At 65.0% G+C, this 55,166-nt stretch carries 54 protein-coding genes (2 of these 54 running past the window's edge); 26 read left to right on the forward strand and 28 right to left on the reverse strand.

The window, feature by feature from the left end:
• The 3 genes in view from AB1Z25_RS06290 to AB1Z25_RS06300 are tightly spaced (at most 47 nt apart) and all read left to right on the forward strand, a layout consistent with a single transcriptional unit that may run on beyond the window.
• Positions 1-513: the 3' portion of a cupin-like domain-containing protein gene (locus AB1Z25_RS06290; RefSeq protein ID WP_107800102.1), read on the forward strand. It extends 459 nt beyond the left edge of the window; 513 of the gene's 972 nt are visible here — the last part of the coding sequence; its start codon lies off the left edge, out of view; its stop codon occupies positions 511-513.
• 47 nt (positions 514-560) lie between these two features.
• A complete protein-coding gene (locus tag AB1Z25_RS06295; RefSeq protein ID WP_486636830.1) occupies positions 561-1,778 on the forward strand; it encodes an ATP-grasp domain-containing protein in 1,218 nt (405 codons plus the stop codon).
• A gap of 37 nt (positions 1,779-1,815) precedes the next feature.
• Positions 1,816-3,033, forward strand: a complete 1,218-nt coding sequence (locus AB1Z25_RS06300; RefSeq protein WP_486636831.1) for an MFS transporter — start codon at positions 1,816-1,818, stop codon at positions 3,031-3,033.
• A gap of 426 nt (positions 3,034-3,459) precedes the next feature.
• Here AB1Z25_RS06300 and AB1Z25_RS06305 read toward each other — a convergent pair whose 3' ends face one another.
• Positions 3,460-3,885 carry a BLUF domain-containing protein gene (locus AB1Z25_RS06305; protein WP_107798585.1) on the reverse strand — a complete coding sequence of 142 codons (426 nt, stop codon included), beginning with the start codon at positions 3,883-3,885 and terminating at the stop codon, positions 3,460-3,462.
• 144 nt (positions 3,886-4,029) lie between these two features.
• Positions 4,030-4,725 carry a GTP cyclohydrolase I gene (gene folE, locus AB1Z25_RS06310; protein ID WP_227107517.1) on the reverse strand — a complete coding sequence of 232 codons (696 nt, stop codon included), beginning with the start codon at positions 4,723-4,725 and terminating at the stop codon, positions 4,030-4,032.
• 496 nt (positions 4,726-5,221) lie between these two features.
• Between folE and AB1Z25_RS06315 the strand changes: the two genes are divergently transcribed.
• The 11 genes from AB1Z25_RS06315 (at position 5,222) to AB1Z25_RS06365 (ending at position 19,316) form a co-directional block, all read left to right on the forward strand.
• Positions 5,222-7,135 carry a thiamine pyrophosphate-binding protein gene (locus AB1Z25_RS06315; RefSeq protein WP_486636832.1) on the forward strand — a complete coding sequence of 638 codons (1,914 nt, stop codon included), beginning with the start codon at positions 5,222-5,224 and terminating at the stop codon, positions 7,133-7,135.
• A 31-nt stretch (positions 7,136-7,166) separates the two neighbouring features.
• Positions 7,167-8,762 carry a flavin monoamine oxidase family protein gene (locus tag AB1Z25_RS06320; protein ID WP_235089498.1) on the forward strand — a complete coding sequence of 532 codons (1,596 nt, stop codon included), beginning with the start codon at positions 7,167-7,169 and terminating at the stop codon, positions 8,760-8,762.
• 269 nt (positions 8,763-9,031) lie between these two features.
• Positions 9,032-10,684 (forward strand): ATP-binding cassette domain-containing protein, encoded by a 1,653-nt coding sequence (locus AB1Z25_RS06325; protein WP_486636833.1) that lies wholly within the window; start codon positions 9,032-9,034, stop codon positions 10,682-10,684.
• Positions 10,685-11,012: 328 nt separating this feature from the next.
• Complete coding sequence (locus tag AB1Z25_RS06330; protein ID WP_107798579.1) at positions 11,013-11,462, forward strand: hypothetical protein; 450 nt, start codon at positions 11,013-11,015, stop codon at positions 11,460-11,462.
• A gap of 92 nt (positions 11,463-11,554) precedes the next feature.
• A complete protein-coding gene (locus tag AB1Z25_RS06335; RefSeq protein ID WP_227107525.1) occupies positions 11,555-12,550 on the forward strand; it encodes a radical SAM protein in 996 nt (331 codons plus the stop codon).
• 27 nt (positions 12,551-12,577) lie between these two features.
• Positions 12,578-14,080 carry a radical SAM/SPASM domain-containing protein gene (locus AB1Z25_RS06340; RefSeq protein WP_227107527.1) on the forward strand — a complete coding sequence of 501 codons (1,503 nt, stop codon included), beginning with the start codon at positions 12,578-12,580 and terminating at the stop codon, positions 14,078-14,080.
• Positions 14,077-14,973 carry a hypothetical protein gene (locus AB1Z25_RS06345; protein ID WP_107798576.1) on the forward strand — a complete coding sequence of 299 codons (897 nt, stop codon included), beginning with the start codon at positions 14,077-14,079 and terminating at the stop codon, positions 14,971-14,973. Before AB1Z25_RS06340 ends, AB1Z25_RS06345 begins: the two co-directional genes overlap by 4 nt.
• A gap of 2 nt (positions 14,974-14,975) precedes the next feature.
• Positions 14,976-15,815 (forward strand): hypothetical protein, encoded by an 840-nt coding sequence (locus AB1Z25_RS06350; protein ID WP_486636834.1) that lies wholly within the window; start codon positions 14,976-14,978, stop codon positions 15,813-15,815.
• Positions 15,799-16,950, forward strand: coding sequence for an aKG-HExxH-type peptide beta-hydroxylase (locus tag AB1Z25_RS06355; protein WP_474456029.1), 1,152 nt, complete (start codon positions 15,799-15,801; stop codon positions 16,948-16,950). Before AB1Z25_RS06350 ends, AB1Z25_RS06355 begins: the two co-directional genes overlap by 17 nt.
• The gene (locus tag AB1Z25_RS06360) at positions 16,947-18,182 is read left to right on the forward strand and encodes an aKG-HExxH-type peptide beta-hydroxylase (protein ID WP_486636835.1); all 1,236 of its coding nucleotides are present in this window, start codon (positions 16,947-16,949) and stop codon (positions 18,180-18,182) included. The genes AB1Z25_RS06355 and AB1Z25_RS06360 overlap by 4 nt, the downstream gene beginning before the upstream one ends.
• Positions 18,183-18,191: 9 nt before the next feature.
• The gene (locus AB1Z25_RS06365; RefSeq protein WP_486636836.1) at positions 18,192-19,316 is read left to right on the forward strand and encodes a 2OG-Fe(II) oxygenase; all 1,125 of its coding nucleotides are present in this window, start codon (positions 18,192-18,194) and stop codon (positions 19,314-19,316) included.
• A 30-nt stretch (positions 19,317-19,346) separates the two neighbouring features.
• Here AB1Z25_RS06365 and AB1Z25_RS06370 read toward each other — a convergent pair whose 3' ends face one another.
• A complete protein-coding gene (locus tag AB1Z25_RS06370) occupies positions 19,347-19,949 on the reverse strand; it encodes a TetR/AcrR family transcriptional regulator (protein ID WP_227107533.1) in 603 nt (200 codons plus the stop codon).
• A gap of 112 nt (positions 19,950-20,061) precedes the next feature.
• Between AB1Z25_RS06370 and AB1Z25_RS06375 the strand changes: the two genes are divergently transcribed.
• The 3 genes from AB1Z25_RS06375 to AB1Z25_RS06385 are packed head-to-tail and all read left to right on the forward strand — an operon-like array spanning position 20,062 to position 22,970.
• Positions 20,062-21,117 carry a sugar phosphate isomerase/epimerase family protein gene (locus tag AB1Z25_RS06375; RefSeq protein ID WP_486636837.1) on the forward strand — a complete coding sequence of 352 codons (1,056 nt, stop codon included), beginning with the start codon at positions 20,062-20,064 and terminating at the stop codon, positions 21,115-21,117.
• A 31-nt stretch (positions 21,118-21,148) separates the two neighbouring features.
• Positions 21,149-22,027 (forward strand): alpha/beta fold hydrolase, encoded by an 879-nt coding sequence (locus AB1Z25_RS06380; protein WP_486636838.1) that lies wholly within the window; start codon positions 21,149-21,151, stop codon positions 22,025-22,027.
• A gap of 1 nt (position 22,028) precedes the next feature.
• Positions 22,029-22,970, forward strand: a complete 942-nt coding sequence (locus AB1Z25_RS06385) for an alpha/beta hydrolase (protein ID WP_486636839.1) — start codon at positions 22,029-22,031, stop codon at positions 22,968-22,970.
• Positions 22,971-23,182: 212 nt separating this feature from the next.
• On the opposite strand, the gene AB1Z25_RS06390 is transcribed toward AB1Z25_RS06385, so the two are convergent.
• From AB1Z25_RS06390 to AB1Z25_RS06415, 6 genes are all read right to left on the reverse strand, one after another.
• Positions 23,183-23,848 (reverse strand): M15 family metallopeptidase, encoded by a 666-nt coding sequence (locus AB1Z25_RS06390; RefSeq protein ID WP_486636840.1) that lies wholly within the window; start codon positions 23,846-23,848, stop codon positions 23,183-23,185.
• A 398-nt stretch (positions 23,849-24,246) separates the two neighbouring features.
• Positions 24,247-24,558, reverse strand: coding sequence for a DUF1484 family protein (locus AB1Z25_RS06395; RefSeq protein WP_107800302.1), 312 nt, complete (start codon positions 24,556-24,558; stop codon positions 24,247-24,249).
• The gene (locus AB1Z25_RS06400; protein ID WP_486636841.1) at positions 24,555-25,874 is read right to left on the reverse strand and encodes an MFS transporter; all 1,320 of its coding nucleotides are present in this window, start codon (positions 25,872-25,874) and stop codon (positions 24,555-24,557) included. Before AB1Z25_RS06400 ends, AB1Z25_RS06395 begins: the two co-directional genes overlap by 4 nt.
• A 12-nt stretch (positions 25,875-25,886) precedes the next feature.
• Positions 25,887-27,218, reverse strand: coding sequence for an amidase (locus AB1Z25_RS06405; protein WP_486636842.1), 1,332 nt, complete (start codon positions 27,216-27,218; stop codon positions 25,887-25,889).
• Positions 27,215-27,886 (reverse strand): DUF2848 domain-containing protein, encoded by a 672-nt coding sequence (locus tag AB1Z25_RS06410; RefSeq protein ID WP_486636843.1) that lies wholly within the window; start codon positions 27,884-27,886, stop codon positions 27,215-27,217. The genes AB1Z25_RS06405 and AB1Z25_RS06410 overlap by 4 nt, the downstream gene beginning before the upstream one ends.
• Before the next feature lie 13 nt (positions 27,887-27,899).
• Positions 27,900-28,553, reverse strand: a complete 654-nt coding sequence (locus AB1Z25_RS06415; protein ID WP_107800298.1) for a GntR family transcriptional regulator — start codon at positions 28,551-28,553, stop codon at positions 27,900-27,902.
• A gap of 1,269 nt (positions 28,554-29,822) precedes the next feature.
• Between AB1Z25_RS06415 and AB1Z25_RS06420 the strand changes: the two genes are divergently transcribed.
• Both AB1Z25_RS06420 and AB1Z25_RS06425 read left to right on the forward strand, forming a co-directional pair.
• Positions 29,823-30,215: a hypothetical protein gene (locus tag AB1Z25_RS06420; RefSeq protein WP_486636844.1), complete on the forward strand. Its 393-nt coding sequence runs from the start codon at positions 29,823-29,825 to the stop codon at positions 30,213-30,215.
• 45 nt (positions 30,216-30,260) lie between these two features.
• Entirely contained in the window at positions 30,261-30,893 is a 633-nt protein-coding gene (locus AB1Z25_RS06425; RefSeq protein ID WP_227107549.1) for a LysE family translocator, read from the forward strand.
• Between the two features lie 171 nt (positions 30,894-31,064).
• Here the strand turns inward: AB1Z25_RS06425 and AB1Z25_RS06430 are convergent, their stop codons facing one another.
• The 5 genes from AB1Z25_RS06430 to AB1Z25_RS06450 form a co-directional block, all read right to left on the reverse strand.
• The gene (locus AB1Z25_RS06430; protein ID WP_486636845.1) at positions 31,065-33,467 is read right to left on the reverse strand and encodes a M66 family metalloprotease; all 2,403 of its coding nucleotides are present in this window, start codon (positions 33,465-33,467) and stop codon (positions 31,065-31,067) included.
• A gap of 647 nt (positions 33,468-34,114) precedes the next feature.
• On the reverse strand, positions 34,115-34,741 hold the full coding sequence (locus AB1Z25_RS06435; RefSeq protein ID WP_107800293.1) for an LbetaH domain-containing protein: 627 nt from the start codon (positions 34,739-34,741) through the stop codon (positions 34,115-34,117).
• A gap of 78 nt (positions 34,742-34,819) precedes the next feature.
• A complete protein-coding gene (locus AB1Z25_RS06440) occupies positions 34,820-35,389 on the reverse strand; it encodes a cysteine dioxygenase (RefSeq protein ID WP_107800292.1) in 570 nt (189 codons plus the stop codon).
• Positions 35,390-35,564: 175 nt separating this feature from the next.
• Complete coding sequence (locus AB1Z25_RS06445; RefSeq protein WP_486636846.1) at positions 35,565-36,899, reverse strand: DUF3422 family protein; 1,335 nt, start codon at positions 36,897-36,899, stop codon at positions 35,565-35,567.
• Positions 36,900-37,259: 360 nt separating this feature from the next.
• Positions 37,260-38,717 carry an NCS1 family nucleobase:cation symporter-1 gene (locus AB1Z25_RS06450; protein ID WP_486636847.1) on the reverse strand — a complete coding sequence of 486 codons (1,458 nt, stop codon included), beginning with the start codon at positions 38,715-38,717 and terminating at the stop codon, positions 37,260-37,262.
• A gap of 313 nt (positions 38,718-39,030) precedes the next feature.
• Between AB1Z25_RS06450 and AB1Z25_RS06455 the strand changes: the two genes are divergently transcribed.
• Together AB1Z25_RS06455 and AB1Z25_RS06460 are read left to right on the forward strand one after the other, a co-directional pair.
• Positions 39,031-39,765: a GntR family transcriptional regulator gene (locus AB1Z25_RS06455; protein WP_227107561.1), complete on the forward strand. Its 735-nt coding sequence runs from the start codon at positions 39,031-39,033 to the stop codon at positions 39,763-39,765.
• A gap of 26 nt (positions 39,766-39,791) precedes the next feature.
• Complete coding sequence (locus AB1Z25_RS06460) at positions 39,792-40,523, forward strand: aspartate/glutamate racemase family protein (protein ID WP_486636848.1); 732 nt, start codon at positions 39,792-39,794, stop codon at positions 40,521-40,523.
• Between the two features lie 61 nt (positions 40,524-40,584).
• Here the strand turns inward: AB1Z25_RS06460 and AB1Z25_RS06465 are convergent, their stop codons facing one another.
• The 3 genes from AB1Z25_RS06465 to AB1Z25_RS06475 all read right to left on the reverse strand — a co-directional run bounded on the left by AB1Z25_RS06465 (position 40,585) and on the right by AB1Z25_RS06475 (position 42,076).
• Positions 40,585-41,337 carry a hypothetical protein gene (locus AB1Z25_RS06465; protein WP_486636849.1) on the reverse strand — a complete coding sequence of 251 codons (753 nt, stop codon included), beginning with the start codon at positions 41,335-41,337 and terminating at the stop codon, positions 40,585-40,587.
• Between the two features lie 14 nt (positions 41,338-41,351).
• A complete protein-coding gene (locus AB1Z25_RS06470) occupies positions 41,352-41,714 on the reverse strand; it encodes a 5-carboxymethyl-2-hydroxymuconate Delta-isomerase (RefSeq protein WP_235089461.1) in 363 nt (120 codons plus the stop codon).
• Between the two features lie 143 nt (positions 41,715-41,857).
• Complete coding sequence (locus tag AB1Z25_RS06475) at positions 41,858-42,076, reverse strand: hypothetical protein (protein ID WP_107800286.1); 219 nt, start codon at positions 42,074-42,076, stop codon at positions 41,858-41,860.
• Positions 42,077-42,390: 314 nt separating this feature from the next.
• Between AB1Z25_RS06475 and AB1Z25_RS06480 the strand changes: the two genes are divergently transcribed.
• From AB1Z25_RS06480 to AB1Z25_RS06490, 3 genes are read left to right on the forward strand one after another with little or no spacing between them, the layout of a single operon-like run.
• Complete coding sequence (locus tag AB1Z25_RS06480) at positions 42,391-43,050, forward strand: helix-turn-helix domain-containing protein (protein ID WP_107800285.1); 660 nt, start codon at positions 42,391-42,393, stop codon at positions 43,048-43,050.
• 4 nt (positions 43,051-43,054) lie between these two features.
• Positions 43,055-43,774: a VUT family protein gene (locus AB1Z25_RS06485; RefSeq protein ID WP_199225913.1), complete on the forward strand. Its 720-nt coding sequence runs from the start codon at positions 43,055-43,057 to the stop codon at positions 43,772-43,774.
• The gene (locus tag AB1Z25_RS06490) at positions 43,771-44,517 is read left to right on the forward strand and encodes a metallophosphoesterase (RefSeq protein WP_107800284.1); all 747 of its coding nucleotides are present in this window, start codon (positions 43,771-43,773) and stop codon (positions 44,515-44,517) included. Before AB1Z25_RS06485 ends, AB1Z25_RS06490 begins: the two co-directional genes overlap by 4 nt.
• Positions 44,518-44,569: 52 nt before the next feature.
• Here AB1Z25_RS06490 and AB1Z25_RS06495 read toward each other — a convergent pair whose 3' ends face one another.
• From AB1Z25_RS06495 to AB1Z25_RS06525, 7 genes are all read right to left on the reverse strand, one after another.
• Entirely contained in the window at positions 44,570-45,112 is a 543-nt protein-coding gene (locus AB1Z25_RS06495; protein ID WP_235089455.1) for a hypothetical protein, read from the reverse strand.
• Between the two features lie 91 nt (positions 45,113-45,203).
• Positions 45,204-46,115, reverse strand: a complete 912-nt coding sequence (locus AB1Z25_RS06500; RefSeq protein WP_486636850.1) for an AraC family transcriptional regulator — start codon at positions 46,113-46,115, stop codon at positions 45,204-45,206.
• Between the two features lie 79 nt (positions 46,116-46,194).
• On the reverse strand, positions 46,195-46,704 hold the full coding sequence (locus AB1Z25_RS06505; protein ID WP_486636851.1) for a GNAT family N-acetyltransferase: 510 nt from the start codon (positions 46,702-46,704) through the stop codon (positions 46,195-46,197).
• Position 46,705: 1 nt separating this feature from the next.
• Positions 46,706-47,269 carry a putative glycolipid-binding domain-containing protein gene (locus tag AB1Z25_RS06510; RefSeq protein ID WP_107800280.1) on the reverse strand — a complete coding sequence of 188 codons (564 nt, stop codon included), beginning with the start codon at positions 47,267-47,269 and terminating at the stop codon, positions 46,706-46,708.
• An 85-nt stretch (positions 47,270-47,354) separates the two neighbouring features.
• Complete coding sequence (locus tag AB1Z25_RS06515) at positions 47,355-48,545, reverse strand: MFS transporter (RefSeq protein ID WP_107800279.1); 1,191 nt, start codon at positions 48,543-48,545, stop codon at positions 47,355-47,357.
• 31 nt (positions 48,546-48,576) lie between these two features.
• A complete protein-coding gene (gene chrA / locus AB1Z25_RS06520; protein ID WP_486636852.1) occupies positions 48,577-49,923 on the reverse strand; it encodes a chromate efflux transporter in 1,347 nt (448 codons plus the stop codon).
• Between the two features lie 2 nt (positions 49,924-49,925).
• Positions 49,926-50,855, reverse strand: a complete 930-nt coding sequence (locus AB1Z25_RS06525) for a chromate resistance protein ChrB domain-containing protein (RefSeq protein WP_486636853.1) — start codon at positions 50,853-50,855, stop codon at positions 49,926-49,928.
• 143 nt (positions 50,856-50,998) lie between these two features.
• Between AB1Z25_RS06525 and AB1Z25_RS06530 the strand changes: the two genes are divergently transcribed.
• On the forward strand, positions 50,999-51,439 hold the full coding sequence (locus AB1Z25_RS06530) for an anti-virulence regulator CigR family protein (protein WP_486636854.1): 441 nt from the start codon (positions 50,999-51,001) through the stop codon (positions 51,437-51,439).
• A gap of 10 nt (positions 51,440-51,449) precedes the next feature.
• Here AB1Z25_RS06530 and AB1Z25_RS06535 read toward each other — a convergent pair whose 3' ends face one another.
• Together AB1Z25_RS06535 and AB1Z25_RS06540 are read right to left on the reverse strand one after the other, a co-directional pair.
• Positions 51,450-51,914: a GNAT family N-acetyltransferase gene (locus tag AB1Z25_RS06535; protein WP_227107575.1), complete on the reverse strand. Its 465-nt coding sequence runs from the start codon at positions 51,912-51,914 to the stop codon at positions 51,450-51,452.
• Positions 51,907-53,016 (reverse strand): methyl-accepting chemotaxis protein, encoded by a 1,110-nt coding sequence (locus tag AB1Z25_RS06540; protein ID WP_305883544.1) that lies wholly within the window; start codon positions 53,014-53,016, stop codon positions 51,907-51,909. The genes AB1Z25_RS06535 and AB1Z25_RS06540 overlap by 8 nt, the downstream gene beginning before the upstream one ends.
• A 220-nt stretch (positions 53,017-53,236) precedes the next feature.
• Between AB1Z25_RS06540 and AB1Z25_RS06545 the strand changes: the two genes are divergently transcribed.
• Positions 53,237-54,025, forward strand: coding sequence for a DinB family protein (locus AB1Z25_RS06545; RefSeq protein ID WP_107800274.1), 789 nt, complete (start codon positions 53,237-53,239; stop codon positions 54,023-54,025).
• A gap of 136 nt (positions 54,026-54,161) precedes the next feature.
• Here the strand turns inward: AB1Z25_RS06545 and AB1Z25_RS06550 are convergent, their stop codons facing one another.
• Positions 54,162-54,929 carry a type 2 periplasmic-binding domain-containing protein gene (locus AB1Z25_RS06550; protein ID WP_227107578.1) on the reverse strand — a complete coding sequence of 256 codons (768 nt, stop codon included), beginning with the start codon at positions 54,927-54,929 and terminating at the stop codon, positions 54,162-54,164.
• 84 nt (positions 54,930-55,013) lie between these two features.
• Positions 55,014-55,166, reverse strand: the final stretch of a protein-coding gene (locus AB1Z25_RS06555) for a nitrate reductase (RefSeq protein ID WP_486636855.1). Its footprint extends 2,544 nt past the window's final position; 153 of the gene's 2,697 nt are visible here — the last part of the coding sequence; its start codon lies off the right edge, out of view; its stop codon occupies positions 55,014-55,016.

A 55,166-nucleotide genomic window follows, 5' to 3' on the forward strand; every position in this document is an offset into this window, starting at 1 on the left:
GATTTCCGCCGCGATCTGTACGGCGAGGTGATTTCCACCAATCACCAGCTCTGGCTGGGCCAGCGCGGCGGCGTCACCCGGCTGCATCAGGACTCCTACACCATCGACGTCATGCATGTGCAGCTGGTGGGGGAAAAACACTGGACCGTCTTGGGGCCGCAGGCGATGTTGCCGGAAACGGAGACGGGGGGCGCCGATCTGCAAGCGCTGGCCGACGATCCCGCCGCCCAGCTGATGCAATGCACGCTGAAGCCCGGCGACGTGCTCTATCTGCCGGCGCTGTGGTTCCACCGCATCAAATTGCTGAGCAACTCCATCGGCCTGGGCCGGAAGTGCCTGGACCAGGCCAATCTGCAAACCCATATCCGGCAACGGATGGCGGAGCTGCTGGCGCTCGCCCTCAATCCGGAAGAGGTCAAGCTCACCCATCCCGAACTGTTCAATGTGGTGATGATGCGCAACCGGGTCTGGGCCAAGCGCATGGGCATCGATTTGTCGAAACTGCGCCCATGATCCGGCTTTCGCCCCGCGGTGCGGGACACCTCATCAGGAGAAAATAAATGAAGCAAGCGCATGTATTGGTTGTCGGGGGATTGAACCACACGCTGGACAGGCTGGAGCAATTGGGCGCCCGCTATTCGATGATGCAGATCCCTGAGCGCGTCAATGAGCGCCAGTACGGCGCGGCGGTGCGCTACGCGGTGATGGATTACGAAGACATGGAGGAGGTCTTGCTGCTGGCGCGCGCCTGGCACGCCAAGGACCCGTTCGACGCGGTGGTGTCCTTCACCGAATACGGCCTGCATCCGGCGTCGCAATGCGCGATCGAGCTCGGCGTCGCCGGCGACAATCTGGAAGCGGTGCTGAACACGCGCGACAAGATCAAGATGCGGGAGCTGCTGGGCCGCCACGGCCTGAGCCCGGTGCGATACCAGGTCTGTCAAAGCCTGGACGACGCGAGAAGCTTTTTCCGCTCGCTCAACGGCGAGGCCATGGTGCTGAAGCCGTATGCCGGCGGCCTGAGCGAGGGCGTGTTCTTCGTGGATGAGGACGCGCATCTGGAGGCGCGCTGGAACGGCTCCCGCGCGGTGATGGACGGGCCGCTTCTGGCGGAGGAGTTTCTGCACGGCCCGGAGTACAGCGTGGAATCGCTGTCCATCAACGGCCGGCATGAGATCGCGATGATCACCGAGAAAGAGGTCACGGCGCTGCCGCGCTTCATCGAGCTGGGCCACCAGGTGCCGGCGCGGCTGGACGAGGCGCAGCAGGCGGCGGTCAAGGCCTTGGTCAGCCGTTTTCTGGACGTCATCGGCCAGAAAACCGGGCCCGCGCACACCGAGATCCGCCTGACGCCGTCCGGGCCCAGGATCATAGAATCGCAAACCCGGATAGGCGGCGATCAAATCTGGGAAATGTGCGAGCTGGTCAGCGGCGTCAACCTCACCGGCGAGACCATCGCGGCGCTCACCGATCTGCCGCGGCCCGAACGCAAGCCGGCGGCCAAGGCCGCCGCCATCCGCTTCTTCTCCTACGAAAACGCCCGCATTCTGGACGTGAGCGGCGTCGAGCAGGCGAAAAGCGCCCAGGGCGTGATCCGGGTGGAGTGCCAGCTGCACGCCGGCCTGCGCTGCGAGACGCTTAAATCGTCCAATTCCCGCCAGGGCTACGCGCTGTGCGTGGGCGACTCGATAGAGCGGGCCGTCTCCAACGCGGAGGCCGCGCGCGACGCGGTGCGGGTGGAGTGGGAGCCGCTGAGCGCGGAGCAGGGTGGACTTTGAACCGTTTCTTGGACAACTCGAATAAAGACAGGCAAGCATGAACTCGCATCCGGTCCGGCGCAGCGTGTTGTACATCACCGCGCATTACATCATGACCTATCTCGGCTACTACGGCCTGGTCTCCACCCTGGTGGTCACGCTCAACAAGGCCGGGTTCAGCGCCGAACGGATCGCCATGCTGGTCATCCTGTTCACCTTGACGACCAAGGCGGCGAAGATACCGCTGGCGCCGTGGCTGGACCGGATGGCGGCGACGAAGTCCGTGCTGATAGGCTGCGTCATGGCCGCGGTCGGTTTCTTGCTATTGTATTCGGCCAAGGATTTTTATTTGACCGCCTGTGCGCTGGCCCTGTCCGGCACCGGCATTTCCATCAACGCGCTGGCGAGCAAGCAGCTGGCCGCGGCGACCAGCGATATGATGGACAACCGCGCCAAGCTGTTCTCCATCACCTATATCGGCATCAATATCGCGGCGGCGGCGGCGGCGCCGCTGGCTCTGTACCTGGCGGCCAAGGGGCAGTACCAGCTGGTGTTGATCGGCATCGCCGTCTCCTACTGCGTGGCCGGGGTGGTGACCTTCCTGAACTTCGGCAAGCTGGGCATGAAGCGCCCCGGCGGCGGCGCGCCGTCGTTTCTGGCTTATTGGAAGTTGCTCTACGTGCCCGGCATTCCCCCCTTCCTGCTGATCAATTTCTTTTGCTGGCTGCTGTACGGCCAGCTGTTCAACGTGCTCGCGCTCTATGTCTCGGAAACGCTGGCCCAGCCGGGCAAGCTGGGCTGGCTGTACACCCTGAACGCCTTGCTGGTGATCGGGCTTCAGCTCTTGGTCACCCATCTGGCTCACCGCTGGAGCGGCGGCAAGCCGCTGGGCATTGTCCGTTCCTCCTACGCCACCTTCGCGCTGGCCTTCATCATGCCCTTCATGCTTCCGGGCTATATCGGCGCGCTGGCCTTTGTGCTGCTGTTCACCTTCGCCGAGATGATGTTCGCGCCCAGCATGGACGTGCTGCTGCTGTCCTTGATCGGCAAGGAGAGCCGGGCGGTCGCTTACAGCGTGCTGTCCATCAGCACCGCGCTGGGGGAGTCGCTGGGCGGGGGCATGGGCGTCGCGGTTTACCGCTGGATGGCGAATTACGGCCATGCCGGCCAATTCTGGCTGGCGCTCGCTGGCTTGTCGCTGCTGTGCATCGCCGTCGCCTATGTGTTGCAGGAGTCGAGCGCCGGCTTGCGCGCGCAGGCGGCGGGAGCGGTTTAGCGAAGCGGAGCAGAGCGTAAACCGCTGCTTAGAACCTGTTCACGATCTTTCCGAGAGATGGCTCCAAGACATGGAATCCGCTGCGCGGATGGTGATTTTCATTGCCGGGGCTGCCCGGCGAGCAGGGAGGAGATATTTGCTTGGCCAAATATCCCTATCACTGAGCGAATCAAAGATTCGCACGTAGACACCCCTAAAGGCCACCCTGCAAGCCAGGCCTACGGCTTCCCGCCGGTTCCCGTCAGGTCCGAGGCGCGGCTGAACTCGCAGCGCGCTACCGTCGCGCTGCTCGAACAGGCAGCCGCTTAAGACCTCGGACCTGCCACCCGACGGCAGGCTTGAAGGGACCCGGGGCGCGTCGGATACGCGGCCTCCTGTGCAGCAAACCGTGTTTCAAAGCACAGACAAAAGATCGTGAATAGGTTCTCAGTGGCGGATCTGGGTGCTGCCGGCCTCGGCCAGCGCCTCCAGCAATAGGGCGGTGCTGGCGCCGGGCAGGCTGAACGGGTCCAGGCGCGCCTGGGCGGAATAGCGCAGCAGCAGCGAGGCGTTGAGTTTTTCCATCATCACTTCCGCCATGCTCCAGTTGGCGAAGCGGCGTTGCTCCATTTCCTGGTAGTCCAGCAGCGTCAGACATTGATGGCGCGGATCATGGGCCAGTTTCTGGTACAGCAGATTGACCTCGGCGCGGCCGCCTTCCAGCGATTGCACGAATACGTCCTTGCTGTAGCACAGCACCCCGGTGATGCCCTGGGCCGGATTGTATTTGCGCGCGGCGATCATGATGTCGTCCACCAGATCGCTGTCTATGGATTTGTGCGCGCGGCTGCAGTAGGTCAGGCGTACCAGCATGATGTGCCCCTTGGATGCGAAGAAGCCGCGCCAGACCGGCGCGGCCTCGTTTCATCTTAGTCGCTGCGCGCCGTCTTGCCGCTGACCTTAAAACCTGTTCAAGACCTTGTCCCGAGCTTGCCCGAGAGACGGCGAACGGGCTCTTTATTTATGCATCAGGGACAGGAATTCGCGGCGCAGATTGGCGTCGCTGAGGAAGGAGCCGCGCATCACGCTATTGGTCATCTTGCTATTGCTGTCCTTGACCCCGCGCCAGTGCATGCAGAAGTGGTCGGCCTCCATCACGATGGCCAGGCCGTCCGGCTGCAGCTTCTTCATCAGCAGGTCCGCGATCTGGGACACCGCCTCTTCCTGGATTTGCGGGCGGGTCATCACCCAGTCTATCAGCCGCGCGTACTTGGACAGGCCGATCAGATTGGAATGTTCGTTGGGCATCACCCCCACCCAGACGCGGCCGATGATGGGGCACAGATGGTGGGAGCAGGCGCTGCGCACCGTGATCGGACCCACGATCATCAACTCGTTGAGCTTCTCCACATTGGGAAACTCGGTGCTGGCCGGCATCTGCACATAGCGGCCGCGGAAGACTTCCTTGATGAACATCTTGGCCACGCGCTTGGCGGTGTCCTGGGTGTTGTGGTCGTGCTCGGTGTCGATGACCAGGCTTTCCAGCACGGCTTTCAGTTTCTCCTGAACCTCGGATTGCAGCAGGTCCAACTCGCCGTCTTCGATGTGGGCGGCGATATTGTCGTTGGCGTGGAAACGGACGCCGGCTTGCTGCAGGCGGCTGCGGATGCGTTGTGAGACCGGCAGATGGTCAACGGTATTGGTCTTGTTCATTGTGTTGGCAGTCTCGGATGCTTATTTATCATTTTGGCGCCGCCATGGCCGGCGGCTCTATCCATTGCGCATGACTTGGGGCAGGGCAGGCGGTGGGCGCCTCCCTGAAAGGCGGCGTGCTTGGAGCCTGGCCGATGCGACAGGAACGCTCCATGTTAGCACAAGCAAACGAAGCGCATCCGCAGCCGATGCGCCTAGTAGAAACCCTTAGCCCGTCAGGGCTTGACGCGGGAAGCCCTTAATTTGGCGGGCATGCAAAGTCAATGCCGGCGGCTGGCCATACAGGATATTGCTGTCCTTTTGGACGGGGTTGGGCGCGTGGCGGCGCCTCTCGCCGCGCCGGCTCAAGCCTTGTTGGCCGGAAGCGGGCGCGCGGCGCGGCGCAGCGTCCGTCCGCATTGGCGTTTTCGACACAGAAATTATCCGGATTGAATTTCCCTCCGCCTGGATTACCACTCACATAAGAACGAAAACTTATGGAGAGAGGCGGGACGGAATGAATAGCCAACAGCAAAACAGCCGGCAGCGCTGGGCCCGGGACTATGTGTTCGACGCATTGAGCCAATTGGGCATCCATCGCATTTTCGGCGTGCCCGGCACCAATGAGATTCCCATCATCGACGGCACGTCCTACCCGGAAAACCAGGTGGAGTACATCGAGTGCCTGCACGAGAACATCGCCATGGGCGCGGCCATGGGCTCGGCGCGGATGACGGGCAAGCCCGGCGTGGTGGTGGTGCACGTCACCCCGGGCATCGCCCACGGCATCGGCAATCTGTTCAACGCCTGGCGCTCGCAGGCGCCGCTGGTGATTCTGTGTTGCCAGCAGCAGAACGAGCTGGTCACGCAGGAGCCGCTGCTGGCCTCCAATCTGGTGGACCTGGCGCGGCAATACACCAAGTGGGCGCATGAGGTGCGCACCGAGCAAGAATTGCCGATGGTGTTGCAGCGCGCCTTCAAGGAGGCGATGGCGCCGCCCAACGGGCCGGTGTTCGTCGCCATTCCCTGGGAGTTCACCATGCGGCGCATCGGCGACGGCGACCGCCTGCCGGGCATTACCCGGATCTCCCCGCATTTCATCGCCGACGCCGACGCCATCCGTCAGGCGGCCGTCATGCTGCGCGAGGCGGTCAACCCATTGATCGTGGTGGGCGACGCCGCCGGCTACGCGGAGGCCTGGCCGGAATTGCAGGCGCTGGCGGAGTTGATCGGCGCGCCGGTGTCGCTGCAAACCTTCAGCAGCCTGGCCAACTTCCCCAATGGCGATTACCACTGGCAGGGCGAACTGCCCGGCGGGCAAAAAGATCTGCAGCAAGTGTTCGCCGGCCACGACGTCGCCTTTTTATGCGGCTTCAGCAACCAGGCTCAGGTCACGGTGTTCAAGTACAGCGACGGGCCCTTGATCCCGCCCTCGGTGCGCCAGGTGTATCTGAGCAACAACAGCTGGGACATCGGCAAGAACTACTACGGCGAATGCGCGCTGTTCGGCGACATCAAGGCCACCTTGCCGCTGCTGAACCGGGAGATCGGCGAGCAGCCGTCGGCGGCCGCGCGGCAGCGCAATGAGCTGTTGCGGCAAAAAGCCGAAGCGCGGCGCTTGCAATGGGACGTCTATCTGCGCGAGGCGATGCAACAGCAGGAAATCTGGGCGGTGGTGATCGCCGACGCGCTGCGTCTGGAAATCAGCGAACGCCGGCTGGAAAAGCAGTTCGTCTACGTGCATGAGGCGGTGTCGGACCCAGCGCCGTTCCAGTACCTGCTGCCCTTCACCGAAGAGGCCGCGGCGCCCATCAGCTACTACTGCGTCGGCGGCGGCTCCTTGGGCTGGTCCATGCCCGCCACCCTGGGCATCAAGCTGGAAGCGCAAGGCTGCCAGGGCATAGACACCCGTTTCGTGGTGGCGGCGACCGGCGACGGCTCCTCCTTGTTCTATCCGCAAACCTGGTGGACCGCTCAGCATCGCCAGCTGGGGGTGCTCTACATCATCACCAACAACCACGAATACCACACCCTGCAAATGGGCCTGCAACAAGTGGAGGCGATGTACGGCGACGCGCCGGGCTACGGCTGGCAGGCGCGCACCCAGGACCCGGAATACCTGCGCATCCACCGGCCCAAACCGGACTTCGTCGCCTTGGCCCAGGCTTTCGGCGGCATGGAGGGCGAGGTGGTGGTCCATCCCGAGGCGGTGCGCGCGGCGGTGCGGCGCGGGCTGGACCACGCGCTGGCCGGCCGCGCCTATGTGCTGGACATGCAGACCGTGGGCCTGGATCAGCCGCCGCCCACGCCGCAGCAGGCCAACGCCCGCTACCGCCATCAGCCGAGGCTGGATTGCTTCCACGTCCCGGACGGGGACGGCCAGCGCAATACGGACAACGGCCAGCCGGCCAATGTGCCGGTGATTTTCTGATCCCGGCTCCACATAGCGAGGACGAGCAAACATGGCTAGCGAAAACATAGACATTGCCATTGTCGGCGGCGGCGTGTCCGGCGTGTACAGCGCCTGGCGGCTGCAACAACACTATCCCCAGAGCAAGATCGCGGTGTTCGAGGCCAGCGACCACATCGGCGGACGTCTGCTGTCGGTGCGGCCGCCGGACATTCCGGACATGGTGGCGGAACTGGGCGGCATGCGCATCCTGCCGGAGGTGCAGCCGCTGATTTACGACCTGATTCAGGAATTGAATACGCTGTTGCCGGCGCCGGAACAGATCGAGCTTTACCGCTTTCCGGTGGACGAGCCGCAAAACATCGCCTATCTGCGCGGCGTCTATCTGCGGCTGCAAGACTTCACCACCCAGCCGGACAAAGTGCCGTACCGGCTCAATTTCCTGGACCGCGGCCAGACCGGCGGCGCCGTCATCATCGACGCCATCGAGCAGATCGTGCCCGGCATCACCAATAAATCGCTGACCGAGGAAGAGCGCCGGCAGATGGCGCAGAACGCCAGCTTCGGCGGCGTGCCGCTATACCAGCAAGGCTTCTGGAACGTGTTGTTCCGCGTGATCACCGGCGAAGCCTATCAATACGCCGAAGACACCGGCGGCTACGACACCACCTTGTGCAACTGGAACGCCGCCGACGCCATTCCCTGGTTTCTGTCGGACTTCGGCGTATCGGCCCAGTACATGGGCTTTTGCAACGGCTTTCAGCAAGTGCCGCTGGTGTTGGCGCAATTGTTCGAACAGGCCGGCGGCGAGGTGCGGCTGGAGGCCCCGGTCAGCGGCGTGACGCGCAGCGAGTCGGGCTTCCAGTTCCAGGCCCAGGGCCGGACGATATCCGCCAAAACGCTGATTCTGGCGATGCCGCGCCGCGCGCTGGAGCTCTTGTCCGCCACCAGCCCCTGGCTGCAGGAGGCCGCGCGCTTCCAGCAACTGGCCGCCAGCGTCACGCCGCGGCCGCTGTTCAAACTGTTCACCACCTACAACAGCCCCTGGTGGCTGAATACGGGTTACAGCACGGCGGACGGCGACTACGTGCCGGTCAAATCCGGCCGCTCCGTCACCGATTTGCCGGTGCGCCAGACCTATTACTGGCCGCGCAGCAACGGCCTGCCCGCCTTGCACGGCCACGCCATGTTGCTGGCCAGCTACGACGACGGCGACAACACCGGCTTTTGGGACGGTCTGCGCGGCCGCCGTCACAGCGCCTGGAAGAAGGGGCTGGAGGTGGCCGAGCTGGCCGATCCCTTCATCGGCGCGGACGACCAGGTGCGCGCCAAGGAGCTGAGCTGGCACCGCTACAAGGCTCCGCGGAGGATGACCGAGGAAGTCACCCGCCAACTGACGGTGATGCACAGCCTGTCCTACACGCCCAAAGTGCGCAACGCCGCCTTCCGCGACTGGGGCGACGACCCGTACGGCGGCGGTTGGAACAGCTGGAACATCGGGGTGAAAAGCTGGGAAGTGAAACGGCAGATCATCCAGCCGCTGGACGGCCAGCCGCTATACGTGTGCGGCGAGGCCTATTCCGACGCCCAGGGCTGGGTGGAGGGGGCTTTGCAGACCGCGGACATGATGTTGGCTAAGCTGGTCTGAGAACCTGTTTTTGGTCTGCCGCGCGCCGGCGGGACCATCAGACGGGAGGAGGAAGCGTTTCAGGGAGCGGGACAGGCAGGCCTGTCCCGCTTGGCGCGCGGCCCGGCGCGCGCTACCATGACGGTTTGCCGCCGCGCCAGCCCCTTGCGCGGCCCCATTCTTTCCCGAGGTCTTCGTCCGATGCGCCATTGATGCCGCCGTCCTCCTGGACGGCCACGTTCTCCGCCCCCTGCGCGCAGGGGAATGTTCGGCATCCTTTGGAAAGCTTCATGACGCCTATCCATCTCACTTTGGACGATGTGTCCTATCAACTGCCCGACGGCAGGATTCTGTTCAGTCATCTCAATATGGCGTTTCACGCTCAGCGCATCGGCCTGGTGGGCCGCAACGGCGTGGGCAAGACCGTGCTGGCGCGTTTGTTGGCCGGAGAGCTGCGGCCCAGCGCCGGCCGCTGTCTGCGCGGGGGGACGACGCATTATCTGGCGCAGCGGGCCGGCGCGCTCCGGGGCGACACCGCCGCCGGCCTTGCCGGACTGCAAGGCGCGCTGGACGCGCTGGCGCGCATCGAAGCCGGCAGCGTCGACGCGCGGGATTTCGAACGGCTGGCCGAGCGCTGGGATCTGCGCCAACGCTTGGAGCGGGAATGGCGGCGTTTCGGCCTGGGCCATCTGCGCCCGGAAACGCCGGCCGACGCGCTCAGCGGCGGCGAAGCCGCGCGAGCGGCGCTGTGCGGGGCCATACTGTCCGACGCCGACTTCCTGATCCTGGACGAACCCAGCAATCATCTGGACCGGAGCCAGCGGCAAGCGCTGATCGAACAACTATCCCTCTGGCCGCGCGGCCTGCTGGTGATCAGCCACGACCGCCGCTTGCTGGCCGACATGGAGCGCATCGTTGAACTGTCGCCGCAGGGCCTGGCCGGCTACGGCGGCGCTTACGATTTTTACGCCGAACACAAGGAGCGGGAACAGGCGAGAGCGCTGCAAACGCTGGAGCAGCGCAAACAGGAGCGCTTGCGCGGCCAGCGGGCGCTGCGCGAACAGCAGGAGCGGCAAGAGCGGCGGCAGGCCCGCGGCGAACGGCGCGGCCGCGAGGCCAACCAGGCCCGCATCCTGTTGGACCGACAGCAGCAGCGCAGCGAGGACAGCGCCGGCAAGCTGCGGCGGCAACAGGCCGCGGTGCGGGAAGCGCTGGACCAGGCGGTGCGCGAGGCCGCCCGCCGGGCGGAGGACGACGCGGCGGTTGTCGTGCACGCCTTGCCGCAGGGGCCGGCGCTGCCGCGCGTCGCCGTCGCGCTGGACGAGGTGGCGCTGCCGTTCGCGCCCGAGGCCACGCGCCGGATTCACCTCAGCCTGGGCGGCGGGCGCCGCATTGGCGTCGTCGGGGCCAACGGCTGCGGCAAGTCCACCTTGCTCAAGGTGTTGGCCGGACGATTGCGTCCGCTCGCCGGACAGGCGCGGGCGCCGGCCGCCTGCGCCTATCTGGCTCAGGATCTGGACGGACTGGACCCCGGGCGCGGCGCGATCGAGCAATTGCTGGCGGCCAATCCCGCGGCGGGGGAAAGCCGGCTGCGCATGTTGCTGGCCCAATTGGGCCTGGACGCCGAGCGGGCGACCCGGCCCTGCGGCCGGCTCAGCGGCGGGGAACGGCTGAAGGCGGCGCTGGCCTGCGCGCTCTACGCCGATCCGCCGCCGACGCTGCTGCTGCTGGACGAGCCCAGCAATCATCTGGATCTGCCGTCGCTGCAAGCGTTGGAGGCGATGTTGCGCGCTTACCGCGGCGGCCTGCTGGTGGTGTCGCACGACGACGCTTTTCTGGACGCGCTGGATCTGGACGGCTGGCTGACGGCGGACGAGGACGGCTGGCGGCTGCTGGACGGAAGAGAGCGGCCGGAGCGCGCCATCGATAAAAGTTCGTTTTAGGTAATTTAACGTACAGATATACTAAAAACGCATGAATATAGTTAAAGCGCTGACGAAAACCGTCGGCGCTTTTTCATTCCAGTGACACGCAGGCCGGCTGGATGACGAGGCGGATGGGCGAGGCATTTGGGTGGGTGCGGAGATTCCCCTGGGGCGCGGCGGCCGCTTTGCGGCTCAGCGGCAATAGCCCTTTGCCGGCAAGAAGCCGATTGGGAGCGCGGACCGCATAGTGCCTCCAGTCGCAGCACGCGCCGCCGCTTTCCGCTCCATCCAGACGAGGGCGCCGCCAAGCAGGCCTCGGTCACAGAGCTCAAGCCAGGAGGACACCATGGCCCAACCGGAAGTGAACAAACTGCTGATGCGCGCGGTGAGCGATAACGATTTCCGCGTCAAGTTCTTGTCGGACCCCATCGCCGCGGCGAAGGATGCCGGCGCCAACAGCGCAACGGTCGCCGAATTGAAAAAGATCGACGTCGCGCGCTTGCGCGCCCAGTTCGACCACCTGACCCGGGTGTCCGGCGATTTGCTGGCCGGCTCGGTGGTGGCGGCCGGGCATAGCCGCGACTGGAGCGACCGCAGCAATATCCACGACAACGACGGCCATATCCACGACAAGGCGGCCAGCGTGTTTTCCCCGGGCGATCTGGTCACCAATCCGGCGGTGTCCACCACGCTGAACCCGGCGGCGGTGCGCGACGCGCTCAAGGACCCGCTGGTGCTCAAGGAAATTGAAAACAACCCCCAGATCAAGGCGGCCTTGAAACGCGGCGTCAAATAGCCCGCGCGGCGGAGCGGACCCCGGCGCGGCCAGCCGCGTCGGGACGGATTTCCTGGCGGCCCGCTTGCGGGCCTCTTCGTGGGGCGACGGCGATGATCATCCGGCTGACGGCTTCCTGCAACAATAAGTGCTTCTTCTGCATCGTGGACGACGAGATCGCCCAGCGCGCCTTCCGGCCGCTGGCGGAGATCGTGGCCGAGCTGGACCAGGCGGCGCCGGACGAGGAGGTGGACATCTTCGGCGGCGAACCCACCATAGACCCGGTGTTCTGGGAGGTGCTGCGCGAGGCCTTGAAAACCGGCCGCCGCGTCAGCCTGGCCTCCAATGTACGGCTGTTCTCCCACCGCCCGTCGGCGGAGCGGCTGGCGGCCATGGCCGACGGCCGGCTGGAGGTGCGCACCAGCCTGATGGGCCACAGCGCGGAATTGCACGACAAGCTCAACGGCGTGCGGGAGGGCGCGTTCCGGCAAACCCTGCAAGGCATCCGCCGCCTCAGCGAACTGGGCTTCGACATCCAGACCAATATCGTGATCCTGGCGGAAAACGTGGAACACCTGCTCGCCACCGGCGTGACCGCGGTGGAGGCCGGCTCGTCGCGCCTCAAGTTCAGCGGCACCGTGCGCACCGGCAAATTCATCGACTCCATCGCCGATCCGGCGCTGGTGCGCGAACGGCTGCGCACCATCGTGCCGCTGTTCCGCGCGCTGGGCGTGCCGGTGACGCTGGAGAAACTGGCGCCCTGTCTGATACCGGATTTCCTCGATCTCTTGATCCGGGATTCCGATCCGGCGGTGGACACCCATCCCTGGTACGAGAAAACCCGCGCCTGCCGCGCCTGCCGGCTGGCCGACGCCTGTCCGGGCGCCGAGCGCGGCGCGCTGATCCGCCACGGCCGGGACTGGGTGCGGCCCCTGGCCGAGATCCCGGCGGAATTGATAGACGAGGTGCGCGTCGCCGCGCTGGAGCGTTATCAGCCGCGGCGCGACAAGCCCTTCTTGCGCGTGCTGTTCGATCACCAGGACCTGTCCTCGCTGGGCGTCATCGCCAGTTTCTCGCGCCAGCATCCGCAACTTTATCTGATCGCCTGAACCCGCCACCCGTTTGCGAGGCCCGCCATGAACCACGTCGTCACCCCGATCCGCCCGATTGAAGCGCGCGCGCCGCGCGCCGCGCCCGCCCAGCCGGACCGGGCCGGCATGGAGGACATCTTCGCCGATTTCCGGCTGCGCGACCGCTGGAAGCCCAATTACCGCGCCCGGGACGTGGGCGACGGCGTGTTCCTGTCCAGCGACCAGGGCAGCTGGGCGCTGTTGAGCCGGGAGGAGTACCGCGCGCTGCGCAGCATCGCCCTGCCCGCGGCGCTGCACGATCTGCTGGAAGAGCGCGGCCTGATCCTCACCGCGCGCAACGCCGGCAGCGTGATGCGGGCCTATGAAGACTGGTCCGCCAATTATTTTCCCGGCACCGCCTTGCACATCATCGGCATGACGCGGCGCTGCAATCTGCGCTGCGCCTACTGCCACGCCGCCGTGGTGCGCGACAGCTCGGACCCGGCCCGCTACGACCTGGACGAAGCCACCGCCCGCGCCATCGTCGACTTCGCCTACCAATCGCCGTCCTCGCGCATCCATTTCGAATTCCAGGGCGGCGAAGCCACGCTCAACTTCGGCGCGGTGCGCTATCTGCACGCCTACGCGATGATCAAGAACCTGGCGCACAAGCGCGCCTTGTCCTTCTCCATCGTCAGCAACGGCGTGGAACTGCCGGACGAGGTGCTGGACTATCTGGCGGCTAGTCGCATCAACATCACCACCTCCATCGAGTTCGACGCCGCCGAACACCCGTCGCTGCGCGTGGATTGGGAAGGCCGCGGCCATTGGGACGATATCCGCCGCAACCGCGCCCGCATGCGCGAACGCGGCCTGGACGTGCCCTCGCTGATCGTGGTGGGGCGCAACAATCTGCACAAGCTGCGTGAATACGTCGATTTCGCGGTGGCGGAAGGACAGTCCTCCATCTTCTTCTCCCCGGTGCAGAAAATGGGTTTCGCCAAGGGGAAGTGGGACAGCGTGGGCATGGGGATGGACGAGTTCTTCGACGCCTGGCGCGACGCGCTGGACTACATCTTTTCGCTGTGGGACCAGGGCATCCTGCTGGAAGAACGCTATTTTTCGCTGGCGCTGGAAAAGCTGTTCAACAACCGCGACGTCAAATACGTGGACTTCCGCAACCCCAGCGGCATGGTCTTGGGCAATCTGGCCTACGATCATCTGGGCAATGTCTACGGCTGCGACGAAGGCCGCGGCCACGCCGATTTCCGCATCGGCAATGTGCACACCGACAGCTACGCCGACGCGGTCACCTCCGACAAGGCGCGCCAGCTGGTGTCCTACTCGCTGCGCGAGCACGACGCCTGCCAGGTGTGCGCCTACCGGCCTTATTGCGGCGTGTCCCCCATCGTCAGCAAGGGCGAGACCCACTCGCTGGACCCGCAGCCCTTGACCAGCTCCTGCTGTCAGCGCACCCGGCATCTGTTCGACTTCGTGGTGAAGCTGATGCGCGAACGGCCGCAGCGCATCGACCAGGCGCTGACCATCATCCGGATGAGCACCCAATGAGCGCCCGGGACCGGATCGCCGGCGAACTGCAAGCCGGCGGTGAAGGCGCCCGTATCGCGGTGGAGGCGCTGGCGGTGCTGGCCGGCCTCAAGCCGCTGGCGCGCTTCACCGCCGGCCGCGACAGCGCCGCGCGGCTGTGCGCGCTGCTGGACGCCTGCGGCCTGCGCCACGGCCGATACGTGCCGCCGCCGGACGACTGGGGCTACCGCCACGCCACCGCGGAGGAACGCGCCGCCTTCAGCCGCAACGACGCGCGCGTCTATTACGCGCTGGACGCGGAGGCCCTGGAGCGGGGGCTGGACGCCCAGCGGCGGCAAGACAATGTGGCGCTGGGGCGGGCGCTGGGCTACCCGGCCTGCTGCATCGCCGCCAACGAATACTTCGGCGCCGCGCCGATGACGGATCTGCTGCGGGTGGCGCGCACTCCGGGCGGGCGCGACTGGCGGCTCAATGTCTTCCTGACCGAGATGGAAGTGGGGCGCGGTTCGCCGTACTACCTGATTTCCCACTTTCCCTGCCACTTGGGCTGCCGCGCCAGCGTCGACTACGCCGCGGCGCTGCTGGAGGTCCTGCGCGACGCCGCCCCGGCCTTCGCCGCGCAACTGGAGCGCCTGCTGCCGCTGCCGCTGCTGCTGCGCGACGAGGAAGAGCCGCCGGAGGCGCGGCGTTACGGCAATTTCGGCGCCCAGCTCTACGGCGGCGCCGTGGGCGACGCGGTGTTTTATCAGGGCTGGCGGCCGCTGCGTTCCAGCGACCGTCTGCCGGAGGCCCGGCTGGATCAGGGCGATTGCATTGCATGGCAGGAGGAGGACTTATGCGTGCTCAGCGCGCGGAACGGGCGCGAAGTGGCGAGACTGCCCACGGAACGCTGGCATCTGGTGGCGTTTCAATAAGGGTGTCCGCCTCGCCCGAACGCTTGCGCGCCGCCTTGCCGCAGCTGACCCAGGCGGCGCGGGTGGACCTGGCGCTGACCCTGGCCGGCGCCAAGCCGCTGGCGCGGGTGTCCTGCGCCTACCGCGAGGCGGAGTCGGTGATCGGCGCGCTGCGGCGGCTGGGCTTGCACGCCCGGCGCTGGGAGCGGGCCTTGCGGCCGGCGGTGGCGGACGCCGACGACTACGTGGTGTCCGCCGTGGCCAGCGACGAGACGGCCGCGCCGGACGCGCGCGCCTTCGTCTTCGCCGCCCGCGACGGCGAACTGGCGGAGCTGGCCGCGCGTTTCACCGACAACGACGTCATCGCCGGCCGCCTGCTGGGCTATCCGGATTGCTGCGTGCAAGCCTATCTGGCGCATCGCGATCATCATCACGCCCGCCTGGAGCCGGCTTTCGCCGGCGACGGCGGCGCGCAGCCCTACTGGACCAACACCATGCTGGACGTGTTCGGCTGGCATCTGCTCAGCCACTTCCCCTGCCGCGCCGACTGCGCGGCCAGCCGCGATCAGGCGATGCGCCATTGGGAGGCGCTGTGCCGGCTCGACCCTGGTTTCGGCCTGGCGACGGCGCGCCATCTGCGCAGCCTGGTGCTGCGCCATCCGCGGCTGGGGCTGGTTTACGGCCAGCCGCTGGCGGACGGCGGCTTGCGGCTGCTGGGCGGCTCCGCCGCCTTCCGCGCCGCGCTGGGCGGCGCCGAGCGGGTGAGCCGCCGGCCCGGCGGGCTGGCTGCCGGCGATTTTGCCGTGAGCGGGCTGGAAACCTTCGACTTCACCGCGGGCAGCGACGATGTCCACCCCGTTTGACGATCTCGCCGCCAGCGCCGCCTGCCCGGGCGATCCGGACGGGCTGGCGCTGCTGGAAAGCTGCGCGGCCCGGGCCTGGCGGCAAAGCCTGAGCGTTTTCCTCGAGCGCGTCGCGCCGGCCATCGCCTTGCCCGGCGGCGCGGCGCGGGCGCTGCGCGAGCTGGCAGAAGCGGAGCCGGATTTCGAACGGCTCTGGCACCCGGCGCTGGGCGCGCTGGCCCAGGCCGAGCGCCAGCCTCGCGCCGGCTTTCTGTTGGCCTGCGCCTTGGAAATCGCCTGGCACGCCCACCTGAGCGGGGTCGCCGGCGAATGGCGCGCGCGCTGGAGCCCGCCGCGCACCCTGGCGCTGCCGGATCGGATCGCCGACGTCCGCGCGCTCAGCGTCGTCGCGGACGGGCGGACGCTGACGCTGAAGGCCGCCGGCGCGGACGGTTCGCGGCTGGCGCTGAGCGCCGCGGCGGCGCCATGGGGCGGGGCGGGCAGAAGCCCCGTTCTGGCCGCCTATCCGGTGCGCACCCCGGACGATCGCGAGCAGGCCGCCGGCGAGCCGGACGCGGCGGCCGGCCGGGCGCTGGCCGCCGGGCTGGCCTTGATCGAGCAGGGCGCGCCGGCCTACGGCCCCTGGGTGCGCCGCCTGGTGCGCCAGGTCCGGCCGCTGAGGCAAAGCGGCGGCCTGGTGTCCAGCTGGAGCAGCCTGCACTATCCGGGGCTGGTGTCGATGACGCTGTTCGCCTCGCCGCTGGACATGGCGGAAACCCTGGTTCACGAAGCCAGCCATCAGCACTTCCACTTGCTGGACCGGTTGTTCCCCTTGAGCGAGCGCGGGGCGGAAGAATGGCTGTACTCCCCGGTCAAGCGCTGTCGGCGTCCGGCCCTCATGCTGCTGCTGGCCTACCACGCCTTCGGCAATGTGGCGCTGTTTTTCGACGCCTTGCGCCGCAACGGCCGCTTGGCGGACGCCGACTGGCGTCATCACATGGCGGACTTGCGCGATTGGCTGCCGCGCATGGCCGCGGAACTGGAGCGGGCGCGCAGTCTGAGCCCGGCAGGGCGGCGCTTCCTGGACGCCTTGCAGTTGCCATTGCGGCCGCTGCTGAAGCCGGCGGCGAGCCCGATCGAGGAGATCGCGCGATGACCCCTGAAATCGCCCGCGCTTATTCCAGCCCCTTCGAAGCCTTCGACGAGGACTGGCACGCCGGCTGGACGCGGCAGCTGCGCGGCCGGCAGTTGAACGCCTTTCTCGAGCATTGGCGGCCCTTGCTGCAGCGCCACGCGCCCGGCATCGCCCCGGCCTTGTCGGAGATGGCCGCCGCCATGCTGTCCGCGGGCGACGCCGACGCGGCCGAGACCGCGCGGCTGACCGAGCTGGCCGCGCATCCGTTTTGCAATCTGCAAGCGCTGCGAGACGAAGAGGCCCGCCAGCCGGACCTGTTGCTGTCGCGCGCCCTGCAATGCGCGCTGCACTGGACCGCGCACCGGCCCGGCCGCGAATTCCACCTGCGGCTGTCCCGGCCGCTGGCGCTGGGCTTCGCCGGCTACGCGCTGCCGGGTGCCGTCGCCTACCGCGTCAGCGGCGACGCGCAAAGGCTGGAAATCCGGCTGGACACCGCCGCGCACACGCAGCGCGGCTGCGCTTTCGAGCGCGAGGGCGAGAGCTGGCGCAGCGTGACGGGACCGGCGCGCAAACTGCCGGCCGTCGCCCTGGGCGAGGCGGGGCCGGACATCGTGCTGCGGCCCTTGCCGCGCAGCCTGCTGAACCCGGACCCGGAGGTCGTCCCGGCCGGCCCGGGCTGCGCCGCCACCTTGAACCGGGCGATGACGCTGATCGCCTGTTATTCCCCGGCCTACCACCGCTGGATCGCCCGTCTGCTGCGCGTGGTGTCCCCGCTGCGGCTGGAACCGGGCAAGTTCAACAGCGAAAGCTATTCCATGCTCAACGGCGCGCTGTACATGACCATCCATCCGGACCCCTTGCGCTGCGCCGAAACCCTGGTGCATGAGGTCAGCCACGATTATCTGCACCAGCTCGCCGCCATGGGCGCGCTGAGCGATCCCTCGCTGGGCGAAACCTTCCATTCCCCGGCGCGCGGCGCGCAGCGGCCGACGCTGGGCATCCTCAAGGCCCACCACGCCTTCGTCAACGTGCTGATTTTCTACTACCGGCTGATCATGGCCGGCGTCGCGGTGCACAGCGAGCTGGCGCGCAATGTGTCGGAGCTGGAAGACTGGCGCGCCCAGATGGAAGAATCTCTGGCCCGGGCGCGGGCGCTGACCGCGCTGGGACAGGCTTTGTGGCGGCCGCTGGCGCTGAGGGCGGACCAGTTCCGCGCCTTGGCCGGCCGCGACGCCGCGGCACATTGCGCATAGGGGGCGATCATGTTGGAAAACGTGCTGTTCTTCGAGCAACCGTACCGCCACTTCCTCTGCTTCGACACCTTCGACGAGACGGTGGCCCAACAGGCGGACGCGGTGCTCAGAGGCCCGCTGCCCTGGGAGGAGCGGGTGGGGGATTTCTTCGTCACCTACCGGCTGGATCTGCGCCGGCTCTATCAGCTGCGGCCGGACGCGCCGGCCTTTGTGCGCGAGGAGTTCCTGGACGCCTTGCGCGAGCAGATGCAAATCCTGTTCGAGGTGCCGCTGTCCGCGGACGACATTCAGGTGCTGGGGCACCGCATGGTGCCGGGCCAGCGCATCGGCGTGCATAACGACAATCCCGGCCTGGGCTACGAAGGCTACCGCGTGGTGGTGCAATTCACCCGCGACCACCGGCCGGAAGACGGCGGCTTGCTCAATATCCACGCCGGCGACGAGCCGGAGGCCGTCTACCAGAGCATCCGGCCCTATCCCAATATGGCCTTCGGTTTTGAGATGAGCGCGCATTCCTATCACTCGGTGTCGGCGTTGACGCGACAGCCGCGCGACGCGCTGATCTTCAATTTCTGGCACCAGGGCAATACCCCGGCGGTGGAGCGCCGGGTGCGGCAAACCCTGGCGCAGCTGTTTCCGGACGCGGCGCTGGCCGCATCCGATCCCGGCGAGTGCGGCCTGCACCGCGACGGCGACGTTTCGGATGCGCCCGATTGGCCGGCGCCGAGCGCGGCGCAAGCGCTGTTGGCGGAGTGGGGGCTGGGCGGCGCTGCGCAGGCGGCCGGCCTGCTGCTGGCCGCCGCCCGTTCCGGCGCGCCGGAACCCGTCCGCGCGCCGGAAGTGAGCGCGGCCCTGGCGCGGCTGGGATTCGCGCCCGGCGCGCCGCTGCCGGCCAGCGAGGCCATACACGCCGCCGCCCAGGTCAACGTGGGCTTGAGCACCGACCCGGACACCCTGCGCGCCGCGCTGGTGCTGGCGGTGTGGGTGGCCAGCGCGCCCAGCCGCATGTTCACCCACGAGCATTGGCGCCGCTGCGCCGCCCAGGTTCGCCCCTGGGCGCATCGCTTGCCGATACGCGTGATGCACCTGGCCGAGACGCTGTTCCCGGAATGGCCTCAGACCGGCGCGGGGTAGGAGGGCCCGGCCGACGCGTCGAGCGCGGGCTCAGGCCTTGACGGCCGCCGTCCAAAGCGGGGCCATGGCGACGCGCACCGAGGCCAAGAGCCGCTCGCGCGGCACGCCGTCGCGCGCCTGCACCGAGATGCCGTGCAATTGCGCGGCGTAGAAATCGCCCAGTGCGTCCGCATCGGCATCCGGCCGCAGCTGGCCGTCGGCCACGCCGCGCCGCAGCCGCTCCGTCACCGATTGGGTGCGCTCTTGGCGCTGCGCGCGCAGCCATTCCTGCACGCCGTCGTTCTGTTCCGAGCAATTGGTGGCCGCCGACACCACCATGCAGCCCTGCGGCGCGTCATGCCGGGTGTAGAGCATGACCGCGTCGCGCAGCATCCGCTCGATGGCGGCGGCCACATCGCTCTCCTGGCGCAGCGCCAGATCGGCGAAGCCGCCGTCCCCGGCGGCGTAGCGCGCCACCGCCTCGCGGAACAAGCCCTCCTTGCTGCCGAAGGCCGCGTAGATCCGCGCTGAGGCGATGCCCAGCGCCGCAACCAGATCCGACATCGACGTGCCCTCGTAGCCGCGCCGCCAAAAGGCCAGCATCGCCTGTTGCAACGCCTGTTCCCGGTCAAACTCCCTAGGCCTGCCCGCCATCTTTCCGCCTCGCTCGATTGTTCTTGGGCGGAATTTTATCGCGCTCCGCCGTTGACGTGTAGCCTTGGTGTCGCCTATTATTTGTCGATCGACAAACAATTAAGGGCGACACATGAAAACACTCAAGGGACCCAGCCTGCACCTGGCTCAATTCGGCGCGGATCAAGCCCCGTTCAACAGCCTGGACGGCATCGCCGGCTGGGCGGCGCGCACCGGCTTCAAGGCCTTGCAGATCCCGGCCTGGGACAGCCGCTTCATCGATGTGGAGCGCGCCGCCGTCAGCCAGGACTATTGCGATGAAATCACCGGCACGCTGGCCGCGCACGGTTTGGAGATCAGTGAGCTGAGCACGCATATCTTCGGGCAACTGGTCGCCGTGCATCCGGCCTACGACGCGATGTGCGACAACTTCGCGCCGCCCGGCCTGCGCGGCAAGCCGGCGGAGCGCGCCGCCTGGGCGTTGGAGCGTCTGCGGATGGCGGCCCAGGCCTCGCGGCGGCTGGGCCTGAGCGAGATGGGCACGTTTTCCGGCTCCTTCGTCTGGCCGTATCTGTTCCCGTTTCCGCAACGGCCGGAAGGGCTGATTGAAACCGCCTTCGAAGAACTGGCGCGTCGCTGGCGGCCGATTCTCGACGTCTGCGACGAACACGGCGTCAATCTGTGCTACGAAATCCACCCCAGCGAAGACCTGCACGACGGCGCCAGCTTCGAACGCTTCTACGAGCTGGTGGACCGGCACGCGCGCTGCAAGATGCTGTTCGACCCCAGCCACCTGGTGTTGCAGCAACTGGACTACCTCGCCTTCCTGGACATCTATCACGAGCACATCCGCATGTTCCATGTGAAGGACGCCGAATTCCGGCCCAACGGCCGGCAAGGCATTTACGGCGGCTACAGCGGCTGGATGGAGCGCGCCGGACGCTTCCGTTCCCTGGGCGACGGCCAGGTGGACTTCAAGGCGATCTTCTCCAAGCTGGCGCAATACGACTACGAGGGCTGGGCCACGCTGGAGTGGGAGTGCTGCCTCAAGAACCAGGAGGACGGCGCGCGCGAAGGCGTCGACTTCATCAACCGCCACATCATCCACGTGACCGAGCGCGTATTCGACGACTTCGCCGGCGCCGCGGTCGATCAGCAGCAGATCCGCGCGATGCTGGGCATCGCCTGACTTCCCATTCCCTTTTTCAGCGAGACTACAGATGTCGGCACTTCCCCTTATCGACACCGAATCCGATTTCATTCACGACTACGTGCGGCTGGACGGCCAGCGCGTCCATGTGGTCACCGCCGGAGGCGGCCGGCCGGTGCTGCTGATCCCCGGCTGGCCGCAAACCTGGTTCGCCTGGCGTCATGTGATGCGCGCCTTGGCCGCGCGCGGCTTCCAGGCCATCGCCGTGGATCCGCCGGGCACCGGCTTGTCCAGCCGGCCGGACAGCGGCTACGACACCGGCGCCGTCGCCGCCACATTGCACCGGGTGATGAGCCGGCTGGGCCATGAGCGTTACCAGGTGGTGGGCCACGATGTGGGCATGTGGCTGGCTTACGCGCTGGCCAGCGATCACCCCGGCGTGGTCAGCCGGCTGGCGCTGACCGAGGCGGTGATACCCGGGCTGGCGCCGGCGCCGTCGATTTTCGCGCCGCCGGAAGAAAACATCTTCCTGTGGCATTTCATGTTCAACCAGTTGGCCGACTTGCCGGAAACGCTGATCGCCGGGCGTGAGCGCGCCTATCTGGACTTCATGTTCCAGCTCTGGTCATGGCGGCGTAACCGGGTGGCGGCGGAGGTGTATATCGACGCTTACTCCTCGCCGGGCGGCCTGCGCGGCGGCTTCGCCTATTACCGGGCCATTCCCGAAACCATTCGCCAGAACCAGCGGCGCGCGCAAAGCAAGCTGGCCATGCCGGTGCTCGCCATCGGCGCCGAACACGCCACCGGCAAGGCCCCGCTGGACACCCTGCGCGGCCGGGCCGACGATTTGCGCGGCGTGGTGATTCCGGATTGCGGCCACTTCATCATGGAGGAGGCCGCCGAGGCGTTCATCGCCGAACTGCTGCCCTTCCTGGAAAGCGAGGACTGAGATGCCCTTGGACAGCAAGATCCAGCAGTGGCTGGAACAGGCGGAGGCGGGCGAAGCCGGCGCGCCCGTGGACATGGCGCGGCTGCGCGCCGACACCGACGCCGGGCTGCGTCAACAGCAGGGCCTGCTGGAAGACGTGGCGCGGGTGGAGGTGTTCCAAGTGAAGGCGCGGGACGGCTACCCGCTGCGCGTGATCGGCTATTGGCCCGAGGCCCGTGCGGCGGCGCAGCCGGCGCTGGTCTTCGCCCACGGCGGCGGCTGGTGCCTGGGCTCGGCCGAGGTCTACGACAATCCCTGCCGCGCGCTGGCCCAGGCCACCGGCTGCGTGGTCTTGTCCGTCGATTACCGGCTGGCGCCGGAGCACCGCTATCCGGTGCCGCTGCACGATGTGTACGACGCCTTGTGCTGGGCGTTTGAACACGCGCAAGCGCTCGGCCTGGATCCCGCCCGGCTGGGCGTGGCCGGGGACAGCGCCGGCGGCAACCTCGCCGCCGCGGCCTGCCTGCTGGCGCGCGATCACGGTGGCCCATCCATCGCCCATCAACTGCTGATCTACCCGGCCTTGAGCCACAAGATGGACAGCGCCTCCTACCAGGCTTACGGCGACGGCTATTACCTGACGCGCGAGCTGATGCGCTTCTGCTACGCCAGCTATCTGTCCGCGGAGGCGGAGGGGGCGTCGCCCTATGTCTCGCCGCTGCTGGCGACCCGCCTGGACGGCTTGCCGAGCGCGACCATCCTGACCGCCGAGTTCGATCCCTTGCGCAGCGAGGCGGAGGACTACGCCGCGCGGCTGAACGCGGCAGGCGTCAAGGCGACGGCGCGGCAGCTGGACGGCATGATCCATGGCTGCATCCACATGCTGGGGCTGACGCCGGCCGCCGGCGCGCTGTTCGACATTGCCGGCGGCGAGGTGAGGGCGGCCTTGGGCGTGGACGGCTGACTGCGTTTCAAGCGACGGCCGCCAGGCGGCGTAGTTCAAGGCCCAGGAGATGGGGATGGCTACGCCAGGCGGTGGATGCGGCCTAAGACCCATTAACAAAACTCCTGATCCTGCGTTACGCCTCCTTATGGAGCCATGTTCGCATGAAGAGGCGTGACGACAGGTTCACACAAAATTTCGAATTCACTTTCATCAACCGTTCAAAGAGCGATCTAAATATGAATGGGGCCAAATATTGCGCTGGATTTTTCAGACATGAAGGCCCAGTAGCGATCTCCAAAAGACCAATGCCACCATTCAAATGGATAGTTTATAAAGCCAGCTTGCGTCATCGCATCAAACAACTGCTTACGGTTGAGTTGCTGAGTGGAGTTCAATTCATCAAAGTATGAGTGGCAAGCTCCGTTAGAGCTTTTCTCGTCTTCATCATATGCGCAGCCCATATCTAGCTCATTGCCCTTTCTATCTATTAATGTAACATCCAAAGCGCCTCCGGTGGGGTGGCCCGCAACGATGGGCGGCGCGATAAAGTGCGATGCTATTTTTTCAACTTCTTTGATTGATAGATTGGGTTTCTCAATGAGCAAGTCGTTAACGTAGCCGTCAAACAGTGTTTTCTGTAAATGATAGGGGCGGTATGATTCTTTTATTAGAATGGATAAGTGTTCAGGAAGCGCGTCAGCTACTGTTTTAAGCCGTTCGGCAACAGAGCGTCTGGCAATGAAATTTGCCTGATAACCCAAGCAATTGGCGTTTTCAGTGGAAGTGTCTGCATAAATTTTTTTATGTATGTCTGCTATTGAAACCATGGGCTCGTGACACTCTTGAATTAAAATGTCGGCGATGCGTGGGTCAGACAGCGGTATCTTTTTTGACATTTTTAATCTCTTTTGACCGGGCATGAGGTTTGGATTCATCCACAACTGGGACAGAAGGCATGACATTCCCTAGTGCTAACGCCGCACCAATGGAGTCATCTGGGTTTTCTAAAATTCATGTCAAACGGAAGTTGATATGCTTCGGTAATCTGTGCAATTCGTCGGGATTTTTTTTGACCAAGGTCGCAGTGTCTTGTTCCGGTGGCCGCAGTCATAATGGGTGCGGTTGTAGTCGGTTTTTTCTTGATAGGGTCTACGGAAGCGGTGTAACTGCCGGTAGATGATATGAAAATTACATCGTCTTGACGGATGCGTATTTAGAGCGTCTTTGCTTGCAAGACTTTAAAACCGGTTTTGAGCGCCAAGGAGCGCTGGGCGCTCCTTGGCGATTTGCCGGGCTACACCAGGCGGTTGATGTGGTTCACGCCATGATTCAAGCGTTGTAGCACCGGCTCCAGCAGCGCCACCGCCTCCTCGCTGCTGAACAGCAAGGGTTCGTCGCGGCGTTGCAAGAGAGTCATGATGGCTTGCAGGCCGGTCTGAGCGGAACGGATATCGATCAGACCTTGCAATAAACAGGCATCCATCTCCGCGCATTGCTGGGCCAGCTGCTGGCCCAAGTGAGGCAGCGCGGTGTTGTCCCGCGTATCGAGCAGGTTCCGGTTCAACTGCTTTAATTGCTCCAGCACCGGTAGTTCGTCTTGCTTCATGACCGGGCCTCCTGCGGGATCAGCTTCGCCTGTGGTTTTTGGATGAACAAGATGATCAGCACCGCCGCTGCCGCCTCCAGCAGCGCAACAAAATACAAGCCAGCGCTCAAGTTGCCGGTACTGGTTTTCAGAAAGCCGATCATATACGGCGCAACAAAGCCCGCCAGGTTGCCCACCGAGTTGATCAGCGCAATGCCGCCGGCCGCGGCGGTGCCGGCAAGGAACAGCGAGGGCAGGGCCCAAAACACCGGGAAGGCGGCCAGAATGCCGACCGAAGCCAGGGTCAGTGCCAACAGCGCCAGCCAGGTGTTGTGAAGCAGCGCCGCGGTCAGCACCAGGCCCAGGGCGGCAATCAGGGCCGCGACGGCGCAGTGCAGGCGACGTTCGCCTACCTTATCGGAGTGCGCGCCGTTCCAGACCATGGCGATGGTGCCGGCGAGGAAAGGCAGCGCCGAAATCAGGCCGATATTGAGGGTGCCTTGGATGCCGAGTTCCTTGATGATGGAGGGGGACCAGAAGGCGATGGTGGCGTTGCCGATGACGATGCAGAAGTAGATGGCGGCGCAGAGCCAGACATAGGGGCTGGTGAAAGCGGCTTTCAACGAAGACTGCTTGTTGGGGTCGCGCTGATCCGCTGCGATGTCCTGGCGGATGGCTTCTCGTTCCGTCGGACTCAGCCAAGCCGCTTTGGCCGGCGTTTCCGGCAAGTAGCGCAGCACCGCCAGGCCGGCCAGAACCGAGGGCGCGCCTTCCACGATGAATAGCCATTGCCAACCCTGCCACTGGTTCAAGCCGTCCAGACTGGACATGATCAGCCCGGCCAGCGGGCCGCCGATCACCCCGGCAATGGCGAAGGAGGTCATGAACAGGCCATTGATGCGGGCGCGTCGGGCGAGAGGGAACCAATACGTCAGGTACAGCACCACGCCGGGGAAGAAGCCGGCCTCGGCGGCTCCCAGCAGAAAACGCAGCACATAGAACTGAGTCGGGGTCTGCACCAGGGCCATCGCCATGGAGATGGCTCCCCACAAGATTGTGATCCGGGCCAGAGTCTTTCGCGCCCCGACTTTTTCCAGATACAGGTTGCTGGGGACTTCAAACAGGAAATAGCCGATGAAGAAAATGCCCGCGCCCAAGCCGTAAATGGCCTCGCTGAACTGTAAGTCGTTCAGCATCTGCAACTTGGCGAAGCCGATGTTGACCCGGTCAATCCAAGCCAGGATAAAGAGCACGATCAGGAAGGGGATAAGCCGCAAGGTGGCTTTGCGGTAGGCATTGTTCCGCTCGTCGGGAGTCACTCGCAGGGTCTTGTCCATTGCTGTTCTCCTTTAGGCATTGGCCAGCGCGGATTCAATGCTGGCGGCTAGTTTCAGGGTGTGATGATCGCGGTTGTAGAGCCCGCTCACGCTCAGGCCGATTTGCGGCGCCAAGGGGAGGCTGACCGCGCAGCCATCCAGCAGGTTGATGATGCTGGTGTTGCGTAGCACCAGGCTGTTCAAACGGGTGAACGCGGCGTCGTCCTCCAATTCGGCCAGCGTGGGCGGGAGAATCGCCACGGTGGGCATCAGCCAGGCGTCGGCCATGGACAGGCGGCGGGTGGCGACGGCTTGCAGCGCGCGGCGCTGTTCGAGTATGTCCAAGTAGTCGGCTGCGCTTTGACTGGCGCCCGCGCGGATGCGGCGGGCGATGCGCGGATCATAGGAGCCGCCGTCTTTTCCTGTCAGCCGCGCGTGATGCCAGCGCCAGGCTTCGGCCGCGACTAGGCCGCCCTTGGCGTTGATGTCGGCGATCTGTCGCAACTCGGGGAAGTCGAAGCGGATGATTTTGGCTCCGGCACGGGATAAGCGGGACAGGGCTTGCTCAAAGGCCTGGGCCACGGCGGGATCAAGCTGATCGGCGACATAGTCTTCGCTTACATAGAGCCTGCGCCCATTGAGGCTGGGCAGAATGTCTTGGGAGAGCGCAGGTGTCCCGCCAACCCGAAGCACGGCGTCCATCATCGCGCAGCAGGATACGGAGGAGGCGAGCGGCCCAATCGAGTCCAGCGACGGCGACAAGGGTAGGCAGCCTTGTTGCGGCACGCGCCGCGCGGTGGGCTTGAAGCCGGTCAAGCCGCAAAAAGCGGCGGGGATGCGGAGCGAGCCGCCGGTATCGGTGCCCAGCGCGGCGGCGCTCATGCCCTGCGCCACGCTGACCGCTGCGCCGGAACTGGAGCCGCCGGCAATGCGCGTCGGATCGCCGGGGTTGATCGGGGTGCCGTAGTGCGGGTTCAGTCCCAGGCCGGAGTAGGCGAACTCGCTCATATTGGTGCGGCCGAGCAGCACCGCGCCGGCTGCGCGCAGCCTGGCTACCGCCTGCGCGTCTTGGCGGGCCGGCGGCTCATTCTTCAGCACCACGGAGCCGGCGGTGGTGACTTGGCCCCGGACGTCGAACAGGTCTTTGACCGATATCGGGATGCCGGAGAGAAAAGAGGGATAGTGCTTGGCCGCATCAATCTTGTGGGCGGCGGCCAGCGCGGACTCCGCGTCAAGCTGAAGGAAGGCGACGCCGCCATCCTCCCGGTGACGGTGAATCGCGTCGAGCGCGTGTTCGGTCAGCGCCACGCTGCTGGTGCGCCCCTGGCGCAAGGCCAAGTGCAGCTGCGTCAAGGTTGGCCTCATGTCGCCACCTCCAGCGTCTTGACGCGGTAAGCGTGGCGCAGCGTGCGCCCCAGCACCGGGTCATGCAGTTCCATTTCAAACGCTTCGCCATGGCCCAAGGAGCCGTTTACCGCCAAGGTGCCGCAAAACAGTACGCTGCCTGTCGGCAGCGGCCGGCCCTGGCCATAGCGTTCGATCAAGAGCCGCGGATGCAGCAGCTGCGCGGTGCCGCCCTGCTGGTACAACTCGCGTACGCCATTGCGTTCCCGCCAGCATCTCATCAGCAGTTGGTCCCAGTGCGCGACGACTTCATTGAAGGGCCAAAGCTCGGCGCTGATCGGCTTGGCGCACATCTGTTTGGAGACCGTCACATCATAGGCTTCCACCTGGCGGTCGGTGTGGTCGGAGCCGACGCCGACGAACAGGCCGTCGGCATCGGCGAACAGCACGCATTCGACTTCGCCGGAGGAGTTTTCGCGCGGCACTTCCAGTTCGGCGGCGGTCGTCAGTAACTGGTGCGACAAAGGATAGAAACAAGGCGTGCTTGCCGGGGGACGCACCCCCAGCGCTTCCAACTCGCGGATATGGTGCTCCACCGCGTGTTGATCCCGCCCGGCCCAGCCGGCGATGATTAATTGCTGTGGGGAAAACCTACGTGGGCCTTGGCCGACGACATGAAGTTCCAACATGGCTGCCTCCTGGCTAGATACTGCGGGTGGTATTGCGCTTGAACTCCTCGATGTGGTGTTGCATCAATGCTTGCGCGCCGGCGACGTCCCTGCGTTCAAACGCCTCGACAATGGCGAGGTGCTCGCGGTGGACCTGCTCAAGATGGTCGGGGGCGGAGAGGGACAGGAACCAGAAGCGCGCCTGTTTTTCGTGAAGGGCGCGTAGCAATTCGGCCAGCGTGCTGTTGCGCGCGGCGGCGGATATGGCCATGTGGAACGCCACATCCAGTGCGGCCAGACCGGCGATGTCGCGCTGAGCGATCAGGGCGGGAGTGCGTTCAACGATGGACCGCATGGCGGCAATCTCGCCGTCCGTTGCGTTGTTGACCGCCAGCCCGACGCAGAACACCTCGTTTAGCGTGCGCACGGCGACCAGCTCCATTAGCAGATCAAGCGACAGCGGGGTAATCAGCAAGCCCTTGCGCGGCAGAATCGCCACCCAGCCATCCACCTCCAGCCGATGCAAGGCCTGATTGATCGGTCCGCGACCCAGTCCCAACAACTCCATGATGCGAGACTCGTTCTGGACTGCGCCGGGCGTGAATTCAGGCTCGCAATGGATGATTCGGTGTTTGATTTCCGCATAGGCCGATTCTCGCTGCGCGGCGCCCTTGGTGATGTTCGTCATCTCGATTCGCACTCGTGAATGATGAGTGAATCAACACTGATCTATCAGGCTGCGGATGGTCAAGCCAGCGTGGTCCGCGTGATCTTAAGCGCCTGGCCTCTCCGTGATGACGGTTTCGCTTACGGCCTCAAGCGGTGCCTGCTGAACTTCGGCATAAAGGTGTTGGAAGCGGGCGGCGTAGTCGTCCAGTACCTGGATGGACAGGCCTGCCAACAAGGACTGATGGGAGGCTGGGGGCGTTTGGGACTGGAGGGCGGTTAGGGTGGAGCGTAAGAGGGCGAAGCAGTTGAAGGCCATGGCGCAAGCGTCCAAGGTTTGGGACAGCAGGCGTTGTTGTTCCTGGCTTGGGGCCGGGGGCGGTTTGGCGAGAGTCGAGGGAGAGGTCATTGCAGTCTCCAAGTCAGCGTTGGAAACCTGCCCGGCGAGGCTTGGACAGGCGCGTGACAAGGTGGCAAGACCGGTGCACATGATCAAAGACCGGCAACTCACAAGGAGTTCCCTGCCACGGCCTGTCCGGATGGGGACAGCGTGGCAGCAGACGTAGCTGTGCCAAAGCGGACACAAGCTAGTCTGCAATCATATGCTTATGGGCTTGCCAGCCCTGCGCGGCGTTATTGTGCGCTGCGCGAGGCAAGAGTACTGAGGCGGGGGTGGGGCGTCAAGCTGATGGCGGGGCGGATTGTTTTTGTTGGGACTAATGGATTGGGGAACGACAGGGGTTGGCCGTTTAAGGCTGGGGCGCAGGCGTCAAATTTAGTGGGTTCTGTGGGATAAGTGGTAGAAGTTCAGACTTGATCTGGCAGCCTTTCGTTTTGACGGCGCCCGATTGTCAGTTCAAATCAGAACTTTTACAGATGAGCGCTTTCATCGCCGGTTCCCGGCCAGCGGCCAGTTCCGCGTCGGCTTTGAACAGCTTGATCAGAGCGTTGTCATTTATTGTTGTGCTCAAGTAGGTGCATCTCTTGCTTCGCTGGACCCTGCGCGCCTGGCCCGGGCTGCCGCCCTTCCACCTGCGGTTTGCGGGCGGATTGAAGGTCGGGGCGGAATTAGGGCATCATGTGCGGCCCGCGTCGTCATGCCGGCCGGGCTCGGCGGGCGTGGTGGCCTAGCATGGATATTCCGCAATTGTAACTTTGAGCGATGACAGATCAACGCCCTTGCACTCAAACCCTGCTGACGGGTTTTCGCATCGTATTCCGCCTCCAGCTCATAGTGTTGGCGGTATCCTGCGTGATGAGCTGGCTCCAGTACCATGACCCGCATGGCAGCATGCATCAGGATTTGACCGGGAGCGGCGTGCTGCTGCTGGGCATCAATCTCATGGCTTTTCTTATCGGCTGTAGCGTGTTTCTGCAGCGGGTGCGGCTGGATTGGGTTGGCCGCAAGATCGCTTATGTGGGTGTGGAAACAGAATATCGCTGGCGCGAGGTTGATGTTGCCGCTATTGATGCCATCCGTTTTCTGACGCATGGCCAGGGCAATAGAGGGGCGGTGGATCGTCTGTGGCTGAAAGCCGACGCCCATCCGCGTGGTGGCTTGGTGCTGCTCGATTCTCGCATCCGCCCGCTGTTCTGGCGGCGGCCCTCGCCCTTCTTCTGCGCGGTGGTGGATTTCGTCAGGGAGCAGAATCCCGAGGTCAGCCTGCCACAAGCGCTGGTGTAGTGTTGTAGCCGCGAAATGGCGGCTTGATTTCATTTGGGAACGACGATGCCGGAATACTCGAATCTGCTGGCCTTTGCGCTGGTCTCCTTGGGCATGGTGGCCACCCCGGGGCCGAATATGATGTATCTGATCTCGCGCTCCATTTGCCAGGGCAAGCGGGCCGGGCTGATCTCCTTGTCCGGCGTGGCGCTGGGCTTTGTGTTCTACATGTTGTGCGCGGCGCTGGGCATCACCACCTTGCTGCTGGCCATCCCCTATGCCTACGACGCCTTGCGCTTGGGCGGCGCGGCGTATCTGCTGTATCTGGCGTGGCAAGCGCTCAAACCCGGCGGCAGCTCGCCCTTCCAGCTGCGCGAGCTGGCGCCGGACAGCGACCGCAAGCTGTTCATGATGGGTTTTCTGACCAATCTGCTGAATCCGAAAATCGCGGTGATGTATCTGGCCCTGTTGCCGCAGTTTCTGTCCAAGGCCGGCGGCGATGTGTTGTCCCAATCGCTATTGCTCGGGTTCACGCAAATCCTGATCAGCGTCAGCGTCAACGCCTTGATCGTGCTGAGCGCCGGCGCCATGGCCGCGCTTCTGGTCCGGAAACCGGCCTGGGGCGTGGCCCAGCGCTGGATCATGGGCACGGTCTTGGGCGGCCTGGCGGTCAGGATGCTGTTTGAAAAGCCGCGCTGACGCGATTGAGCGCTTGCCGGCGAGAAAAACAATGCGGCGGCCCCGTTGAATGGGGCCGCCGCATTGTTTCAGCCTAAGAACCGGTTCATGGCCTGCCGCGCGTCGGCGGGGTGGATGGACAAGAGCGTTGAAAACCGCTCTTGCTCGCCAGGCGCTTAGGCGGGGAGAGCCTTACTGCAACACGCCGTTGATCGTGTAGCGCAAAGCGCCGCTCGCCGCGGGAACTGCCTTGCTGGCCAGCGTTTTTCCGCCGCAAACCACTTTCGCGTTTTGCGGCTGCAAGGCGCTGGGCACGTTGACGTGGAATTTGTTCATCACCTCGCCGTTGACGCGCGTGCTTTGCAGTTTGAACTTCAGCTGCCCGCTGGCGGTGTCGACCTGCAACTGGCATTGCGCGGAGGACGCCGACGTGCCGTCATCCGGGTAGCTATAGCCGTAAGCGCCGCGCAGGGCCGGGTAAATATAGGAGGTGAGTTTCATCTCCGGGTCGTAATACCCCAGCAAGGTGGTGACCGGCACGCCAAAGCGCTGCGGTTTGCGGTCGGTTTCGATGGACTGCGTCTTGACCCACAGCCGGCCGTCGGACACGAAGTGATTGTCCCCGCTGCGGCCCGTTATCGTAAACGTCTGGCCGGGCGCCAGCAGGCTGGTGGCGTAGGTGGCGCGGTTGTCTATGGTGATGAGCTTGCCCTTGTTGGCGGCGCTGGCCGCCGGCGCCTTGACCTCCCGCGTCCAATAGCCGTCTTCCATCTTGATCAGCGCGCGGTCGGCCTTGCCTATCGCCTCGGCGAGATAGGCCTCGCTCAGTTTTTCCAGCGGCACGGTCGCCGTGTCCGGCGCGATCCGGTGAGGGTAGGGCTGCATGCTTTGGCTGGACGCGTTCCACAGGCTGAAGCCGGTGGCCGAGGCGGGGTCGAACACCGGCTTGCTCTCCAGGAACTGCTGAATCCGCTTGGCTACATAAGGCGTATACAGCGTGAAGCGGTTGACGGCGCTCATCGGGCTGCCGCCGGCCATGGCGTCCAGGCCGTAACTGCGGCCGGCGAAGGGCGTTTGGCAGGGTTTGCCTTCCGGCATGCAAGTGTCTTGATTGCTGACGACGCCGCTGAAGTTGGGAAGGAAGCGCTTGAGGTCCGCATCCCAGCCCCAGCTGGAGTTGATGGCCCCGGCGGGACGGTGAACCGAACCGTCGAAACCGCCGACATAATGGCCCAGGCCGTAGTTGTGGCCCACTTCGTGGCTGAACTCGTTGCCCAGAGACGCATCCAGCGTGACTACGCCGCCGCCGCCGGAGCCGCCGTGCACTTGCACGCCGTTGGCGTATCGGCCCTGGCTGTTGTGCGCGGTCAGCAAGGCGGCGGTCAAGGGGAAGTCCGCCCCGCGGCCGGCCGTGCTGTTGACGCCGTAATTGGCGTAATTGATGCCGGTGGAAATCAGTTCCTTGCCGATGTCCTCCCGCATGGTGCCGGTATGCCAGCCGCCCTCGCTGGGGTCTTGTTGAGTCAGCCGGCTGCCGTCCGGCAGCATCACTTCTTTCAAATGGACGGGTTCGTACTGGGCCACCAGCAGTTGATTGAGCGGAACGGTTTGCAGGTACTCGCGATGCGCGCCGGGATCGTTGGCGAAGGCGAAAGCCCGGCGCGGCTCCACCAGCATGCCGATGTCTATGGTGTTGATCAGCAGCTGGGTGGCCGGGCCCACTTCAAGCTTGGCCAGGGTGCCGGATTTCGACGCGTGGCTGAACTGCAGGGATATGCCCGGCTTTACCCAGGCGGCCGGCAGGACGGCGCTCCAAAGGTTTTGCGCGTAGACGATCCGGTTGTTGTCCAGCTCTCCTTGGCGGAACCATTGGCCGTTGACGTATTTGAACAGCAGGGTGTCGCCGCGGCTGATGTTCACCGCGCGCGAGCTGTAGCGCACCGTGGAGCCGTAACCGGCCTGGGACTGGAAGCGGATCATCTTGCCTTCGAAGGAGGCGTCGGCGGGCAGATAGGCGGTCTTGACCCAGCTGCCGTCCGCGGTCTGGATATTCACCATGGCGTTGGCGCCGAGCTTGCCGCGCAGGAAGGCGCCGTTGGGGTCGTCGAGCTTGGCCAGATCGGCATTGCTGCTGATGGTGGTTTGAGCGCCTGACGGCGGCGTGAAGTCAATGCCGCCTTCCGGCGCGCCGTCGACGAAATACGCCGTCTTGGGCTGTTTGTCGGGCGGATTCAGCGACAGCGTGCCCAGCGTGGCGCCGCTCTTGTCCTTGACGGCGACTTGCAGCGGCTTGTCGGCGCTGATGGCGGAAATCGGACGCAGCATCAGCAAGGCTTGGCGTCCTGCCACCAAATGCGGCTGGCTGTCTCCGGGAACGCCGGAGCCGGCCGGCATGATCTGGCTTTGGGCGACGGACACCTCGCCCTCAAAGGCGCCGCTTAGATCATTGCGCGGCGCGACGGCGTTGAACGGCCAGGCATTGGCGACGGCGGCATAGCCGGCGGCCTGCCCGGCCAGCTGTTTTTGCGCGTCGTCTTCATTACAGCCAAATAAAGAAACCCCGATCAGCAGACTTGGAATAATAGCTAGGCGCATGTTCTCTTTCCCTTATATGAATGAGGGTGGTTGACATTTGGATCCATAGCCGCGCAGCTATCAGCAGTGACTGGACCTTATGCGGTAAGTTTCTGGATGGGGGTGGTTTTTGTGAATAATGCCGATTATTTTAACGCGGCATTTTGTTTTAAAGATGACTGTATTTATTGGTTTTTTCGTTGTGGATGCTTGGTGGTTAATTGCGGCGTGGCGGTTTTCCGTCTATTTGATCCCACCGTGTTTTGGCGGCTTGATCGTCCCAGGTTTTAAAGGACGGCGGCTTGTTTGATGTGAATAGAGAGAGCGGTGTTTTCTTGGCTTTTATGGAAGACGAAATTGTTCTTTCATTGATTTTCCGGCGGTTTGATTGTCAATGAAATAATGGCAACGCCAAGAGGCTTAGCGATGACAACAGCGCTTCCTTACGGCGTTGAAACCCGCTTAAAAATGCTCATGCGCCAGGTGTGGATTCCGCTTTCTCCTCAGCGGTTTCGCCTTGTCTCGCTTGTGCTAGCGAGACTTTGAACCGGCTCCAAGGCCCGCCTCCTCTTGGCGTTCGGCTAGCCGAATAAAGGCTGGCCGCCGGTCGGAGACGTCGCAGGCCGGTTTGGCCGCCGCGGGATGTGAAGGGCTGTGGGGCCTTGGACTCAGTCCAGCTCCGGATCTTGCTCCACCAATTCCAGGCGCGCCACCACCGCGTGCGGTGGCAGCAAGGTGCCGGGAGACAGCACGGCGTTGGCGCCGATGCGGCTGTGGTCCCCCACCAGGGCGCCGAATTTCTGCGTGGGCAGGGTCCAGGCCTGCTGGCGGCAGCGCAGCGTGATGGTCTTGTCGCGGCGCTCGTTCCAGTGGTTGGCGATGACGGCGCCGGCCTCCATATTGATGTCCGCGCCCAGCACGGAATCGCCGACGAAGTTGAAATGGGCCAGCCGCGAGTAAGGGCCGATGACGCAGGTTTTGAGTTCGCAGCCCGGTCCCACCGTCACGTCGTTGGCCAGCGCCACGCCGCCGCGCAGATAGGCGTGGGCGGCGATGCGGCAATTGGGGCCGATCAGCAGCGGGCCTTTGAGGACGGCGCCGGCTTCGATCGAGGCGCTGCGGTGGATGGCGATGTCGCCGTCCACCGCCCAGTGCGCCGGGTCCAGCAAGGCGTTTTGCCGCGCCAGGCTGTCGGGCAGCCGGCCAAGCCAATGCCACGGCGGCTGGGCGCGGTCCAGCCAGGGAAAGTGGGTGAGCAAGTCGGCGAACAGCTCGGCGGCGAGGGCGGAGGACATGGTTGAGCCTGTTGCGTAAGGAGATTTGTATTGTAGGGCCGGCGGCGCGAGGCGGCCAGAAGGCCGGCCGTCGCGGCTTCAGATTTCGTAGACCCAGCTGATGGAGTCGCCGGGGCGCTCCACTTGGGAGGATTCCAGGCTGAACAGTTCCATTTTGCGCAGCGGCGGCGAATACAGATGCAGGGTGACCAGGTCTTCGCCGTAGGGCTGGAGGTTGGAGATCTGGTGGATGTCCAGATGGCTGTTGACGGTCAGGCTGCCGCTTTCCAGGCGGTGGGATTCCACCGCGTACACCAGGCCGTGATCAGTGCGTTCGAACACGGTTTCGGTGGCGGCGCCTTGCAGCACGCGCAAGCCGCACAGGCTGCCGCGGTGGTTGTGGATGCGGCTGCGCTGGGTGCTGCGCCAACAGAGCAGCAAGAGTTCGCACCAGGGGCTGAGGTAGATCTGGTTGCGGCGGTAGCGTTCGTCGCTGAATTGGCGGAAGGGCTGCAAATCGTCCGGGCCGAGTTGCAGCGAATCGTGAAACAGCCGGATCTGCTCGATGTTCAGATTGGCCTGGTAGGCGTCCAATTGCCGCAAGGAGGCGGCCAGGCTGGGGCTGAGGGGGAAGGCGGACTGCGCGGCGGCGCATAAGGTGTCGTTCATCGGTTTCTCCTTTGGCCGGCGCGGCCGCGGACAGTGGGTTCTGTCCGTCGGGCTGGAGCGCGGGCGGCGTTTTTCTGACTGGGCCCGCGCCGGCAAAGTTCGCGGCGGCGGGGCCGCGGCTATGGATTCGGTATAGCCGATGGGGCCGCGGCCCGGCTGCCTGAATGGGCAGGTTTCAGCCGCTCGGTGCGCCGGACGCCTCGCCGTGGCGCCGCAGCGCGGAGCGCGTGCGGCGCAGGCCCAGGGCGATGGCCAGCGCCAGCAGCGGCACCGCGGCGGCGGTGGCCAGCTCCACGTTGAGCGGCAGGCCGGCGGCCTTGGCGCCTTTGAGCAGATAGCCGATCAGGCCGGCGCTGTAATAGGTGATGGCGGCGATGGACAGCCCTTCCACGGTTTGCTGCAGGTGCAGCTGCATGGCGGCGCGGCGCTCCATCGAGGTGAGCAGCGCTTGGTTCTGCCGTTCGCGGCGGATGTCCACGCGGGTGCGCAGCAACGTGGTGGCGCGGTTGACCCGCGCAGCCAGCTCGCGCTGGCGCGCGGCCACGGCGCGGCAGGTGTCCATGGCCGGCGCCAGGCGGCGTTGCATGAATTGCTGGAAGGGCTGCAGGCCGTGAATCCGGCGTTCGCGCAGCTCGGCGACGCGGCTGCGGACAATGTCGTAATAGGCGAGGGAGGCGTTGAAGCGGTGATCGGTGCGGGACAGCGCGTTTTCCGTCGCGCCCGCGAGCTCGGTCAAACGGTGCAGCAGCTGGGGCTCGCTGTCGGCGCCGGCGCCGCTCATGGCACCGGTGAGCTCGGCCAGCTCCTCGTCCGCCTTGGCCAGCTCCGGGGCGATGCTCTTGGCCACCGGCAGCGCCAACAGGGCCAGCATGCGGTAGGTTTCCAGCTCCAGCAGGCGCTGCAACATGCGGCCGGCCTGGCGGCGGCCCATATAGAGGTCCGCCAGCAGATAGCGGGAGAAGCCGTCCGGGTGGATGCGGAAATCGGTGTAGGCGCGGCCGGCGCCGTCGCCTATCTCCGCGCCCGCCAGATCGTGGCCGTTGAAGCACTGAGCGGCCAGATCCTCGATGCGCAGCGGCAGCGCGCCGGGCGGCAACAGCGCGGCGTGGGCGGCCACCAGCACATTGCCGGGCAGCAGCGGCAGCCAGGCCGCCGGCAGCGCTTGCAGCGCGGGTTGGGCGAAGGGGCTGGTTTCCGCGCCGTGGGCGAGGATGGTGAAGCTGGAAAATTCCCCGTGCCGTTCCCAGCGCACGCGGCCAAACGCGGCGTCCAGCTGAAACTGGCCGGTCCCGACGTCGGGCGCCGGCTGTCCCAGTTGCAGCGCCAGTTCCCGGCATAACCAGTTTTCCTGTTCGCGGCTGATGTGACGGTGCAGATAGGCCAGATAGCTGACGCGGTTGTCGGAGGCGATCTGCAGCGCGGGCCTGGCGTGGGCTTCGCGGTTGAGTTGCCGGCGTTGCGGATGTTCGTTGAGGCGGAGGCGGGGCGGATCGGAGAGTTCGGCGGTCATGGCGGGCTCCGGTTGCGGGCGGGCAGTCTTCAGCATAAAGCGTTTTATGCTGCAATGCAGCATATTTTGATGCAGGATTGTTTCGCCATGAATAAAGGGCGGCCGTGGCCGCCCTTTGGTTTTGTTCTCGGTCTTTAGATCCGTGTTTTGCCCGCCTTGCCTTGGGTTGATCACCGTTCAGCTTAGACCCGCTCACAAAACCCCCTGATCCTGCGATGCGCCCCCTTGTCGTACGACGGGACTGTAGCTTCGCGGAAACGTCGTGTTAGCTGCGCTGCTACAAGGTCGTCTGCGTCGGCGCGCTGGGGCTCGGCTTATCCACGAGGTTTTGTTCGCGGCTCTGAATCGGGCGCTGGTCTGTTATGGCTGGCTGGCGACGGCGTCCGGCGCGACCAGGGCAAGCGTCTTGCCGTGCCGCCTCATCAGCAGGTAGTAAGTCGATAAGCCCAGCCCGCAGCCGATGAACCAATTGAAGTTGGCAAGCGTTTCCCATGAGCTGAAGGTAATGATCAGGCCAATGAGCACGGAAGGGGCCAAGGCGTAAAGGGCTTTGGGGTTGACGCCGTTTTGATACCAGTAACGGCCTTCGGGCTGATTGCTGTAGAGGTCGTCGACGTGGATGACGCGATGACGGATGAGGTAGAAATCGGCAATCAGGATGCCGAACAAGGGACCGATAAAAGCGGCCAGCACGTCCAGCGTATAGTGGATGACCTGAGGGGAGTTGAACAGATTCCAGGGCGTGATGAAAATCGAGGCGAAAGCCGCGATGAAACCGCCGGTCCGCCAACTGATGTGCTTGGGGGCGACATTGGAAAAGTCGAAAGCCGCGGAAACGAAATTGGCCACGATGTTGATGCCGATCGTGGCGGTGACGAAAGTGAAGCCTCCCAGCACGGCGGCCAGCGTATTGTCGATCTTGCTGACGGTTTCGATGGGGTCGGTAATCATGCGGCCGAATACGGTCAGGGTTCCGGAGGTGATGACCACGGTGACGATGGAAAAGGCCAGGAAGTTGACCGGCAGGCCCCAGAAATTGCCGCGTTTGACCTCTTTGAACGTTTTGCCGTAACGGGAAAAATCGCCAAAGTTGAGCATGGGGCCGGAAAAATAGGAGACCACCAGGGCGGTGGCGATCGCCATCTGACCCAGGGCGAGGAGGCCCTGATGGCTGGTTTCGCTCAGCGTGGGGCTGATATTGGCGGGGCCCGCCCGCCAGACGACCCACGCCGCGAGCAGCAGCATGACGGCGTATACCGCGGGGCCGGCCCAATCGATGAATTTGCGGATGGACTCCATGCCATGCCAGAACACGATGGCCTGCAGCGTCCACATGATCATGAATCCCAGCCAGCCAAGGTAGGACAAGCCCAGCAGGCTGCCGTGGGCAAGGTCTGCGAGCTGAGGGAAGAAGCGCAGCAGTATGATGTTGAGCGCGCTGGAAGCCAGGAAGGTCTGGATGCCATACCATGCCACGGCGATCAGCCCGCGGATGACGGCGGGCACGTTTGCGCCGTATACGCCGAAAGACATGCGACAGACCACGGGGTAAGGGATGCCGGCTTGCTGGCTGGGTTTGGCCACCAGGTTGCAGAATAGGTTGACCAGGCAGATGCCGATCAGCAGGGAGAGCAGAACCTGCCAGACATTGAGACCTAGAGCGAACAGGCTGCCGGCAAACACATAGCCTCCAACGCTATGCACGTCCGACATCCAGAAGGCGAAGATGTTGTACCAGTTCCAGTTCTGCTGCTTGAGAGGTCCGAGATCTTCGTTGTATAGCCGGTCGCTATAGCGGGCGGGGTGTTGCTCTGACATAGGGTGACTCCTGGTGGGGGTGAGTCGCTCATTTTTTGTCTACGATTTTTTTATTTTCGTATACAAAATAAAGGATGATTTACTAGGGTTTTGCAAGGCTCGATGGCTGTCCATGGCCTAACAAAACATCTCTGCAGCAAACCACATGCCAATCCGCTGATTTTAATGGTTTTTTCTTATTGAATACTGATGGCGCATTGTATTTTGCGTTTTTTGTTGTGTACAATATTATTGTGGATTGTGAACAATTTTTGTTGTTTTGATGGTCGGCGTCGTTTTGCGCCGCGGATGGGACAGGGAAAGGGAGGGGAGGGTGTCGGAGCGCAGCAAGGAGGGGGACGCGGCTTTGGACGAGGTCGGCGCCAAGGATGCGTTGGTCTACGAGCATTTGCTGACGGCCATTTACGAGGCGCAGTTGCCGCCGGGCACTAAATTGCCGGAGGATGCGCTGGCGGAGGCGTTTGGCGTCAGTCGCGCAGGGGTGCGCAAGGCCTTGCAGCGTCTGTCGATTGCGAGGCTGGTTGATTTGCGTCCGAATAGAGGGGCTTCGGTGGCGGAGCCGACGGTGCAGGAGTCGCGTGATGTTTTCGCCGCCAGAAGGTTGATCGAGTGCGGCGCTTTGCCGCTGGCCATGGCCAATTTGCGCAAGGAAGATCTGTCCGCGCTGGCGGATGCGCTGCGGCAAGAGTGCAAGGCCCAGCACGAGCAGAACCGGTCGGCGGCCATCACGTGGTCTGGCGCCTTTCATCTGCGGCTATTGTCCATCGCCGGGAATCAATTATTGACCGATATCCTGCATGAATTGATTGTGCGCAGCTCTTTGATCATTGCCCGCTACGGCGCGCCGATTGCCGGTTCATGCCGCCATGCCGATCATCAGCAGATTCTAGAACTGATGGAGAACGGACAGGCGGATGAGGCGGTGGAATGGATGCGGCGTCATCTCGACGCCGTGGAGGGCAACTGTCGGTTTGAGGAAGAGAGCGCCGGCGGGCCGGATTTGAAGGCGGTGTTGCACGGTATCGCCAAGCGGCGCAGCGGCCGATAAATGGCGTTTGCGCATGGAGCGTGCTCATGAAGATTTGCGTGATTAATCCTAATACGACCGCGGATATGACCGAGCGTATCCGTTTGGCGGCGGTGCGGGCGGCCAGGCCTGACACTTTGATTGTGGCCAGGAATCCAGAGGATGGACCGGTGTCGATCGAGTCGCATTTCGACGAGGCGGTCAGTGTGATCGGGGTGTGCGAGGAGATCAGGGAGGGCACGCGGCAAGGCTACGACGCTTACGTGCTGGCCTGTTTTGGCGATCCCGGCTTGAACGCGGCGCGGGAACTGGCGCGCGCTCCGGTGGTGGGGATCGCGCAGGCCGCTTTTCAGATGGCGTCCTTGATCGCCACGCGTTTTTCGGTGGTCACCACATTGGGCCGAACGTGCGTGATCGCCGAGCATTTATTGCATAGCTACGGCTATGCCCATCTTTGCCGGCGGGTGCGCGCCGCCGAGGTGCCGGTGCTGGATCTGGAGCGAGAGCCCGATATCGCTTACCGGCTCATCGTCGAGGAGGCGCGCAGGGCCCGAGACGAGGATGGCGTCGGCGCCATTGTGCTGGGGTGCGCCGGGATGGCGGATCTGGCTCCCCGTATCGGAGATGCGATCGGCCTGCCGGTTGTGGAAGGGGTGGGCGCGGCGGTGGCGTTGGCGGAGTCGCTCGTCGCCCTGGGTCTGCGGACCAGCAAGACGGGCGACCTGGCATTCCCTCCGCCAAAGCATTTTTCCGGGCGCTTCGCCGCTTTTTCGCAATAGCGCGCGGGCTCCAATGAAAACAGGGCGGCTTTGGCCGCCCTGTTGGTTTGGCGCGTCGGTTTCAGTCCGGCAGGTTCAGCGCCGCCGCGCCCTTGGCGTCGAACCAGGCCACGCCGCTGCCCAGCATCGCCTGGCCGTTGCGCACGAACAGATTGTGCGCCATCGGCTGCTTCAGCTGTTCCAGATAGGCGGGAGTGAAAATGGCGCTCCACTCGCTTTGCAGCTGGCGGGCATTGGCGATCTGGCGGCTGCCGCCCTTGTGGTTGATCCGGAGCGGAAAGTGCACGTAGCGGCTGGCCTGCTGGGCTTCGCCGGCCAAAGCGGCGCGCTGGAAGCCTTGGACTTTGGCTTCGAAGGCGGCGTCGCTTTCTTCGGTGACGTCCTGATACCAGCGGCCTTCGGAGGCCGGCGCCATGTCGCCCATGGTCAGCGCCACCGGCAGGGTCTTGGCCTTCAGCGTCCAGTCGCCGTCCAGGCCCACGCTGTTGTCGAAGCTCAGCGGCTGGCCGTCGGCGCTGCCGTTGCCTTTGAAGCGCAGCTTGAACACGCCGCCGCCCGGTTCGCTGAGTTGCAGGATCTCGCCTTGCAGCTTGCCGCGCAGCGGGATGTCCTTCAGATAGCGGCCGTAGAAGTAGTGGCCGCCGCTGAAGGTTTTGCCGTCCTTCACCAGCAGGCTCATGCCTATGCGTTCCTGTCCCAGCGTGCCTTCCAGATTGACGCGGTCGATGTCGTCGGCGGCGTGGGCGGCGCCGGCCAGGCCGGCGAGCAGGGCGGCGGCCATCAGGCCGCGGGATGCGAGTTTGAGCGCGGTCATGGGATGTTTCTCCGTTAACGGGCGATGAGGCGTTTGCGGTAGCTGGCGCGGTCTATTTCCTGGATTTCCACGCACAATTGCACTTCCATGCCCGGCGGCAGCGCCGCGCTGTCGGCCAGCGCCTGCAGGCTCAGTTCGGACAGACGCTGTTTTTCCTCGGGGCTGCGCCCGCTGAGTATGGCCAGTTTGGCGTGGACGAAGCCGCGCGGCAGATCGTGGACGCCGATGCGGCAGGCGTCCAGCGCCACGGCGCGGCTCTTGATGTCGGCTTCTTCGAAGTGGCCGCTGGCCAGCAGCGCGCGGTTGATGTCCAGCAGCGCGTCCGCGGCGGCGAAGCCGGCCAGATTGCCGCTGTACTCCAGTGTCAGATGGGGCATGTGTGAGCCTGTGGTGTTGCGCCGCCTTCCGTGTGCGCCGGGAGGGCGATGGAATGGTTGCGCGGCGGTCGATACGCCATTGTATTGCAACGGCTCAGTGTACCCAAGCCCGGGACGGGAGAACAGGGGCGCGCCCGGCGCGATCAGGGCTTTTTCGCGGTCCGGATCAGGCTTTGGATGTCTTCGGGCTGGATGATCTCGTGTTCCAGGCTGCGGCTGATCAGCTCCAGCAAATAGGTTTTCTTGAATACCGGGGAGCCTTCCCATTCGCTGCCCGGCTGTCCAAGCACGCTGGACTGGGTAATGATGGCGGGTTCGCCGTCAATCACGTCCAGCGCGAATTCATCTTCTGAAATTCTCATTTAAGCGCTTTCCTCTGCATTGCTTCGTGGCGGGCTTTTGCGTCGCGTTGATTGTTCTTATTAATATTTTTCTTCTTTTAAATTTATGGTTTGCGAGTATCTTGCACCTGCCTCGAATGATATAGTGTTGCAAAATTATTATATTGTCTTTTTGTTTAAAAGAGTAGTGACGGAATTACAAAAGATAGTCTGATAAAAACAATATCGTTTGATGCTTGCGCCGGGTTTGGCGCTTGCGTTTAAAATGGGCGTGCATGTTTGGACGTGAAATTAAAAATGGAATCGAAACGGATTCGACTTGCATGGAGGGCTGAATGAGCAGGGCGGTGTGGAAAGAAGAGGCCGAGAATGGCGCTTTGTTGAGCAAGGCGTCGAAAAACCTGACGTGTCTGATGGGGCGCGCCGGCGTCGACGCCGCGCAATTAAGCGAGGCGATAGGCCTGGGCGTGGCGACGATCAACAATATCAAGCGCGGCGTGGGCAATCCCACCTTGCTGACCTTGATGGAGCTGGCCCGGTTTTTCGATGTCAGGCTCAGCGATTTCGTGGAGAGCGATCTGGGGCGCGAGGCCGGCGACAGCCCCGCGGCCATGGCGGTGCCCTTGATCAAATTCACCGAACTGACCCTGTTTTTTGACGGAATGATTATCGAGCCGGAACGGTATTTTGTGGATGCCGCCGGTTTCGACGCCGCGGACGCGTTTGCGGTGTTGTTGAACAATGATTCGCTGTTTCCCGGTTTTTCCCAGGGCAGCGTTTTCATCGTGGCCCGGCAGGAGCGCCCGGCGGACGGCGATGTGGTCTTGGTCAGCATGGCCGGCCAGCAGCCTTGTTTCCGGCGGGTGTTCATCGACGGCGAGCATTGTCTGTTTTCAAGCATTTCCTTGATGCACGATTTGCAGCCTTTGGTGTGCCGGGATTTCAAGGTGCTTGGCGTGGCGGTCAAGGCGATTAAGACTTTTAGCGCAGGATGAAGGTGTGGAACAGTTCAGAGTTTACGGATTGATTGTGGGTTTGTCGGTGACCATCATGGTGGTCTGCGATTCGCTGGTGTACAAGACGCTGGATATTTACGGCTTGAAGATCACCGCCAGCGGCATCGTGTTTTCGCTTTGCTATCTATTGTCCACGGTGTCCACCGAGGTGTACGGCTATAAGTTGGGCGGACGCACGGTGTGGATTCTGGTGGCGTGCCAGACCTTTTTCGTTCTGATCATCAATGGCTTCGCCTTGCTGCAGCCGGATAATAACGAGATTTCCAAGCAGTACTACCTCTTGTTCAACGAATTTTGGCGGGTGATGGTGGGCACCTGGATCTCGGTGCCGGCCTCTTATTTTTGCAATGGCTTCGTCGTGTCGCGGATGAAGGTTTTTTTCGCCGGCCGCTTCTTTTTCATCCGCTATGTGATCGCGTCCATGCTGGCCCAGGCGGTGCTGCTGACCACGGCCTATCCCATCAGCCTGTCGTCGCGCTATAGCGGGCAGGAACTGCTCAACATCATCGCCACCACCTGGTCTTACAAGGTGTTCGTTTCCATCGCCTTGCTGCCGGTGGGCTATTACCTGGTGGGCGTGGTGAAGCGGATAGAAAAGACCGATTACTTCGACTGGAACGTGTCCTACAACCCCCTGGCGGTGTTCAAGGAGGACGGCGAAGACGTCAAGAGAAACAAATACGCGATGGAGGAAGGACGATGAGGGCCGCGCAGATATCCGACACGCATCTGTTCGCCGAGGCCGGCGGGCAGTTGATGGGCTACGACACTTACCGCGAGTTCGACCGGGTGCTGAGCCAGCTGGAGCGGCGGCATGCGGCGGAGCTGGACGCCGTTCTGGTCACCGGGGACATTTCTCAGGATGAGAGCGCGGCTTCCTATGAGCGCTTCGCGCAGCGGCTGGAAAGAACGGGCCTGCCGGTGTACTGGCTGGCCGGCAATCACGACGCCGCGTCCTTGGCGGCCGAGGTGCTGGGCCGCTACCCTTTCATGCGGCCGCTGGAGCGCCTGGAAACGGCGGACTGGCTGTTGCTGGCGCTGGATTCGGTGCGGCCGGGCACGGACGACGGCCATATCGACGAGCGCGCCGCCGCCGCCTTCCGGCAACGGCTTGCCGGGGCGGATGCCGCCGGCAAGCGCTGCGCCGTGCTGTTGCATCATCATCCGGCGGCGGTGGGCACGCCGCTACTGGACAGCTGCATGTTGCAGGACACGGAGCGGTTTTGGGAATTGATGGCGGAGACGCCGCGCTTGCAAGTGCTGTTGTGCGGCCACGCGCATGGGGATTACCGGCTGGAGGCGCGCGGCGTGGCGCTGGAAGTCTGTCCGGCCAGCTGTTTTCAGTGGCGCAAGGGCACGGCGGCGCTGGACACCGTGGACGCGCGCGGCTACAAGCTGCTGGAGTTCGACGCGGCCGGCTTCCGCAGCCAGACCGTGATGATTTAGCGCCTGTTTTCAACGCGGTATCGCCGACGCGCAGCAGACTATGAACAGGCTCTTAGCGCGGCCGGGCCCGCCGGAGCGCCAGCACCTTGCCCGAGCCGTCCGCCGCCGGCGTGTCCTGGCGGCGGGCTTCCGCCGCCGCGCGGCTGATGTGGCCGGAGACGGCGCGGCCTTTCTGAAAACCGGTGGCGTAGGCGATCTTGCAGACTTCCTGCGGGGCCAGGTCGGCGAAATAATCGATGTTTCGACAGATGCTTTCGCCGGAAAAGGTTTCGCTATTGCCGTGCAGATGAATCCGGTATTGATTGCCGCGCAGTTCTTCCTCCACCTTGCAGCGCTTTTCTTCTTCTTTCCTATGGTTTTCCAATAGCGCGATTTTTATCAGGTCTCGCGGCCGGATGGCGGACAGGAGCTGATTGCTGGCCAGGATGTCCGCGTGGGACAGCTTGACGAAGTCGTGGCTGCCGTAAAGCTTGAACAGGTAGAGATATTCCTTGGAGTTCTTCTTGAGCATTCTGTCGCACAATACCAATTGGTAGGGCGGATTGAATACGCTGATGATCCATTTTTTTATTCGAGTCAGAAAACGAGCGCGCATCGTGCATTACCCCTGCATTTAACGCGCTCTAGTTTACCCAAAGCCGACAAAAGGCGCTTGAGGGAATGTTTTTGGAATATCCTGATCCTTATTATTTTAACGGCGCGGCGGATCCGATTTTCGGCGCAGGCGTTTGCAGCGGCAGAAACAAATCGCAGACGGCTTCGTTTTCCGCCACGTCCGGATAGAAACGCACGCGCTGGAGAAACAGCGGGTCATCGCGCGGGGTTTCGCCGCTGGCGGGCAGCCATTCCGCGTACAGGCGGCGCGCGAGGGCGGCCAGCGCGTCGTCGGAGCCGATGTGGCGCAGCCGGGCGCAGCGTCCGGCGGGAATCAGCGCGGCGCGCACCCCTTGGCGGTTGGCGGCGATGTCGCCGTCGAAAGCGGCGCAGAGGCCGAAGCGGTAGTCCGCCGGCGCGCAGTCGTCCGGATCGGCGTACAGCAGGTTGTAGGTGGTGGCGGCGCTGGGCGGCAGGCGGTGTTCCCGCCGCCAGGCGATGAAGTCGCGCAGGCTGTCTCCCAAGAGCGCGGGGTCGCCGCGGTGTTCCAGCAGGGCGATCGGGGTGGCGGGGAAGTCGACGATGTCGACGGCGAGCGGGATTTGGCGGGATGGCATGGAACGGCTCCTCAGTTGGGACAGGGCGTGGAAGTGCTGATGCCAAGGCCGCCAGCGCGGCCGCCGCCTAAAGGCGGACGGCGTCTGGCCCGTCGCCTGCCGGAAAGCGCGGGCAAAGGCTTCCGGGCTGCGGTAGCCGCTGTCCAGCGCGATGTCCAGCACGGCGCAGCGGCGGAAGGCCAGCCGTTCTCCGGCGCGGCGCAGCCGGCAGAGCCGCACGTATTGATGCAGGCTGAGGCCGAAGCGGGCGCGGAACAGGCGGTGGAAATGGAAGCGCGAGCAGGCGGTCACCCGGCTGAGCCGTTCCAGGCTCAGGTCGGCGTCCAGATGGGCGTCGATATAGGCCAGCGCCTTGTCCAGGCGCGGGCTGGCGGTGTCGTGCTGCATGCTTTCCTCCTTGGCGCCGCCAGTCTAGCGCGGCCGCGCCGCCGCGCGCCTGACCGATCTTGCGGTGTTGTCGGACACCTTAAAGCAGCGGTTTCTGCATCGCCACGCGCCGCCTGAGGCCGTGCTCGGCCTCGGCGCGCAACAGGGCCAGCAGGAAGGGCGGGCTGTCGGCGGGGTTTAGGGTCAGGAAACCGCGTTTGTGGTAGTAGGGCGCGTTCCAGGCCAGGTGTTCGAAGGTGGTCAGCGTCAGCCGGCGCAGGCCCTGCCGGCGCGCGGCGGTTTCCGCGTGCGCGATCAGCGCCGAGCCCAGGCCCCGGCCCTGATGCTTGGGGCAGACGTCCATTTCCTGCAGGTGCAGGCTGTCGTCGTGGCGGCGCGCCAACAGGAAGCCGTGCACGCCGTCGGCGTCGGCCGCCGCCCACAAGAGGCCGGCGGCGCAGGCGGCGGCCAGTTCGTCGCGGGGCAGCGTGTCGCCGGCCAGCGCCGGCGGCAGGTCTTGCGGGTTGAAGCGGGCGGCGGCGGCGCGTTCGATTTCGGCCAGCCGGGCAAAGTCTGCCGGCGCGGCCGGACGGATGCGCGGGGCGTTCATGTCAGCGCGCCTCCCGCCACAGGCCCTGGTAGTCGCGCGGCAGGCCGTCCGGGGTGAGGCTGAGTTCGGCCTGGAACGCGCCTTGTCGCGATTCGTAGCGGTAGCCGATCTCGGACAGGCGGGTGTAGCGCTGCGGCAGCGGCGCCAGGGTCAGCGCCGGGAACTGCAGCCAGGCGGCGTTCAGTTCCAGCGCCGCGCCGATCTCAAGCCGGCCGCGGCGGATGGGCAGCAGATTGGTGGCCGGGGTGAAGGCCAGGTCGATGTCGACGCAGCCCTGCACTTGCGGCTGTTCCGCGCCGTTGAGCCGCCAGCGGCCTTCGGCGTCGGTTTCCAGCCGCAGGGCGATGGCTTCCGCGCCGCGGTAGCCGTTCACCTCGACGCGACGGGTGCTCCAGTCCGGCGCGCAGTCCACCTGGTAATGCAGCAGGCAGTTGACGCCGTCTTCGACGAAGACGGCGCAGCCCTTGAGGCGCGGGCCTTGCTCGCTCTGTTCAAGCGCCGCGTAGTCGTGGCCGGAGGCGTCCAGCCGTTGCCAGACGATGGAGGAGACGAAGGTGTGGGACATGCGGCGGCCTTGCTGTTTTTATGATGGCGTATTTCACCGCATTGTCCTGTTGCTTGTCCATGGCGGGCATTGCCCGATCCGGTGTTTATGCGGCCTGGCCGGCCAGCCGCCGTTCCCGGCTATGCCACAGCAAGGTGGCCGCCAGCGCCAGCGCGGCCAAGGCACCGCCGGCGACGAAGGTGCTGGCGCTGCCGTGGCGGTCCCACATCCAGCCGGCCAGCACGCTGGCCAGCAGCAGGCACAGGCCGCTGACCAGATTGAACAGGCCGAAGGCGGTGCCCTTCATGTCGGCCGGCGTTTCCTCCGCCACCAGCGTGGCCAGCAGGCCCTGGGTGAAGCCCAGGTGCAGCCCCCACAGGGCGATGCCGGCCAGCGTGACGGCGACGGAGCCGGACAGCGCCAGCGTGACGTCGGCCAGGATCAGGATCAGCAGGCCTGTCGCCAGCAGCGCGCTCTTGCTGCAGCGGTCGGCCAGCACCCCCACCGGATAGGCGGTGAGCGCGAAGACCAGGCTCATCACCACCATCACCAGCGGCAGCCAGCTCAGCGGCAGGCCGTGGCGCTGCGCCAGCAGCACCAGAAAGGCCTCGCTGAAGCGGGCCAGGGTGAACAGCGCGCCGATGGCGACGATCCACCAGTAGCGGCCGGAGAAGCGGCGCAGCAGCGCCAGGCGCAGCGGCGAGCGGAAGGGCTTGCGTTCGCCGCCGTCCGGCTCGCGCACGCCGGCCGCCAGCAGCAGCACCGCCAGCAAGGCCGGCAGGCAGGCCCACCACAGCACTTGCTGGATGTCGTCCGCCAGCCAGAACATCAGCGCGATGCCCAGCAGCGGGCCGGCGAAGGCGCCGACGGTGTCCATGGACTGGCGCAGGCCGAAACAGGCGCCGCGGATGGCCGGCGGCGCGACTTCGGCCACCAGCGCGTCGCGCGGCGCGCCGCGTATGCCCTTGCCCACGCGGTCCATCAGCCGCGCGGCCAGCACGGTTTCGGCGCTGTGAGCCAGCGGGAACAGCGGCTTGCTCAGCGCCGCCAGGCCGTAGCCCAGCAAGAGCAGGCCTTTGCGGCGGCCCCAGTAGTCGCTGATGGCGCCGGAGAACACGCGCAGGATCAGCGCGGTGGCCTGGGCCAGGCCTTCGATGACGCCCAGGGTCAGCGCGCTGACGCCCAGGGTGGAGACCAGGAAGACCGGCAGCAGCGCGTGGATGATCTCGGAGGACATGTCCATGCACAGGCTGACCAGGCCCAGGGCCCAGATGGTGGCGGGGATGCGGGGCTGCATGCGGGAGGCCTTTCTCGATGGGGGAATGCGTTCACGGCAGGCGCCACAGGCTGAGCAGCAGGCCGGCCAGCGCCGCGCCGGCTATCACCGGCATCGCCTTGACTTGTTTTTTCAGCAGCGCCCAGGCCGCCAGCGCGGCGATGGCGGCGGCGGCCCCGTCCACGCCGCCGCGCCAGCCTTGCGGCCACAGCACATGCCAGCCGAAGAACAGGGCGAGGTTGGCGATCACCCCGACCACGGCGGCGGTGACGGCGGTCAGCGGCGCGGTCAGGCGGATCTCGCCATGGCTGTGTTCGATCAGCGGGCCGCCGGCCAGGATGAAGACGAAGGAGGGCAGGAAGGTGAACCAGGTGACCAGCGCCGCGGCCAGCGCGCCGGCCAGGAACAGGTGCTCCGGGCCCAGCAAGGCTTTGGCGTAGCCGCCGACGAAGCCGACGAAGGCCACCACCATGATCAGCGGCCCCGGCGTGGTTTCGCCCAGCGCCAGGCCGTCCAGCATCTGGCCGGCGCTCAGCCAGCCGTAATGCGCCACCGCGCCCTGGTAGACATAGGGCAGCACCGCGTAGGCGCCGCCGAAGGTCAGCAGCGCGGCCTTGGTGAAGAACCAGCCCATCTGGGTGAAGCCGCCGTGCCAGCCGTAGGCGGCTGTCAGCAGCGCCATCGGCAAGGACCACAGCAGCAGGCCGGCCAGCGCCGCGCGGCCCAGCCGTAGCCAGGAGAAGCGGGCGTGCGCCGGCGGCGGGGTGTGATCGTCGATCAGCGCCGGCCCGTAATGCGCGTCCGCGCCGCCGTGGCCGCCGGCCTGGAACCAGCGCGGCCGCAGCCGGCCGGCCAGCGCGCCGATCAAGGCCGCCGCCAGCACGATCAGCGGGAAGGGGGTTTGCCACAGCGCGATGGCGCACAGCGAGGCCAGCGCCACGCCCCACCGCCAGGGCCGTTTCAGCGTGCGCGTGCCGATGCGCCAGGCCGCCTGGGCCACGATGGCGACCACCGCGGGCTTGATGCCGTAGAACAGGCCGGCGATCCAGGCCAGGTGGCCGTAGGCGATATAGAGCCAGGACAGCAGCACCAGCAGGAAGAAGGACGGCAGCACGAACAGCGCGCCGGCGGCGACGCCGCCCCAGCCGCGGTGCAGCAGCCAGCCGATATAGGTGGCCAGTTGCTGCGCTTCCGGCCCGGGCAGCAGCATGCAGTAATTCAGGGCGTGCAGGAAGCGGCGTTCGGAAATCCAGCGCCGGCGCTCCACCAGCTCCTGATGCATGATGGCGATCTGGCCGGCCGGGCCGCCGAAGCTGATCAGGCCCAGCTTGAGCCAGAAACGGAGCGCTTGCCGGAAGCCGACGGGGGCGGGCGCGGCGTTGCGGGGGCTGGGCGGCATGATCAGCTCTCCTTGGCGAACTGTTGGTAGAGCCCGTCCCAGATATGGGCGGCGGCGCTCAGCAATTGGTCGTCGTCGCTCAGCGCGGCGCGCAAGCCGGCCAGCACGGTTTCCACGCCGCTGGCTTCCGGCGGCGCCGCGCCGCCCACGTCCAGATAATGGACCAGCTCGGCCAGCCTTCGCAGCGGGGGCGCGTCCAGACCGAAGCTGGCCAGCAGCACCTCGAAGCTGACCTTGTCGCCGACATGGGTGAAGGCGGCGCCGTCGAAATCGAAGCCCAGCGCCTCCGGCGGGCAGTCGCCGGGCGCGGCCAGCCACAGGATGCGCGCCTGCGGGTCGATGAAGCGGCGGATCAGCCAGGCCGAGGCCAGCCGGTCCACCCAGGGGCGGCGGCGGGTGGCCCAGGTCCGGCCTTGGTGCTCGGCCACGGCGCGGCGCGGAATCTGCATGTCCAGACTATGGGGCTCGCCCGGCGACAATTGCAGCTGGATGGCGGTTTCCAGCTGTTGCAGCGCGGCCTGCGCCTGTTGCTGGCCGGTGCCGGGGAAGAAATCGATGGCGGCGACGCCGGCCAGGGTCTTGCTCAGCCGCCGCCATTGTTTCAGCCGCTCGGCGGCGTTGTCGGGGTCCAGCCCGCTCAGTTGTTCCTGGATGTCCTGCCGCAGCTGCTGATAGTCGGCGTCGCGCTGGAACAGCGGCGGAAAATCGCTGCCGTCCAGCGGCCGGCAGGCCAGCAGCCGCGCGACGCCGCCGTGTTGTTGGATGTCGGAGGCGATGGCCTCCAATTGTTGCAGCCGGGCGTTGCTGCCGGGCAACAGGTAGGCGCCGTCGCGCAGCGCGGCGGAGCCGCAGGCTTTCAAGGCGCGCCAGGCGCGCATGCGCGCGGTGGCGTTTTCGGTGGGCAAAGAAGTGATCAGCAGCAGCCAGTCCATGATGCGCTCCATTTTTTTGTAGCGTATTCTACAATTATGTAGCGATCAATATATTTTGTCGGGCGCGAGATAACGTTGGACTCAAGCTTGGCCGGCGCGTGGTCGATAATCTAAATCGGGCTCAACAGAGACGGGAGACGAAGATGAAGCGATGGAAACAATGGTCTGTGTGCTTGTTGGCGGCGGCGCTGGCGGCGCCGGCGCTGGCCAATCCGCCGGAAGGCAAGGGCCAGGGTCATGGCCAGGGGCAGGGCAAGCACAAGGATAAAGACAAGGACAGGGAAGTGTCGCCGGAGCGGTCGGACCGGGATTTGGTGGCGGCGGGCATCAGCGTCGCCGCCGCGCGGCGCCTGGCGCTGGATTCCGGGGTGACCGGCTATAAATCCTTGCCGCCGGGCATGCGCAAGCGCCTGGCGCGCGGCAAGCCGCTGCCGCCCGGCATCGCCAAGCAGGTCTTGCCGGCGCCCTTGCTGAGCCAGCTGCCGCGCCACCCCGGTTACGAGTGGCGGGCGGTGGGCGCGGACCTGGTGCTGGTGGCGGCCAGCGGTTTGATCGCGGATATCTTGCTGGACGTGCTGCGCTGATCCGGCCGGCTTACAAGATTTGGCGGTAGATCACCGCGTCCGCCAGCTCCGCCACCTGGTCGTACAGGCGGCGCGCGACGAGGTTGTCGCCGGCGGTGCGCCAGTACAGCATGGCGGCGCCGTCGTCGCGCGCCCGTTCCGCGGCGGCTAGCAGCAGCGCGCGGGCGACGCCGCCGCCCCGCGCCGCCGGCGCAACGTATAGATCCTGCAGATAGGCGCTGTCCTGGATCTGGATGGTGCTGCGGTGGTAGAGCAGGTGAGCGATGCCCAGCAGCGCGCCGTCGGCGACCGCGGCCAGCCCGCGCACCGGCTCCTCCGGCGCGAGCAGGCGGCGCCAGGTTTCCCGGTCCACCTCCTCGGGCAGGGCGCTGACGCCGACGCGGCCGTAGAAGGCGTTGTAGTCGCGCCATAAGGGCAGCCAGCCGGCGTGATCGCCGGCTTGCAGCGGGCGGATGGAGAAGACGGCCTCAGCCATGGCGCGCTTCCGTTTCGCCGGCGCCGGCCATGTGTTCCAGCCCGGCCAGCACTTGCAGGCTGGCGGCTTCCATCATCGCGACATGTTCCACCGCGGCCCGGCTGTCGCCGTCGGCGTGGGCGCGCAAGGCGTCCAGCGCCGCGGTGTGCACCTTGGCGTGCGGCGCTTCGATTTCGCGGAAGCCGGGCAGGTGGGAGAAGCCGGCGCGGCCTTCGCCTTCGTAATACCACTTGCCGAAGCGGCAGTGCTGATGCGAGCCGAAGTGGCCGATGTCCTCGTCCGACAGGCCGAACATCACCTGGTAGACGCGGAATTTGTAGATCAGGTGGTCCATCTTGGCCAGTTCGCAGAAACCGCGCAGCGCGGAGGCGGCGATGCTGCCTTCCATGCTGGTGGACATGTCCAGCAATTGCTTCATGGTGCCGGCGGCGGCCTCGCCGTCCTGGCTGAAACCGGCGGCTTGTTCCGCCAATTGCTCCATCTGGCTGCGGCTGCCGGCGCTGTCGCCGCGGATCTGCTCCACCAGCTTGGCGATGTCGGCGGTGGCGGTGGCGGTGCGTTCGGCCAGCTTGCGCACTTCGTCGGCCACCACGGCGAAGCCGCGGCCTTGCTCGCCGGCGCGCGCCGCTTCGATGGCGGCGTTCAGGGCCAAGAGATTGGTCTGGTCGGCGATGTCGCGGATCAATTGCACGATGCCGCCCACCTCCTGGGCGCGGGCGTCCAGTTCCCCTACTTTTTCCGCCGCGCCCTGCGAGGCGCCGGCCAGTTTGGACAGATCGGCGGCGATCTGGTCTATGGATTGGCGGCTGCGCAGCGAAATGCCCTGAGCGGCGACGGCGCGGTCTTTTTCCCGGCTCATCACGCTGGAGAGGGTGGCCAGCGACTGCTGGGTGTCGGTCATCGATTGGGCGAAGGCGGAGAGGTTGGCGATCAGTCCGTTCAGTTCCTGAACTTTGGCCTGACTGGCGGCCAGCTGGCGTTCGGCTTCATCGGCGCGGCTGCGGGTGTGTTGCAGCTCCTGGCGCATTCGCTCCGCCTCCTGGCTGAGTTGCAAGCGCTCCGCCTGCTCGCGCGCGGCCTTGTCCTTGTTCCGGAACCACATTCCATTCTCCTCTTGAAGCCGGACCGGCACAGGCAGGCGTGGCTTGCGCTTGCATGTCGCCGGGTGATTTTAAATAAACGTTTAGCATTATCCGAATGCCGTCATGAATCTGCAATCATTTGTCTTGTTTAAGTTTGATTAATTATGACAAAAATCAGACTTGACGCTTGTTGCGCCGTTTACTAAGGTATCATTTTGATACGTTAAATAAGGGGCCCTTATGCACTCCCGTTTTGATGTCTTTCGCGAACAGGCGTTGGGCCGCCAGTTGGAGGCTTTGATCGACACGCCGCAGCGTTATGTGGAATACGCGGCCTTGTCGCGCGCCGAAGTGCCGGCGATTGCGGCCATCGTCCACGATGTGCGCCAGCTGTTTCCGGAAGTGGAGGCGGACGCCAGCGCGCGCCAGTTTTGCGGCGCGATGGTGGCGGAGGTGATGCGCCGCCATTATCACGAGGTGTTGCGGCCGCGCGGCCGGGTACCGGGCGGTTATTTCACTTACGGGGTGGTGTGGACGCCTCGGCCGCAACAGTTGGATTGGGAGCAGCGGCTGGAGGCGCTGCGGGCGATGCCGGCCCAGTTGGCGGCGGCGCTGCGCGTGATTCCGGCCGCGGACTGGCGGCGGCGGCCGGACGGCATCGATTTTGCCGCGGTGGAGCATGCCTGCCATCTGCGCGATCTGGACCGGATTTTCTGCCAAAGGGTGGCAAGGGTATTGACCGAGGACATGCCGGATATTCCGTCGGTAGACGGCACTGAAATGTCGCGCGAACTGGCTTATCTGGAGCAGGACGGCTCAGCGGCCCTGGACGATTTCCTGGCCGGGCGGCGGCATTTGCTGACAGCGCTGGCCGGCGCCGAAGCGGCCCAGCGCGGGCGGCTATGCCTGTTTGGCGGCGAGCGGCGGATGAGTCTGGAGGATTTGGCCGAGGACATGCTGCAGCACGACCGCGCCCATTTGCTGGAGGTGGAGGAGCTGACGGCGGAGTTGGGCGGCGAGCCGGTTTGAGCGCCGGCCCGGCTCAGAGTCGGTTGACGATCTGCTGCGCGTCGGCGATACGGCGTTGAGAACGGCCCTTGTACACTCCGCTGCTTCCGCCGCAAGGCCTGGTCTCGCCTTGGCTCGCGAGATGGTAAACGCCCTCTCAGGGTTGTTGGTACCAGGGGCGGCGCAGCAGCGCGGGCAGCAGGGTTTCGCGCAGTTTGCCTATCTGCTGCCACAGGCAGCGCGCCAGGGCCGGATTGTCCCGGTGCCAGCGCTTGCCCAACACCAGATAGTAGTCCTTGCGCGACAGCGGCGGCTGCAGGCGGACGATGCCGGCCTGCGGGTGGTCTTCCAGATAGCGGTCGCCGATGTGGTTCTGCGTGGCGTAGGCGGCGATGTGGCGCGCCAGCAGTTTGCGGAAGTTCATCTCGGTGTCTTTGGCGGCCTCCACCTGGGCGCCCTTGGCGCGCAGATCGTCGGCGATGGACCAGCCGGCGTTGACGCCGATGGCGCCCAGCGCCGGCAGGTTCTTGCCGTTCCAGGCCGGCGGCGCGTTTTTCAGCGCGTACAAGGAGTAGGCCAGCGTGGTCAGCCGGTAGCGCGGGTCGGGTTCCTCGCCCTGCATCGGGTAATCGAAATAGGCTTCGCGTTCTTTGTTGTGGGAGAACATGAAGGCAGCGTCATGCTGATCGTGCTGCATCTCGGTGAGCAGGCGCTTGCCCGGCAGCCGCGACAGCTTAAGCGCGATCCGGCAGCCCTTGGCCGCCGCCTGCGCCATTTCCACCACCGCGCCGGGGTGGGGCGGCATTTGATCGCCTTCGCCGCTCATATACGGGTCCGAGGCCACCGCGCCGTAAACCATGTCCAGCGTCGCCGCCGCCGCCGGCTGCGCGGCCAGCGCCGCGATCAGCAGTCCTATCTGTTTCAAGCCCAATCCACGCATCCATCGCTATCGCCTGCGCAGAGGGTAACAGCGCCGGACTCCCTTAGCATAGAGTTCCGCGCCGGGGTTTCAATATTCCCGTTCCGCCTGTCGCGCCAGCATGCGTTTCAGTTCCGGCAGACAGGAGCCGCAAACGCCGCCGCAACCCAGCCGCGCCTTGAGTCCGGCCAGGTCCGCGCCGTCGGCGATGGCCGCCTGGATGCGCTCGGCGTCCACTTGCAG

Source organism: Chromobacterium sp. HL1 (assembly GCF_057418835.1).

Coding starts and splice junctions, on each gene's coding strand:
- AB1Z25_RS06305 (WP_107798585.1), bottom strand. CDS start 3,885: ATGCTGGTACGCCTGACCTACTGCAGCCGCGCGCACAAATCCATAGAC.
- AB1Z25_RS06345 (WP_107798576.1), top strand. CDS start 14,077: ATGAGCGCCCGGGACCGGATCGCCGGCGAACTGCAAGCCGGCGGTGAA.
- AB1Z25_RS06535 (WP_227107575.1), bottom strand. CDS start 51,914: ATGGCTGAGGCCGTCTTCTCCATCCGCCCGCTGCAAGCCGGCGATCAC.
- AB1Z25_RS06400 (WP_486636841.1), bottom strand. CDS start 25,874: ATGGACAAGACCCTGCGAGTGACTCCCGACGAGCGGAACAATGCCTAC.
- AB1Z25_RS06340 (WP_227107527.1), top strand. CDS start 12,578: ATGAACCACGTCGTCACCCCGATCCGCCCGATTGAAGCGCGCGCGCCG.
- AB1Z25_RS06300 (WP_486636831.1), top strand. CDS start 1,816: ATGAACTCGCATCCGGTCCGGCGCAGCGTGTTGTACATCACCGCGCAT.
- AB1Z25_RS06420 (WP_486636844.1), top strand. CDS start 29,823: ATGCATCAGGATTTGACCGGGAGCGGCGTGCTGCTGCTGGGCATCAAT.
- AB1Z25_RS06405 (WP_486636842.1), bottom strand. CDS start 27,218: ATGAGGCCAACCTTGACGCAGCTGCACTTGGCCTTGCGCCAGGGGCGC.
- AB1Z25_RS06475 (WP_107800286.1), bottom strand. CDS start 42,076: ATGAGAATTTCAGAAGATGAATTCGCGCTGGACGTGATTGACGGCGAA.
- AB1Z25_RS06375 (WP_486636837.1), top strand. CDS start 20,062: ATGAAAACACTCAAGGGACCCAGCCTGCACCTGGCTCAATTCGGCGCG.
- AB1Z25_RS06410 (WP_486636843.1), bottom strand. CDS start 27,886: ATGTTGGAACTTCATGTCGTCGGCCAAGGCCCACGTAGGTTTTCCCCA.
- AB1Z25_RS06315 (WP_486636832.1), top strand. CDS start 5,222: ATGAATAGCCAACAGCAAAACAGCCGGCAGCGCTGGGCCCGGGACTAT.
- AB1Z25_RS06540 (WP_305883544.1), bottom strand. CDS start 53,016: ATGTGGTTCCGGAACAAGGACAAGGCCGCGCGCGAGCAGGCGGAGCGC.
- AB1Z25_RS06330 (WP_107798579.1), top strand. CDS start 11,013: ATGGCCCAACCGGAAGTGAACAAACTGCTGATGCGCGCGGTGAGCGAT.
- AB1Z25_RS06470 (WP_235089461.1), bottom strand. CDS start 41,714: ATGCCCCATCTGACACTGGAGTACAGCGGCAATCTGGCCGGCTTCGCC.
- AB1Z25_RS06295 (WP_486636830.1), top strand. CDS start 561: ATGAAGCAAGCGCATGTATTGGTTGTCGGGGGATTGAACCACACGCTG.
- AB1Z25_RS06335 (WP_227107525.1), top strand. CDS start 11,555: ATGATCATCCGGCTGACGGCTTCCTGCAACAATAAGTGCTTCTTCTGC.
- AB1Z25_RS06355 (WP_474456029.1), top strand. CDS start 15,799: ATGTCCACCCCGTTTGACGATCTCGCCGCCAGCGCCGCCTGCCCGGGC.
- AB1Z25_RS06505 (WP_486636851.1), bottom strand. CDS start 46,704: ATGAACGCCCCGCGCATCCGTCCGGCCGCGCCGGCAGACTTTGCCCGG.
- AB1Z25_RS06525 (WP_486636853.1), bottom strand. CDS start 50,855: ATGGACTGGCTGCTGCTGATCACTTCTTTGCCCACCGAAAACGCCACC.
- AB1Z25_RS06510 (WP_107800280.1), bottom strand. CDS start 47,269: ATGTCCCACACCTTCGTCTCCTCCATCGTCTGGCAACGGCTGGACGCC.
- chrA (WP_486636852.1), bottom strand. CDS start 49,923: ATGCCGCCCAGCCCCCGCAACGCCGCGCCCGCCCCCGTCGGCTTCCGG.
- AB1Z25_RS06515 (WP_107800279.1), bottom strand. CDS start 48,545: ATGCAGCCCCGCATCCCCGCCACCATCTGGGCCCTGGGCCTGGTCAGC.
- AB1Z25_RS06545 (WP_107800274.1), top strand. CDS start 53,237: ATGCACTCCCGTTTTGATGTCTTTCGCGAACAGGCGTTGGGCCGCCAG.
- AB1Z25_RS06430 (WP_486636845.1), bottom strand. CDS start 33,467: ATGCGCCTAGCTATTATTCCAAGTCTGCTGATCGGGGTTTCTTTATTT.
- AB1Z25_RS06325 (WP_486636833.1), top strand. CDS start 9,032: ATGACGCCTATCCATCTCACTTTGGACGATGTGTCCTATCAACTGCCC.
- AB1Z25_RS06370 (WP_227107533.1), bottom strand. CDS start 19,949: ATGGCGGGCAGGCCTAGGGAGTTTGACCGGGAACAGGCGTTGCAACAG.
- AB1Z25_RS06320 (WP_235089498.1), top strand. CDS start 7,167: ATGGCTAGCGAAAACATAGACATTGCCATTGTCGGCGGCGGCGTGTCC.
- AB1Z25_RS06460 (WP_486636848.1), top strand. CDS start 39,792: ATGAAGATTTGCGTGATTAATCCTAATACGACCGCGGATATGACCGAG.
- AB1Z25_RS06425 (WP_227107549.1), top strand. CDS start 30,261: ATGCCGGAATACTCGAATCTGCTGGCCTTTGCGCTGGTCTCCTTGGGC.
- AB1Z25_RS06445 (WP_486636846.1), bottom strand. CDS start 36,899: ATGACCGCCGAACTCTCCGATCCGCCCCGCCTCCGCCTCAACGAACAT.
- AB1Z25_RS06450 (WP_486636847.1), bottom strand. CDS start 38,717: ATGTCAGAGCAACACCCCGCCCGCTATAGCGACCGGCTATACAACGAA.
- AB1Z25_RS06490 (WP_107800284.1), top strand. CDS start 43,771: ATGAGGGCCGCGCAGATATCCGACACGCATCTGTTCGCCGAGGCCGGC.
- AB1Z25_RS06365 (WP_486636836.1), top strand. CDS start 18,192: ATGTTGGAAAACGTGCTGTTCTTCGAGCAACCGTACCGCCACTTCCTC.
- AB1Z25_RS06500 (WP_486636850.1), bottom strand. CDS start 46,115: ATGCAGCACGACACCGCCAGCCCGCGCCTGGACAAGGCGCTGGCCTAT.
- AB1Z25_RS06395 (WP_107800302.1), bottom strand. CDS start 24,558: ATGAAGCAAGACGAACTACCGGTGCTGGAGCAATTAAAGCAGTTGAAC.
- AB1Z25_RS06530 (WP_486636854.1), top strand. CDS start 50,999: ATGAAGCGATGGAAACAATGGTCTGTGTGCTTGTTGGCGGCGGCGCTG.
- AB1Z25_RS06415 (WP_107800298.1), bottom strand. CDS start 28,553: ATGACGAACATCACCAAGGGCGCCGCGCAGCGAGAATCGGCCTATGCG.
- AB1Z25_RS06480 (WP_107800285.1), top strand. CDS start 42,391: ATGAGCAGGGCGGTGTGGAAAGAAGAGGCCGAGAATGGCGCTTTGTTG.
- AB1Z25_RS06465 (WP_486636849.1), bottom strand. CDS start 41,337: ATGACCGCGCTCAAACTCGCATCCCGCGGCCTGATGGCCGCCGCCCTG.
- AB1Z25_RS06380 (WP_486636838.1), top strand. CDS start 21,149: ATGTCGGCACTTCCCCTTATCGACACCGAATCCGATTTCATTCACGAC.
- AB1Z25_RS06390 (WP_486636840.1), bottom strand. CDS start 23,848: ATGTCAAAAAAGATACCGCTGTCTGACCCACGCATCGCCGACATTTTA.
- AB1Z25_RS06360 (WP_486636835.1), top strand. CDS start 16,947: ATGACCCCTGAAATCGCCCGCGCTTATTCCAGCCCCTTCGAAGCCTTC.
- AB1Z25_RS06385 (WP_486636839.1), top strand. CDS start 22,029: ATGCCCTTGGACAGCAAGATCCAGCAGTGGCTGGAACAGGCGGAGGCG.
- AB1Z25_RS06440 (WP_107800292.1), bottom strand. CDS start 35,389: ATGAACGACACCTTATGCGCCGCCGCGCAGTCCGCCTTCCCCCTCAGC.
- AB1Z25_RS06495 (WP_235089455.1), bottom strand. CDS start 45,112: ATGCGCGCTCGTTTTCTGACTCGAATAAAAAAATGGATCATCAGCGTA.
- folE (WP_227107517.1), bottom strand. CDS start 4,725: ATGAACAAGACCAATACCGTTGACCATCTGCCGGTCTCACAACGCATC.
- AB1Z25_RS06435 (WP_107800293.1), bottom strand. CDS start 34,741: ATGTCCTCCGCCCTCGCCGCCGAGCTGTTCGCCGACTTGCTCACCCAC.